The sequence below is a fragment of the Tatumella sp. JGM130 genome (genome assembly GCF_018257525.1).
Classification (GTDB): Bacteria; Pseudomonadota; Gammaproteobacteria; order Enterobacterales; family Enterobacteriaceae; genus Tatumella; species Tatumella punctata.
Window position 1 is genome coordinate 1 of sequence record NZ_JAERJS010000013.1, and the last position, 57,671, is coordinate 57,671.

At 51.6% G+C, this 57,671-nt stretch carries 51 protein-coding genes, 1 tRNA gene, 1 other RNA gene and 1 pseudogene (1 of these 54 running past the window's edge); 32 read left to right on the forward strand and 22 right to left on the reverse strand.

Annotated elements, in window-relative coordinates; all coding sequences use genetic code 11:
- From JK211_RS07990 to JK211_RS08005, 4 genes are all read left to right on the forward strand, one after another.
- A partial coding sequence (locus JK211_RS07990) for a BapA/Bap/LapF family large adhesin (protein WP_212708154.1) occupies window positions 1-3,075 on the forward strand: 3,075 nt, incomplete at its 5' end.
- 117 nt (window positions 3,076-3,192) lie between these two features.
- Complete coding sequence (locus tag JK211_RS07995; RefSeq protein ID WP_212708229.1) at window positions 3,193-4,629, forward strand: TolC family outer membrane protein; 1,437 nt, start codon at window positions 3,193-3,195, stop codon at window positions 4,627-4,629.
- Window positions 4,626-6,773, forward strand: a complete 2,148-nt coding sequence (locus JK211_RS08000) for a type I secretion system permease/ATPase (RefSeq protein WP_212708155.1) — start codon at window positions 4,626-4,628, stop codon at window positions 6,771-6,773. Before JK211_RS07995 ends, JK211_RS08000 begins: the two co-directional genes overlap by 4 nt.
- Window positions 6,774-6,867: 94 nt before the next feature.
- The gene (locus tag JK211_RS08005; RefSeq protein ID WP_371734596.1) at window positions 6,868-7,980 is read left to right on the forward strand and encodes an HlyD family type I secretion periplasmic adaptor subunit; all 1,113 of its coding nucleotides are present in this window, start codon (window positions 6,868-6,870) and stop codon (window positions 7,978-7,980) included.
- 48 nt (window positions 7,981-8,028) lie between these two features.
- Here the strand turns inward: JK211_RS08005 and JK211_RS17060 are convergent.
- From JK211_RS17060 to JK211_RS08020, 5 genes and pseudogenes are all read right to left on the reverse strand, one after another.
- Window positions 8,029-8,176, reverse strand: a pseudogene (locus JK211_RS17060) (IS1 family transposase).
- A 58-nt stretch (window positions 8,177-8,234) separates the two neighbouring features.
- Window positions 8,235-8,336 carry an IS1-like element transposase gene (locus tag JK211_RS17065; protein WP_371734594.1) on the reverse strand — a complete coding sequence of 34 codons (102 nt, stop codon included), beginning with the start codon at window positions 8,334-8,336 and terminating at the stop codon, window positions 8,235-8,237.
- A 12-nt stretch (window positions 8,337-8,348) separates the two neighbouring features.
- Window positions 8,349-8,510 carry an IS1 family transposase gene (locus JK211_RS17070; RefSeq protein WP_371734595.1) on the reverse strand — a complete coding sequence of 54 codons (162 nt, stop codon included), beginning with the start codon at window positions 8,508-8,510 and terminating at the stop codon, window positions 8,349-8,351.
- Between the two features lie 28 nt (window positions 8,511-8,538).
- Window positions 8,539-8,700 carry a hypothetical protein gene (locus JK211_RS08015; protein WP_212708157.1) on the reverse strand — a complete coding sequence of 54 codons (162 nt, stop codon included), beginning with the start codon at window positions 8,698-8,700 and terminating at the stop codon, window positions 8,539-8,541.
- Between the two features lie 532 nt (window positions 8,701-9,232).
- Window positions 9,233-10,135: a LysR family transcriptional regulator gene (locus JK211_RS08020; RefSeq protein ID WP_212708158.1), complete on the reverse strand. Its 903-nt coding sequence runs from the start codon at window positions 10,133-10,135 to the stop codon at window positions 9,233-9,235.
- 124 nt (window positions 10,136-10,259) lie between these two features.
- On the opposite strand from JK211_RS08020, the gene JK211_RS08025 reads away from it, so the two are divergent.
- The 4 genes from JK211_RS08025 (at window position 10,260) to JK211_RS08040 (ending at window position 14,048) form a co-directional block, all read left to right on the forward strand.
- On the forward strand, window positions 10,260-10,685 hold the full coding sequence (locus JK211_RS08025; RefSeq protein ID WP_212708159.1) for a VOC family protein: 426 nt from the start codon (window positions 10,260-10,262) through the stop codon (window positions 10,683-10,685).
- 60 nt (window positions 10,686-10,745) lie between these two features.
- The gene (gene pxpB / locus JK211_RS08030; RefSeq protein WP_212708160.1) at window positions 10,746-11,474 is read left to right on the forward strand and encodes a 5-oxoprolinase subunit PxpB; all 729 of its coding nucleotides are present in this window, start codon (window positions 10,746-10,748) and stop codon (window positions 11,472-11,474) included.
- The gene (locus JK211_RS08035) at window positions 11,464-12,399 is read left to right on the forward strand and encodes a biotin-dependent carboxyltransferase family protein (protein WP_212708161.1); all 936 of its coding nucleotides are present in this window, start codon (window positions 11,464-11,466) and stop codon (window positions 12,397-12,399) included. The genes pxpB and JK211_RS08035 overlap by 11 nt, the downstream gene beginning before the upstream one ends.
- A gap of 320 nt (window positions 12,400-12,719) precedes the next feature.
- A complete protein-coding gene (locus JK211_RS08040; protein ID WP_212708162.1) occupies window positions 12,720-14,048 on the forward strand; it encodes an MFS transporter in 1,329 nt (442 codons plus the stop codon).
- 164 nt (window positions 14,049-14,212) lie between these two features.
- On the opposite strand, the gene JK211_RS08045 is transcribed toward JK211_RS08040, so the two are convergent.
- Window positions 14,213-15,364, reverse strand: a complete 1,152-nt coding sequence (locus JK211_RS08045; protein WP_212708163.1) for an ABC transporter substrate-binding protein — start codon at window positions 15,362-15,364, stop codon at window positions 14,213-14,215.
- A 422-nt stretch (window positions 15,365-15,786) separates the two neighbouring features.
- On the opposite strand from JK211_RS08045, the gene JK211_RS08050 reads away from it, so the two are divergent.
- A complete protein-coding gene (locus JK211_RS08050) occupies window positions 15,787-16,857 on the forward strand; it encodes an iron ABC transporter permease (RefSeq protein WP_212708164.1) in 1,071 nt (356 codons plus the stop codon).
- Window positions 16,857-17,639 (forward strand): ABC transporter ATP-binding protein, encoded by a 783-nt coding sequence (locus JK211_RS08055; RefSeq protein WP_212708165.1) that lies wholly within the window; start codon window positions 16,857-16,859, stop codon window positions 17,637-17,639. Before JK211_RS08050 ends, JK211_RS08055 begins: the two co-directional genes overlap by 1 nt.
- A gap of 211 nt (window positions 17,640-17,850) precedes the next feature.
- Here JK211_RS08055 and mmuM read toward each other — a convergent pair whose 3' ends face one another.
- The 3 genes from mmuM to JK211_RS08070 all read right to left on the reverse strand — a co-directional run bounded on the left by mmuM (window position 17,851) and on the right by JK211_RS08070 (window position 21,217).
- The gene (gene mmuM / locus JK211_RS08060; protein WP_212708166.1) at window positions 17,851-18,795 is read right to left on the reverse strand and encodes a homocysteine S-methyltransferase; all 945 of its coding nucleotides are present in this window, start codon (window positions 18,793-18,795) and stop codon (window positions 17,851-17,853) included.
- Window positions 18,782-20,200, reverse strand: a complete 1,419-nt coding sequence (mmuP, locus tag JK211_RS08065) for an S-methylmethionine permease (RefSeq protein WP_212708230.1) — start codon at window positions 20,198-20,200, stop codon at window positions 18,782-18,784. Before mmuP ends, mmuM begins: the two co-directional genes overlap by 14 nt.
- Window positions 20,201-20,317: 117 nt before the next feature.
- Window positions 20,318-21,217 (reverse strand): LysR family transcriptional regulator, encoded by a 900-nt coding sequence (locus JK211_RS08070; protein WP_212708167.1) that lies wholly within the window; start codon window positions 21,215-21,217, stop codon window positions 20,318-20,320.
- 203 nt (window positions 21,218-21,420) lie between these two features.
- Between JK211_RS08070 and JK211_RS08075 the strand changes: the two genes are divergently transcribed.
- The 3 genes from JK211_RS08075 (at window position 21,421) to JK211_RS08085 (ending at window position 24,462) form a co-directional block, all read left to right on the forward strand.
- Entirely contained in the window at window positions 21,421-22,908 is a 1,488-nt protein-coding gene (locus JK211_RS08075) for a UbiD family decarboxylase (RefSeq protein WP_212708168.1), read from the forward strand.
- Between the two features lie 225 nt (window positions 22,909-23,133).
- Window positions 23,134-23,853, forward strand: a complete 720-nt coding sequence (locus JK211_RS08080; RefSeq protein WP_212708169.1) for a DUF554 domain-containing protein — start codon at window positions 23,134-23,136, stop codon at window positions 23,851-23,853.
- Between the two features lie 138 nt (window positions 23,854-23,991).
- Window positions 23,992-24,462 carry a DUF1456 family protein gene (locus JK211_RS08085; RefSeq protein WP_212708170.1) on the forward strand — a complete coding sequence of 157 codons (471 nt, stop codon included), beginning with the start codon at window positions 23,992-23,994 and terminating at the stop codon, window positions 24,460-24,462.
- Between the two features lie 58 nt (window positions 24,463-24,520).
- On the opposite strand, the gene JK211_RS08090 is transcribed toward JK211_RS08085, so the two are convergent.
- Window positions 24,521-25,774, reverse strand: coding sequence for an AGE family epimerase/isomerase (locus tag JK211_RS08090; RefSeq protein ID WP_212708171.1), 1,254 nt, complete (start codon window positions 25,772-25,774; stop codon window positions 24,521-24,523).
- Between the two features lie 105 nt (window positions 25,775-25,879).
- Window positions 25,880-26,755 (reverse strand): SDR family oxidoreductase, encoded by an 876-nt coding sequence (locus JK211_RS08095; protein WP_212708172.1) that lies wholly within the window; start codon window positions 26,753-26,755, stop codon window positions 25,880-25,882.
- A 351-nt stretch (window positions 26,756-27,106) separates the two neighbouring features.
- On the opposite strand from JK211_RS08095, the gene JK211_RS08100 reads away from it, so the two are divergent.
- The 4 genes from JK211_RS08100 to fdhD all read left to right on the forward strand — a co-directional run bounded on the left by JK211_RS08100 (window position 27,107) and on the right by fdhD (window position 31,516).
- Window positions 27,107-27,418 (forward strand): cupin, encoded by a 312-nt coding sequence (locus JK211_RS08100; RefSeq protein ID WP_212708231.1) that lies wholly within the window; start codon window positions 27,107-27,109, stop codon window positions 27,416-27,418.
- Window positions 27,419-27,520: 102 nt separating this feature from the next.
- The gene (gene glyQ, locus JK211_RS08105; RefSeq protein WP_212708173.1) at window positions 27,521-28,432 is read left to right on the forward strand and encodes a glycine--tRNA ligase subunit alpha; all 912 of its coding nucleotides are present in this window, start codon (window positions 27,521-27,523) and stop codon (window positions 28,430-28,432) included.
- Between the two features lie 9 nt (window positions 28,433-28,441).
- The gene (gene glyS / locus JK211_RS08110) at window positions 28,442-30,511 is read left to right on the forward strand and encodes a glycine--tRNA ligase subunit beta (protein ID WP_212708174.1); all 2,070 of its coding nucleotides are present in this window, start codon (window positions 28,442-28,444) and stop codon (window positions 30,509-30,511) included.
- A gap of 165 nt (window positions 30,512-30,676) precedes the next feature.
- Window positions 30,677-31,516, forward strand: a complete 840-nt coding sequence (gene fdhD, locus JK211_RS08115) for a formate dehydrogenase accessory sulfurtransferase FdhD (RefSeq protein WP_212708175.1) — start codon at window positions 30,677-30,679, stop codon at window positions 31,514-31,516.
- Here fdhD and JK211_RS08120 read toward each other — a convergent pair.
- Window positions 31,513-32,289: a DeoR/GlpR family DNA-binding transcription regulator gene (locus JK211_RS08120; protein ID WP_212708176.1), complete on the reverse strand. Its 777-nt coding sequence runs from the start codon at window positions 32,287-32,289 to the stop codon at window positions 31,513-31,515. The two genes, fdhD and JK211_RS08120, sit on opposite strands and share 4 nt — an antisense overlap.
- 188 nt (window positions 32,290-32,477) lie before the next feature.
- Between JK211_RS08120 and JK211_RS08125 the strand changes: the two genes are divergently transcribed.
- The 3 genes from JK211_RS08125 to JK211_RS08135 all read left to right on the forward strand — a co-directional run bounded on the left by JK211_RS08125 (window position 32,478) and on the right by JK211_RS08135 (window position 35,864).
- Window positions 32,478-33,818, forward strand: coding sequence for an aspartate aminotransferase family protein (locus tag JK211_RS08125; protein WP_212708177.1), 1,341 nt, complete (start codon window positions 32,478-32,480; stop codon window positions 33,816-33,818).
- 196 nt (window positions 33,819-34,014) lie between these two features.
- A complete protein-coding gene (gene sodA / locus JK211_RS08130; RefSeq protein ID WP_212708178.1) occupies window positions 34,015-34,632 on the forward strand; it encodes a superoxide dismutase [Mn] in 618 nt (205 codons plus the stop codon).
- A gap of 287 nt (window positions 34,633-34,919) precedes the next feature.
- Window positions 34,920-35,864 (forward strand): VirK/YbjX family protein, encoded by a 945-nt coding sequence (locus JK211_RS08135; RefSeq protein WP_249213305.1) that lies wholly within the window; start codon window positions 34,920-34,922, stop codon window positions 35,862-35,864.
- Window positions 35,865-35,884: 20 nt separating this feature from the next.
- Here the strand turns inward: JK211_RS08135 and JK211_RS08140 are convergent, their stop codons facing one another.
- The 4 genes from JK211_RS08140 to JK211_RS08155 form a co-directional block, all read right to left on the reverse strand.
- Window positions 35,885-36,247: a YibL family ribosome-associated protein gene (locus tag JK211_RS08140; RefSeq protein WP_212708179.1), complete on the reverse strand. Its 363-nt coding sequence runs from the start codon at window positions 36,245-36,247 to the stop codon at window positions 35,885-35,887.
- A gap of 156 nt (window positions 36,248-36,403) precedes the next feature.
- Window positions 36,404-37,675, reverse strand: a complete 1,272-nt coding sequence (locus JK211_RS08145; RefSeq protein WP_212708180.1) for an OprD family outer membrane porin — start codon at window positions 37,673-37,675, stop codon at window positions 36,404-36,406.
- Window positions 37,676-38,038: 363 nt separating this feature from the next.
- Window positions 38,039-38,752, reverse strand: coding sequence for a DUF3053 domain-containing protein (locus JK211_RS08150; protein ID WP_212708181.1), 714 nt, complete (start codon window positions 38,750-38,752; stop codon window positions 38,039-38,041).
- A gap of 102 nt (window positions 38,753-38,854) precedes the next feature.
- Complete coding sequence (locus JK211_RS08155; RefSeq protein ID WP_212708182.1) at window positions 38,855-39,451, reverse strand: HD domain-containing protein; 597 nt, start codon at window positions 39,449-39,451, stop codon at window positions 38,855-38,857.
- Between the two features lie 237 nt (window positions 39,452-39,688).
- Between JK211_RS08155 and eptB the strand changes: the two genes are divergently transcribed.
- From eptB to JK211_RS08170, 3 genes are all read left to right on the forward strand, one after another.
- Window positions 39,689-41,377, forward strand: a complete 1,689-nt coding sequence (gene eptB, locus JK211_RS08160) for a kdo(2)-lipid A phosphoethanolamine 7''-transferase (RefSeq protein WP_212708183.1) — start codon at window positions 39,689-39,691, stop codon at window positions 41,375-41,377.
- A gap of 123 nt (window positions 41,378-41,500) precedes the next feature.
- Window positions 41,501-41,577: transfer RNA gene (locus tag JK211_RS08165), tRNA-Pro, on the forward strand.
- A 32-nt stretch (window positions 41,578-41,609) separates the two neighbouring features.
- A non-coding RNA gene (locus tag JK211_RS08170) (RtT sRNA) lies at window positions 41,610-41,723 on the forward strand.
- Between the two features lie 1,169 nt (window positions 41,724-42,892).
- Here JK211_RS08170 and JK211_RS08175 read toward each other — a convergent pair.
- Window positions 42,893-43,444 carry an NADPH-dependent FMN reductase gene (locus tag JK211_RS08175; protein ID WP_249213175.1) on the reverse strand — a complete coding sequence of 184 codons (552 nt, stop codon included), beginning with the start codon at window positions 43,442-43,444 and terminating at the stop codon, window positions 42,893-42,895.
- Between the two features lie 301 nt (window positions 43,445-43,745).
- On the opposite strand from JK211_RS08175, the gene JK211_RS08180 reads away from it, so the two are divergent.
- Window positions 43,746-44,024, forward strand: a complete 279-nt coding sequence (locus JK211_RS08180; RefSeq protein ID WP_212708184.1) for a hypothetical protein — start codon at window positions 43,746-43,748, stop codon at window positions 44,022-44,024.
- Here JK211_RS08180 and hemY read toward each other — a convergent pair.
- From hemY to hemC, 4 genes are read right to left on the reverse strand one after another with little or no spacing between them, the layout of a single operon-like run.
- Window positions 44,002-45,198 carry a protoheme IX biogenesis protein HemY gene (gene hemY, locus JK211_RS08185; RefSeq protein WP_212708185.1) on the reverse strand — a complete coding sequence of 399 codons (1,197 nt, stop codon included), beginning with the start codon at window positions 45,196-45,198 and terminating at the stop codon, window positions 44,002-44,004. The genes JK211_RS08180 and hemY overlap by 23 nt on opposite strands.
- A gap of 1 nt (window position 45,199) precedes the next feature.
- A complete protein-coding gene (gene hemX / locus JK211_RS08190; protein WP_212708191.1) occupies window positions 45,200-46,330 on the reverse strand; it encodes a uroporphyrinogen-III C-methyltransferase in 1,131 nt (376 codons plus the stop codon).
- A gap of 25 nt (window positions 46,331-46,355) precedes the next feature.
- The gene (hemD, locus tag JK211_RS08195) at window positions 46,356-47,096 is read right to left on the reverse strand and encodes a uroporphyrinogen-III synthase (RefSeq protein WP_212708193.1); all 741 of its coding nucleotides are present in this window, start codon (window positions 47,094-47,096) and stop codon (window positions 46,356-46,358) included.
- A complete protein-coding gene (gene hemC, locus JK211_RS08200) occupies window positions 47,093-48,037 on the reverse strand; it encodes a hydroxymethylbilane synthase (RefSeq protein ID WP_212708194.1) in 945 nt (314 codons plus the stop codon). Before hemC ends, hemD begins: the two co-directional genes overlap by 4 nt.
- A 313-nt stretch (window positions 48,038-48,350) precedes the next feature.
- On the opposite strand from hemC, the gene JK211_RS08205 reads away from it, so the two are divergent.
- Window positions 48,351-50,909, forward strand: a complete 2,559-nt coding sequence (locus tag JK211_RS08205; RefSeq protein ID WP_212708195.1) for a class I adenylate cyclase — start codon at window positions 48,351-48,353, stop codon at window positions 50,907-50,909.
- A gap of 44 nt (window positions 50,910-50,953) precedes the next feature.
- Here JK211_RS08205 and cyaY read toward each other — a convergent pair whose 3' ends face one another.
- A complete protein-coding gene (gene cyaY, locus JK211_RS08210) occupies window positions 50,954-51,271 on the reverse strand; it encodes an iron donor protein CyaY (RefSeq protein ID WP_212708234.1) in 318 nt (105 codons plus the stop codon).
- Between the two features lie 164 nt (window positions 51,272-51,435).
- On the opposite strand from cyaY, the gene JK211_RS08215 reads away from it, so the two are divergent.
- From JK211_RS08215 to corA, 7 genes are all read left to right on the forward strand, one after another.
- Entirely contained in the window at window positions 51,436-51,633 is a 198-nt protein-coding gene (locus JK211_RS08215) for a lipoprotein (RefSeq protein ID WP_249213174.1), read from the forward strand.
- Window positions 51,634-51,659: 26 nt separating this feature from the next.
- Window positions 51,660-52,484, forward strand: a complete 825-nt coding sequence (gene dapF, locus JK211_RS08220; RefSeq protein WP_212708196.1) for a diaminopimelate epimerase — start codon at window positions 51,660-51,662, stop codon at window positions 52,482-52,484.
- Window positions 52,481-53,188 carry a DUF484 domain-containing protein gene (locus JK211_RS08225; protein WP_212708197.1) on the forward strand — a complete coding sequence of 236 codons (708 nt, stop codon included), beginning with the start codon at window positions 52,481-52,483 and terminating at the stop codon, window positions 53,186-53,188. The genes dapF and JK211_RS08225 overlap by 4 nt, the downstream gene beginning before the upstream one ends.
- Window positions 53,185-54,099: a tyrosine recombinase XerC gene (gene xerC / locus JK211_RS08230; RefSeq protein WP_212708198.1), complete on the forward strand. Its 915-nt coding sequence runs from the start codon at window positions 53,185-53,187 to the stop codon at window positions 54,097-54,099. The genes JK211_RS08225 and xerC overlap by 4 nt, the downstream gene beginning before the upstream one ends.
- Window positions 54,099-54,815: a 5-amino-6-(5-phospho-D-ribitylamino)uracil phosphatase YigB gene (gene yigB / locus JK211_RS08235; RefSeq protein WP_212708199.1), complete on the forward strand. Its 717-nt coding sequence runs from the start codon at window positions 54,099-54,101 to the stop codon at window positions 54,813-54,815. Before xerC ends, yigB begins: the two co-directional genes overlap by 1 nt.
- Before the next feature lie 45 nt (window positions 54,816-54,860).
- Window positions 54,861-57,023 (forward strand): DNA helicase II, encoded by a 2,163-nt coding sequence (gene uvrD / locus JK211_RS08240; protein WP_212708200.1) that lies wholly within the window; start codon window positions 54,861-54,863, stop codon window positions 57,021-57,023.
- 319 nt (window positions 57,024-57,342) lie between these two features.
- Window positions 57,343-57,671 carry the beginning of a magnesium/cobalt transporter CorA gene (gene corA / locus JK211_RS08245; RefSeq protein ID WP_212708236.1) on the forward strand. Its footprint extends 625 nt past the window's final position, so 329 of the gene's 954 nt are visible here — the first part of the coding sequence; the start codon lies at window positions 57,343-57,345; its stop codon lies beyond the right edge, outside the window.

Here is a 57,671-nt window from a genome sequence, read left to right on the forward strand (position 1 = left end):
ACAGGCGCAGCGTCGAGCCCGATCGCGGTGACGGTTGATACCGCGGCCCCGGCGGCGGCAGGCGATGTAGCGCTGGTCGATGCGAACGGTGACGATCTGAGCGGAAAAACCAGTAACGATGCCACGCCGATCCTGAAAGGGACCGCGGGAGCGGGCGACACCGTGTCTATCTTGGATAACGGTAAACAGATCGGTACGGCGACGGCGGATAGTAACGGTAACTGGAGCAGTAAGCTGCCAACGCTTGCCGACGGGACTCACAGTATCACGACCACCGTGACTGACGGTGTGGGCAATACCAGCAACCCATCGACGGCGGTGAGTACCACTATCGATACTGCCGCGGTACTGGCTGTTGATGACCATGCGGCTCTCGATTACACCACCTATATTGACGAAACTGATAAAGGTACCAGCTCTAAAACCGGGTTTTCACTCCTGGATCTCTCGTTAGGGAATGTTCTTGATGTTTCGCTGGTTAATCCAGCTAGTCAATTACAAATTGATGTAGCAGAAGGTACCACAGAAAACTTCGTGGTCCAGGGCGATGTCGGTGGCCTGGTGGCCTCCTCATTCGATTTATATATCTATAAATATGATGCAACCAGTGGTGAATACCTACAATACGAGAAAGTCAGTAACTGGATCGTTGGTTTACTGGCGGGCGTATCCAAAGATCTGTCACTTTCACTGAGTGAAGGTACCTATCTGTTTATGCTGAACTCCGGTGTGGGCCTCTCGGTTGCGACGGGTTACACCTTGAATATCAAGTCCGATATTCTGGAAACCTACGTATCAAACAGTTCAGAAACCAGTGGTAATCTGATCTCAGGCAGCAGTGACGGGAGTGGTGCCGACACTGCGCCGGCAGGCTCAGTGATCAGCAGCGTCAACGATACCAGTGTGGCAACGTCTGGTTATACCACCATTACAGGGACATACGGAACGCTAAGCATTGATGCTGCCGGTGACTATACCTATACGCTTAATTCTGGCGTTGATGTTGCCGATATTGGTAGCACGGAAACCTTCAGCTATACCCTGATGGGGCCAAATGGCACCACCAGCAGTGCCACACTGACGATTTCGCTGACCGATGCTGATACCGATACCGATACCGATACTGGCACCGTGACGCTACCTGATGTGACGACGGAACTTGATTACGCAACTACCTCAGAAGAGACGGATAAGGGGACCAGCTCCAAAATCAGTGTCGCTTTACTCGATCTCTCGCTGGGGAGTGTGTTGAATACCTCTCTGCTCAATTTGAATAATCAGCTACATCTAAATGTGGCAGATAACACGGTCGAAAATATCACCATTAAGGCAACAATGGCGGGGATTACCGCATCGACCTATGATCTGTACATCTATAAATATGATGATGAAACTGGCAAATATGCACAATATGAAAAGGTATCTGACTGGATCACTGCAGTATTAGGAGGGATATCCTCTCCGTTGTCGCTAGAACTTAGTCAGGGGTCTTACCTATTTATGTTGAATCAGGCAACTGGTATAACTGCGATTACTGGTTACACCCTCAGCATTACGTCTGATATCGTCAACAGTGTCACCTCGGTTGCCACCTCAACCACCGGCAACCTCCTCACTGAAACCAGTAGTAGTGAGGGGAGCGATACAGTGCCAAGTGGTACCTTGGTCACGAAAGTCGGTACTACCGATATCAGTGCCAGCGGCACCACCGAAATTACCGGTGAGTACGGTGTACTGACTATCGATCAACAGGGGGATTACACCTATACCCTGAATGCCGGTCAGACTCCGGACAGTATCGGCTCAGCGGAGACCTTTACCTATACGTTGACCGAGACAGATGGCACCGTGGTTACCAAAACACTGTCTATTAATCTCAACAATAACGCTCTGAAAGCGGTCGATGATCAGGTCAGTCTGGATGTGGCAGCCGCAAGTATCGAAACTGCGTATACCTCAGATACCGCGACCAATAGCTTCAAAGCCAGTACTTCGTCCTCGGTGACCTCGAAAACAGGTGCTGAGTTTACGGTGGATGACAATACAGTTTTAACCAATGCGCATCTGATTATCACACCAACTCAGATCGGTTTAATTACTTCCAGCCTATCACTGGCCTATACCCTGTACGAGGGCAGTGACAGTTCGGGGACGGCTATCACCTCTGGGACGGTGAGCGCAACCACCTCGGCCGTCGATATCGACCTGAGTCAGTATGATCTGGCCAGTGGTGATTATTATGTTCAGATCACAGCGACCTCGGCTGCTACAGGGGGCTTCTCTATCATCGCTCCAACGGTCAGCCTTAGCTATAAAGTTACCGGTACAGAAGTCTCTGTGGACGATATGCAAACGTCATCAGATTCTTCAGTCGTCAGCGGCAACCTGTTCGACGGCTCCGATTCGGACGGTGTGGCGGATGAGTTGCAAACGGTTTATACCAAGCTGACAGTGGCTAACGAGTCTGACAGCAGCGTGACACTGAATCAGTATGACACCGCATCACAAAGCCTGACAGGGCGATATGGCACCCTGACAATTCATGGCGATGGCAGCTACAGCTATACGCTTAATAGCAATATCGATGTCGCGGATATAACGCAGAAGGAGATATTCAGTTATACGCTGACTGCGGAGAATGGCAGTACTACCTCTACAGCCAATCTGACCATTGATTTGCATCCGACAATTTCCGGAACTACCCAAGCCGATACATCCGGAGGTACCGCTTACGACGATACGTTCCACCTAGAAGGCGACGACTCCTCTGTGGTGTATAACGTTTTAAGTAAAGATAATACCGGGGGTAACGGCAGCGACACTTGGGACGATTTCTCAGTAAGTAAGGGCGATCACGTTGATCTGGATGCTCTGCTAATCGGTTGGGATGGTAAAGAAAGCAGTCTGGGTAATTACGTGTCGGTTACCCATACCGACAGCGGTAATACCGTCGTGTCTATCGACCGTGATGGAAGTGGTACTAAGTACCAGTCTACGACATTGATCACGCTTGAAAATGTGAACGCCACGATGGATGAGATCCTTCATCATTCGTCGACTGAAAATCAATCATAACGCTAATAAGGCGGGCAGCCATGCCCGCCTTTTCTGTATTTATCGTAATTACGGAGGTGAGTGTGCTTTTTAGCCCCTCATTTTTTATTCATTCTGACGTACAGGTATTCAAGAGCAATGCTACTTCTTAATTCACCTATTGCACTGCGTATACTCCCGCTGGCTATACTGGCATCCGGCGTTGTGTTATCTGAGGCGGCTATCGCGGACAGCATAACAAGTGCAGGTGATATCAGTACTCAAAGCCTGAGTGATCAGCAATCCCTTCCGGACTTGAGTAACACAGTGACTCAGCTGATTACCCTTCCCCCCTCTGGCCTGACAGACATGAATTATGCTGTATTACAGGCTGAGCAATGGCATCCAGCGATAGGCCAGGCGGTGGGTAAACTGTTCCAGCAAGCGTCAAAAGTGGACGAGGCAAAGTCCAAGTATTATCCGCAGGTGAGTGCCGGAGTGAACAATGGCTATTCAAACAGCTATGTTAATGCCGGGTATTCACCCTCTTTAGACGTCTCGGTTTCTCAAATGTTGTATGACTTCGGTAAGGTATCCAGCTCTGTACGCTCAGCCAATGCGGGCTTGGCCCAGCAACAGGCAAACGTTATGGTCAGTATTGACCAAGTTGCTCACGATACAGCATCGGCGCTGGTCCAGGTTCAGGGTTACCAAAAACTGGTCGTCATTGCACAGCAACAGCTCGATGCACTGAATCACATTGGGTCTTTGATCCAGCAACGTAATACTGCGGGCGCCAGCTCTCTGTCTGACGTCGTTCAGACCAACACCCGTATAGAAGGGGCTAAAGCAACCCTGATGCAATATCAGTCAGCGCTTCAACGTTGGAAAGCCACATTAGCGACCGATATGGGAACCGGCCCCGTTGGACAAGTGGCAGATACCCTCCCACCGGCCCTAATGAATGCTTGTGCGGTTCAGCAAATTAACTATCGCGTGATCCCTTCAGTACTGGCGGCTTATGCACAAAAAAATCAGGCTCAAGCCGATCTGGATAATGCCAATGCACAGATGAGACCTACGCTCTCTCTTGAGCCACAGGTCACACATTATCTGAATAATAACTACTCAGATAGCCGTGAGCTGGATAAAACACAGTATTCCGCCTTTATTAAACTGCAAATGCCCCTTTATCAAGGAGGAGGGCTGACAGCCAGCCGCGATGCTGCAATACAAACCCTTGAGTCAGCTCGGGCGGCTATCCGTCTTGCCGAGCTTGAAGCCCGTCAAAAACTGACTGAGTCGCAGGAGCAAGCACAGAATCTTTATCAGACCTTAGATGTTCAGGCCCGGCAACAACGCCTCGGTGAAAAAACCCGTGACTTATATGAAGCACAATATCTGCAACTTGGTACGCGTCCTTTACTCGATCTATTGAACGTCGAACAAGAGATTTATCAGGCCAAATTTACCCAAGAACAAACACAAGCACAGTTACATTCACTTCAATTAGATTGCCTTTTTAGTACCGGACAAATACGAAATGCTTTTGCATTGAATAATAGAAAAATACAGGGAGTTGAAATAAGGCCATGAGTCATCAAATATTTATTGATAACGAAAGCAAAGTCCTGGCTTGGGTGGAGACACTGTCCCTGATCGCCAAACAATATCGTTTAAGTTTTTCTCATGGTGCTATGCAGTCCCAAGCAGCATGGCTGACGGGAAAATATCTTCCCGAAGTCCTCAGCCACCTTAGTCGGCAGGCGGGATTACATTACCGCATCTTAACTGATACCCCGGAAAGTCTCTCCTCGCGCCGACTTCCACTAGTTGTCGTCTTCAAACAAGGTGAAATCGGGATTATCGAAAGCTTTGACGGAGAAGAAAATGTTTCCCTGAGGTTGATTCAGGATAACGGTTTAAGCACCTCGGTTTCGTTGGCGGGATTACTCGATGAGGCGGAATGTCTAGTGGCTTTACGGCCGTCAGCCCCCGCTCGGGATATACGCACAGAGCGCTATCTGGCAAAGTTTCGTCCCGACTGGCTGCGTAAGATTGCCCTACAGGATCTCCGGCCCTATGGCTACGTCATGCTGGCATCGCTGGCAATCAATATCCTGTCATTGGCAGGGATCCTCTTCTCCATGCAGGTATATGATAGGGTCATCCCTGCTCAATCTTACCCGACCTTATATGTGTTGTTTGGCGGAGTACTGATTGCAGCCGTATTTGGCTTCCTACTGAAAATCGTTCGTAGTCATGTAATGGACATCTTAGGTAAGCGTGCCGATATGCGGGTTTCTGACCGAGTATTTGGCCATGCACTACGTTTACGCTATTCCGCTATTCCCCGTTCAACAGGCAGTTTTATTGCTCAAGTACGTGAGTTGGAGCAGCTGCGCGAAATGGTCACGTCGACTACCGTTTCCGCTATCGTCGACCTCCCCTTCTTTATTTTATTCTTTTTAGTGCTTACCGTTGTCTCCCCATATCTGTGTTGGATAGCGCCCGTCGCGGCGATATTAATGATAGTGCCTGGTTTATTCATGCAGAAAAAACTGGCCAAACAAGCACGCAAAAATGTTCATGAAGCCACTCTGCGAAATGCTATTTTGGTAGAAAGTCTGCAAGGGATACAGGACATCAAACTGATGCAGGCTGAGAGCCATTTTCTCCAACAATGGAACAGCTATATCCAAGTCACCGCAGAATCAGGCGCCCAAACCCGTCAGATCACTCATGGTCTGCTGAGCTGGGGAACAACCCTGCAAAATCTGGTTTACGCTTTAGTGGTGGTGATTGGCGCACCACTTGTTATCAGTGGCGACATTACGACCGGTGCCATGGTAGCGGCCTCCTTACTCTCTTCAAGAATGATTGCCCCGATGACTGCTCTGTGCGGAGTGCTGGCTCGCTGGCAACAGGTTAAAGCCGCCAAAGCTGGTCTAGATAACCTTATGCAACTGCCGGTAGAAAACAGTCGGGAAGAAACAAAGGTCCATACGCCGGTATTACATGGTGAATATTCCTTTACTCAAGCCACGTTCCGCTATGCAGAGCAGCAAGGTCCTGTACCGCTCACCATCAATAAACTCCACATTAATGCTGGCGAGAAGATCGCGCTGCTGGGTCGTAATGGTGCAGGGAAATCGACATTTTTGCAGACTTTAGTCGGCAATGTTGATCTCGTATCCGGTGAATTACGGGTCGATAGCCTCAGTTTGCCCCATATCGATATTGATGATATTCGCCGTAATACTGGCCTGCTGACTCAGGATGCCAGAATGTTCCACGGGACGCTCCGCGAAAACTTAGTTTTAGGTCGACCACAGGCTTCTGATAAAGATATTTTTGAGATCCTCGAAGTTTGTGCTGTCGCCGACTTTGTCAAAACACTTCCTCTGGGACTCGAACATCCGATTATGGAAGGGGGCAGTGGCCTATCAGGCGGCCAGCGCCAAGCCATATTATTGGCCAGAACCTTACTCAGGGATCCAAATATTGTTCTGCTTGATGAGCCCACTGCTTCACTGGATGAACATACTGAAAAAGAATTTATTGAACGTTTTTCCCGTTGGATCGGCAGCCGAACATTAATTATTGCAACACATCGCGCCGCGATCCTGTCCCTGGTAGACAGAGTTCTGGTACTGAAAGACGGGCAATTAACAATGGACACACCAAAGGCCAACCTTCTGAACAAAAATGCCAGGGAAAAGCAGAATGACACTCAATAATCAGAAATCGCCAACCGAACATGAGCATTTTGATCCGGCATGCCTGCTCGATGACTCGGGGGTAACCCATCATCACCTCAATGGCTCGACACGTATTATTATCGTGCTTTTTGCACTGCTTCTCGTGTTCATTATCTGGGCGTGTTTTGCCAAACTTGACGAAGTCTCTACCGGTACAGGAAAAGTGATACCCAGCCTTCATGAGCAAGTCCTACAGTCGCTGGATGGCGGCATTCTGGCCGAGCTTTATGTACGGGAAGGTATGCAAGTAAAGGCTAATCAGATCGTTGCACGGCTCGACCCAACAATCAGTGAATCCAATGTCGGCGAAAGCTCCGCTAAATATAGGGCTGCACTGGCAGAAAGCGCTCGATTACATGCAGAAGTAAACAACACGCCACTGGTATTTCCCTCGTCACTCTCTCAATGGCCGGATTTGATTAATGCGGAAACCTTGCTCTACCACAGTCGTAGAGATCAACTGAATGAGTCCGAGAAAGAGATGAACCAATCTATTGGTTTAGTCCAACGTGAACTCGGAATTACCGAAGGATTGGTAAAAAGTGGTGCAGCAAGTATTGTTGATGTCTTGCGTTTACAACGCCAGTTATCAGACCTAGCTCTGAAACTGACTGACCTAAAAACACAATATTATGTGGATGCCCGTCAGCAGATGGCTAAGGCAGATGCCGACGTACAGTCTCTTGCCGAAGTTATTAAAGGTCGGGCCGATACGCTTGATCGCTTAACCATTAAATCCCCTGTACGTGGAGTGGTAAAAAGTATCAAAGTCACTACCATCGGTGGCGTTATCCCTCCCAATGGTGAGTTGATGCAAATTGTACCTATGGATGACCGTTTATTAATTGAAGCCAGATTATCGCCCAGAGATATTGCCTTTATTCACCCCGGCCAATCTGCAATGGTAAAAATTACCGCCTATGACTACTCAATTTATGGTGGCCTACCTGGTAAAGTTGAAAGTATCTCACCGGATACCATACAGGACGAAGCTAAGCCTGAGATTTATTATTACCGTGTGTACATTCGGACTGAACATGACTTCCTGACAAATAAAGCAGGGCAACATTTTTCAATTGTACCTGGCATGATCTCAACCGTTGATATCAAAACAGGCCAGAAGACAGTCATGCAATATCTGATTAAGCCTTTCAATAAAATGAAAGAGGCTCTGAGAGAGCGTTAGTATCTATTCACAGACCATCCTGATAAGGATGGTCTGTGAATCAATTATTTATGTGTGACGCTTGCTGATAACGTGAAATTTCCCCTTCAGACGTGACTCATACAACGGCCAGCCAGCCGTCATCCAGACAACTACCTCAAAAGGCGAAAGTAGCGTCAGAAGCTGTTCCCAGGTTGCCAGCGTACGCATAAAACAACCAACGCTGGCGTGACTCAGAGCCGACGTAGACCCACTGTTCGGTTGTATCCGCGAGGTTACTGACTGTGGCCTGCGTTTTTTAAGTGCCGTAAAATCGTGTTGAGGCCAACGCCCATAATGCGCGCACTGGCCCGACGTACAACGCCATTCATGGCCATATCAATGATTCTTTAGTGTGAACCGGGCTGAGAGGCGGTATAAGTTAACTGGAGTTGCCATGTTTTACGACAGTGAGAGCAGATATAGCGCTGATGTCCGGCAGTGCTTTTACCGTTACGCACCACACCTTTAGTCGCTGAGCAGGCGGGACAACGCGCAGAAATGGAATCCACAGAAGTACCACTAAAATACCATCATACATTACATCAATAAGTTGGCAGCATTACCCCCTCTGACATTAAAAAACAGTCCGGAAAATACCAGTAATACAGCGGCCAGTGCGATCCATGCGCCGGGGGTTACCCGCAGGGCTGTGTCATCTTTATCCGGCTTTTGCCGGGGAGTAGTGTTGTGGTTCATCATTATTCTCTTTGTTATTTAATTAAGTAAATTCCCTGATGCCGGAAGCTAAATACTCTGTATTGCCTGTCCGCAATCCGGAGTATTAGCAGGTTTTATGCCAGCAATAAAATTACCGGTAACGCAGGGGCCGAAAAATATCCACAGAGGGTTATCTGCAGGGATATAACACTGCACCCGGAGCGGAGCTGATAATATTTTATTCTATATCCGGTAAATAACCGGCACTGTATTGGTGCGCTGGTGCTATTTTGGTGCAATAGATAAGATTATTTCGGATTAGTGATGCCGGTTATTTCATTAAATTACCGGAAAGGTTTATAAAAACAGAAACAGTATTTTATGAGTTATAGCATTACTTTTAGTCAGGCGTGACTGCCGGACCGTTGTTTTATGAAAAACCGATAAATTATTGAGATGGCACGGCGATTGGGGGGGAATCTGTCGTGCGGCCGGGATGAGCCGCGGGTCAGCAAATTCCGTATCATGGTATCTGAAGCGGCACCTACGCCGCTCACGGATAAAAGCCGTGCGGTCAGTCCGGTGACGGGGCCTGGTGGTCGGATTCCAGTGCCCGTGCACCCTCTGACAGACAGCGTGTCAGCATCATATGCAGTGAGGAACGCCGGTTAGCGTGTCGCATGACAATAATCAGTTCACGGTAAAAGGTGGCTGCCTGTAACGGGATCACCCGTACTTTTGCGTGTCGCTTCAGCCACTGGCCGGAAAGAGGCACCAGTGCAATCCCGAGCCGGTTTTCGACCATCCGGACAATGGCTTCTATTTCGTCAAGTTCGAGGATTTGCCGTGGTTCGATGCGCTGTTCGCGTAAAAACTGACTCACCAGCCGGCCACCGAATGAGGTCCGGTCGTAACGGACAAATGGCTGCTCACGCAGCAGGGCTCTGGCGTCATCGCCGGTGACATCTTGCGGGACGATTAACACATAAGGCTCACGTAACAGCGTCTCGCTCCATAATTCTTTGGCCAGACTGAAGGACGGTTTGATGGTAATCGCCAGGTCGACATCGCCGGTTTCGACCATTGATAACAGATTAAAAGAGACCCCGGGCACCAGCCGGGTTTCAAGGTGCGGGGCCAGTTGCTGAATACCGACCAGCACTTCGGGCAATAACCCGGACTGGATGGTCGAAATCGCCCCTATTTTCACCACTCCACGGTATTCACTGACGTTATTCGGCTGTGACATGCGGGCAAAAATACTGAGTATTTCTTCTGCCATTGGCAGTACACGGTTACCGGCGGCGCTCAGCATGACACTGCGCCCGGAGCGGTCAAATAAACGGATGCCGAGTGCATTTTCCAGGATACGCATCTGGGCGCTGACCGCGGATTGTGTCAGGCCGATACGCTGTCCTGCGGCGGCGAACGTTCCGTACTGAGTGACGGCAACAAAGGTTTTGAGTTCTCTTAACATCAGTGGTGCCACTCATTAAAATTATTGTTGATTGAAACGCATAATATTCGCTTTTCATCAAAAAATATATCAATAAGAATGCAATCTCACCCTCAGAAAAACAGAGCAGTCGGAGAGTATCGTTATGGTATTAAGTCCGTTTCACCTGGCAATTCCGGTTTATGATTTACCTGCCGCCCGTCGTTTTTATGGCGAGATTTTTGGTCTGGCTGAAGGCCGTTCCAGTGAGCAGTGGGTTGATTTCGATTTTTATGGTCATCAGCTGGTGATCCATGAACATCCGCGGACAGCGACACAGCAATCAGCCCATACCAATCCGGTCGATGGCCATGATGTCCCGGTACCACATTTCGGGATTGTCCTGAGCTGGGAGGAATGGGAAAGTCTGGCGGCACGGCTGCGTGATTTCAACACCCAATTTGTGATTGAACCTTATGTCCGTTTTAAAGGCCAGGTGGGTGAGCAGGCGACCATGTTCCTGCTGGATCCTTGTGGTAATGCCCTGGAATTCAAAGCATTTAAAGATATGTCCCGGCTGTTTGCCAAATAATAATCACCGGTCAGTGGGTGCCTGCCGGGGCGCGGTCCCCGGTATTTTTGTGGAGTTTATATGTCGTATTCTGCGCTGCGCTGGCGCTGTGACCCGTCAGGAGAAGACTGCCTGATCGTTACCCTGGATGTAGCGGACGCCCCCTGGCGGCTGACCAGCCAGCTGGCCGACTGGTTAACGTCTCAGTCACTGACCGGGGTCATTGATATTGTACCTGGGGTAACAACCCTCGGGATCTACTACCAGCCGGGGGTGTTATGGTCGCTGGATAGCCAGCTTTCTCCGTACAGCCAGATGTATAACCGGCTGGAAAACTTACTGAACAGCTGGCAGCCAGCCAGCCAGCATCATCCCCGTGAAGTCGTGATCCCTGTCTGTTATCACCCTGAGTTTGCACCTGATTTACAGGAGATCGCCGAACACTGCCGATTAACGCCTCAGCAGGTGATCGCGCGCCATCAGGCGGTTACTGTCGATGTGATGATGCTGGGATTCTTACCGGGCCATCCTTACCTGGGGCTCCTCGATCCCTGTTTTTCGATGCCGCGTAAGTCTGCTCCGCGCCTGAGTGTGCAGCAGGGGGCGATTGGCATCGCTAACCGGCAAAGTGTTATTTATCCGCAACAGAGTCCCGGCGGCTGGAATCTGATTGGCCGTACGCCCCTGTCCATGTTCAGCACCCATCGTCCGGAGCCCTGCCTGTTACAGGCGGGTGACAGAGTGCGTTTTTCTGCTATCAGCCGTCAACAGTTTACGAAACTGCAACAGGAGTCTCAGCGTGGCGATTGAAATTTTACACCCTGGCCTGGCGACGGCATTGCATGACAGTGGCCGGTATGGCTGGCAGCATTTCGGTGTACCGATCTCCGGAGCGATGGATCTTTTTTCTCACCAGCTGGCGAACCGGCTGGCGGGGAACAGTGATGATCCTGCGACTCTGGAAATGACGTTACAGGGTGCCAGACTGCATTTTTTACGTCGGGCGGTGATTGTCCTGACCGGCGCTGATCTGTCACCTATGCTGGACGGTGAACCGGTGGAAATGTTGCGCCCCTTAACGGTTCCTGCCGGTGCGGTACTGAGTTTTGGTGCCCGCCGGCGGGGTGCCCGTTGTTATCTGGCGATAAAAGGCGGCTTCGCCGCGCCGGAAATCATGGGCAGTCAGAGTACCTGTTCCGGTAGTGCCTTTGGTGGTTATGGCGGACGTTACCTGAAAAAAGGTGATCGGCTGGCGTTCCGCTGGCCGTTACATAATATCAGCCGGTCACTGGCCCCTTTTGGTCTGCCGGATATTTTTCCTCAGCCATTACAGGTCCTGCGCTTTATCCCGGGGAAACACTGGGATCGGTTAACCGGGGAAGCAAAACAGCGTTTCACCGATAGCGTATTTACGGTCAGCCCGTATTCTGACCGGATGGGCTATCGTTTACAGGGGGAAGCGCTGACCCTGAGCCAGCCGGCGGATATTTACTCCGAAGCCGTCAGCCGCGGTACGGTACAGTTACCTGCCGACGGGTTGCCGATTATTCTGCTGGCCGATAGTCAGACCACCGGCGGATATCCGAAGATTGCGCATATTGCGACGATGGATCTGCCTTACTTAGCACAGGCATTGCCCGGCGCCCAGTTTTGCTTCCGGCAGATTTCTCTGCATACGGCACAGCAACTGGCTTATCAGCGTCAGCAGTGGCTGGAAAAAATTCCCTGCGGCTGAAAATAACCATTGCACCAGCTGAGTGAGCCCGGATCATTTTGGTGAAAACATCCGGGCGATTAATTTCTCCCTGCGGTTTACTGCCGCGTCTTTTATTTTTACCCCGTCGCTGAATCACTCTTTTTCGCTCTGTCATTGAGAATAAATATTATTCACCGGTCTGACTCTGTATTTATTTTTATACGGGCGGATGACTGACGAATAATTTCTATCAATGGCAGAACTGGTCCCGGAGTTGCTTGTTACCTGCTCACTATAAAAAAGAATGCCGCTGTATTCGGCAGGCCTGTTAATACATTCACCTGTGAGGCAACACCACCATGTCCTATGAAACTGAACCGGAATTTACGCTGGCGTCAGTACGCCAGAATAATCAGGATCGTCATTTGTTAGCCCGGCGAGCCGCGGTGGCTGCAATGACCGGTACCGCGATTGAATATTACGAATTTGGTATTTATGGTTTTATGGCATCAGTAATCGGACCGTTATTTTTTCCGGGGGCCAGTCCTGCGGCTGCATTATTATCAGTACTGGCCGTTTTTGGCAGTGCTTTTCTTATCCGGCCACTGGGGGGGATTCTGCTTGGCCGGATAGGCGATAAACTGGGACGCAGGAAAATATTATTACTGACGGTTCTTGGCATGGGGGGATCGACCGCTGCCATCGGTTTGCTGCCGGATGCGGCCAGTGCCGGAATTCTGGCACCGGTGCTACTGGTTATATTACGCCTGGCCCAGGGCTTCTTCGCCGGGGCTGAGATTGTCGGTGCCGCAGCCTTTGTCGCTGAGTCAGCGCCCACCGGTAAACGCGGATTTTACGGTGCTTTTACCCCGGTCGGGGTGGCTCTCGGGGGCGCACTGGCAGCTTTTATCTGTGGTTGTATGCTGCAGTTTGTCGACGCCGGGCAGTTACATCGCTGGGGCTGGCGGATCCCTTTTCTGCTGACTATTCTGCTGGTGATCCTGTCGGCAGTGATGCGCCACCAGGTGGAAGAAACACCGGCATTTAAAGCGTTCAGTCGGGGTAAAAAGCCGATACCTGTCCCGTTTTTCACCATGCTCCGCGAACACCGTTCAGCATTGCTGCGGGTGATTGTGCTGACATTCGGTCAGAATGCCGGTTACTGGATAGGTGTTGTCTTTATGAATATTTATCTGACCACCTGGCTTGGCTATAACAAACAGCAGGTCTTCTGGATGATGGCCGTGATCAGCCTGGCAATGGCGGCGATGATGCCATTCTGGGGCGGGTTGTCGGACAAACTGGGGCGCAGCAAAGTGCTGAAAACCGGATTTATCGGCTATGTGGTGCTGGTGCTGCCGATGATGTCACTGATGGATCACCATAATTACTGGCTGGCCTGTGTGGCGATGTTTATCGCCAGCCTGCCGATGCCGATTGTGCAGTCGGTCGGGTATCCGACCTATGCTGAACAGTTCCCGACGGCGGTGCGCTACAGTGGTATGGCGCTGAGTATTAACCTGGGTGCCATTCTTGGCGGCGGTCTTACCCCTTATCTGGTGACTGCGTTAATCGAAAAAACCGGCTGGCTATATATGCCGGGGATTGTTATGGCCTGTGCGGCGTTACCCGGCCTGTGGGTGCTGTTACGGATGCGTGATACTCACCGGCAGGAACTGCCGAAATGATCCCCGCATCTGGCAATATCGCCGTAAACCAGCGGCGGCCGGTGACGGGTCACCGCCACGTTACACCTCCGGCCGTACTTATCCTGTAAAACGCCGTCTTTTGCAGTGTCCCTCAGGCCCGGCCAGAGTGTAGCAGGGAAGTCAGCAGACTTCCCTGTCACGGTTTATTTCTCCGGACGGTAGCTCAGATTCACCGGGTCATCGGGCAGTTTAGTAAAATGCGTCGCAATATAGTGATAATCTGCGGTCGGGTTCAGGCTGGCAAATTGCTGCGGATAGAACCAGTGGGCGAGGGTTTCGACACCGATAATATTCCACGGGTGATTATAAAAATGGTGATAAATACCGCCGACGTGGCCTTCGCTGACTGCCGGAATATTGGCGACGGCAGTACGATGCAACAGGGCATCAAAACTGGCTTGAATGGCCGGTACACTGGTGTTGTAGCCAAACGGCAATACCGGATTACCCGGTGCACCCCGCCTGGAACCGGTCATCAGATACCAGTCCGGGCGCATGGTGATAATCTGTTCCGGGTTGATAAATCCGGAAGCGCCGGTCAGTAATTCTGAACCGATATTAATTCCGCCGGCTGCAGCCACCAGCTCACCCCAGCCAGCCTTACCATGGGTAAAGCAGCAGTTATCAGAGTTACCGGCAATCGGCTCAATAAATACCGATGGCTTTTTCTGTTGTTTGCTGACGACCTGGTTAATCTGATCCAGCCGGCGGGTATAGAAGTCAGTGTATGCTTTAGCATTCTGCTCTTTGTTCAGTACTTTCCCCAGCAGTGTGATACTTGGCACCGTGTCCTGCATCGGGTGCAGTTCATAGTCGAGGAATATCACCGGAATATGTAATTCGCGGAAACGTTTCAGAACGCCGGTTTGCTCCAGCGCCGGTTTCGCCCGTAACTGAGCGACCAGCAGATCGGGGTGGGTGGAAAGGACAGTTTCCGGGTTCACATTCCCCTGATCTGATAATCCCATATCAGGAATTCTGGCAGCGTCCGGCCAGGTCTTACTCAGCACTGCCCATTCCTGACTGTCCTGCTTTTTGATCAGGTTGTTCCAGGTCACCACCCGGGCAAACGGATTATCGCGGTCCAGCAGTGCCAGCGCCATAATATCGCGGCCGTCCTGCAGAATAATGCGTTCGGGTTCATGGTTAATCACCACCGTCCGGTTATCCATATCTTTGACAGTCAGAGGATAATCCGTCGCCAGGGCTGCCAGCGGAGATAAGCATAAAGCGGCAGCCAGGCAATGACGTGCATAACGGGATAAACCCTGAAAACGTTGCTTCGCGTACTTCATCGGGGGATTCCTGAGTATTTTATGACCAATAACCGGTGGGTTGCGCGGGGCATCACTACCGGACCTGAATATGAATACGAATTGATATCATAATTACTATTAACCTTAAAGCGCAGCAGTTATAGAGTAAAACTGTTACCGGGCGTGACTGTGATGGTCAGAGCATCTGACAATCCGCGACAGAGAAGGGGGACGCGGCGGGCAGACTTATCTCATCAATGTTTACGTTGTGTAAATTGTTTAGCGTTGAATTCGCTTGTTTTCAGGGTATCATTCGGAATGATTATTATTATATTTTGTCACCGGGGAAGAATGGCTTACTGAAAGCCATTTTTATTATGTGCACTGCCGGGAAAGTTATCGTCCGGGGCCGGCGGCTGGCAAACACTGCAATCAGTTTTCAGAACGCGGAAGTATTATTTATGAGTACTGTAACAGAACCTGTGACCCGCCAGACCGGCGGTATCGGGGCAGAGTATCGAAAAATTATCCGTAAACGGGTGTTATTACTGCTGGTGTTGTTTATCGCTATCTGCGCGAGTGTCATTCTTGATTTTACTATCGGTCCTGCCCGTCTGGATCTCAGCACCTTACTGACAGCATTGATTGATCCCTCGTCGGTCGATGATGCTACCCGGGTGATTGTCTGGGACATCCGTTTACCTTTTACCCTGATGGCAGTTGTGGTCGGTTTTGCCCTCGGTATGGCCGGCAGCGAAATGCAGACTATCCTGAATAACCCGTTAGCCAGCCCGTTTACCTTAGGCGTGTCTTCGGCAGCCTCTTTCGGTGCGGCCCTGGCCCTGGTACTGGGGGTTGGTATCCCGTGGATCCCCGGCCAGTGGCTGGTGACGGGTAATGCCTTTATTTTTGCCATTCTTACCGCGTTTATCCTCAATCTGGTGAGTCGCCGCACGGTAAATACCCGCACCACGGTGGTGTTGTTCGGTATTGCACTGGTGTTTACCTTTAATGCGCTGGTCGCCATGATGCAGTTTATTGCCAGTGAAGATACCCTGCAGTCGCTGGTTTTCTGGACCATGGGCAGCCTGGGTCGTGCTTCATGGCCAAAACTGGGTATTCTGGCGGCCGCAATTGTGATTTTACTTCCCTGGGCCATGAGAAGTGCCTGGCAGCTGACGGCATTGCGGCTGGGTGAAGACCGGGCGGCAAGTTTCGGGATTGATGTGGCCCGGTTACGGATGACGTCGCTGCTGCGTATTAGTCTGGCATCTGCACTGGCGGTGGCGTTTGTCGGACCGATTGGTTTTATCGGTCTGGTGGCACCGCATATTGCACGGCAACTGGTCGGGGAAGATCACCGCTTCTATCTGCCCGCCAGCGGTCTGATTGGCGCGCTGGTATTATCGCTGGCCTCCGTGGTTTCAAAAAATATTGAACAGGGAGTCATAATCCCGATTGGTATTATTACTTCACTGGTCGGAGTTCCTTTCTTTATTGTGATCATTCTGCGTCACCGGGGGAATTTGTAATGGATTCCCTGAATATTAAACAGCTGACCACCGGTTATCGTCGTCATCCGGTGATTGAGCAAATGACCCTCGAACAGATTCCGCGCGGTAAAGTGACGGTGTTACTGGGGCCTAACGGTTGCGGCAAATCGACACTGTTGCGTGCGCTGGCCGGGCTGAACCGGGCACAGGGTGAAATCTGGCTGGATAATAAGAATCTTAACCAGATGTCACTGGCGGAAAGGGGGGATAAAGTGGTCTACCTGCCACAGAGTCTGCCTTCCGGGGTGCATTTGCAGGTGCTGGAATCGATACTGGTGGCCGCCAGGGCGACAGGTCAGCAGGGGGCTGATTTTACGCCCGAACGTATTATGCAACTGCTCGATGAAGTCGGGATCGGTGCTCTGGCTCTGCGGTTTATGGATGAGTTATCCGGCGGGCAGAAGCAGATGGTCGGGCTGGCCCAGTCGCTGGTACGTAATCCCTCGTTACTGTTACTTGATGAGCCACTCAGTGCGCTGGATCTGAACTATCAGTACCATGTGATGAGCCTGGTATCACGTGAAACCCGGTTACGGAATATGGTGACCGTGGTGGTGTTGCATGACATTAATATCGCATTACGTCACAGTGATCATGTTGTCATGATGAAAGAGGGACGGATTGTGGCAAGCGGTGCACCGTCAGAGGTTATTACCCCGCAAAGCCTGGCCGAAGTCTATGGTGTTCGTGGTCGTATCGAACTCTGTTCACAGGGTGTACCTCAGGTACATATCGATGGTCTGGTCAGCGGCGAACTCTGACCTGCCTGACAGCGGATAACCGCAGGTTATCCGCTGTATCTGTTCCGTGACGTTCTCCGCAATCCCGCTTTTGTATCACTCCACGCTGTTCTGGCATATAAGTTGCTTTCTGTTCCCGATAAAAATAATCGCGGAGACTGCTATAAGTGTATATACCCGCGGAATGACGGGCGTAGCGGACGGCCAGTGAAAAATGGAAACCGCCTGAGGCTTAGCGGTTGCCGGTCTGTAACTGGCGTAAGGCGGTAATATCTGCCGGGGTGGTGCGGCAGCAACCGCCGATCAGTTTTGCGCCTGCTTCCAGCCATGCCGGTAAATATTCAGCCAGAGTGGCGTCGCTTTCACCGTGGCCGTGCCAGCATTTACTGACAGCATCGTAATCCTCTCCGGAGTTGGGATAGACCACCAGCGGCAGAGGCGTCAGTGAATGTAAATAACGTAACGCATCAGTGGTCTGCGCCAGCGTAATACAGTTAATCCCTGTCGCGAAAATCTGCGGATAACACTCAATAAACGCGATCACTTCACTCAGAGGGGTACCATCGCTCAGATGCTGAGCATCGCGCAGGGTGAATGAAAACCAGGCTTTCGCCCGCGGGAATTCGGTTAACAGCTCTGCCAGAGCCCGAATCTCTTCAAAGGATGGCAGGGTTTCACAGGCCAGCAGATCGGCGCCGGCCTCGAGAAGGGCTGCCATACGCGGGCGGTGAAACGTCTGATATTGCTCAGGGGTCAGGTGGTAATCGCCACGGTATTCTGACCCGTCAGCCAGCCAGGCACCGTAAGGGCCGACAGATCCGGCAATCAGCAACGGACCAGTATCCGGATGTTGTGACAGGAAACGATGGCGGGCGTTGGCCGCCAGGGTAACACTCAGACGCATCAGAGCCTGTGCATCTGCGGCAGAAATTCCGCGTGCCGCAAAGCCGGGAAGGCTGGCCTGATAGCTGGCGGTAATCGCACACTGTGCTCCGGCCTGATAGTAATCGTAATGGACCTGTTCAATCAGCTGAGGGTTTTCGGTCAGTAACTTTGCTGACCACAGGCTGTCGGCCAGCTGGCAGCCCCGGTTTTCCAGTTCAGTTGCCATCGCCCCGTCAATCAGTAAAAAAGGCAGCCCGTTGCTGAGCAGTGATAGCGGATTATTTTGCGGCATAGTGCTTCTCCCCTGATGGCTGGATGGTGCGCATCTTCATTTTGCGGGTAATAAAATAGGCCAGGTAGCATAACGCGACAAACGGGATACCGCACCATAAGGCGATGCGCTGATCAGGGTCGAATGCCAGCCCGGCACAGGCCACCAGGCAGAGTACAAACCCCAGTACCGGCACCAGCGGGTAGCAGGGGGCCCGGTACAGCAGCTCTTCCGGGGATTTACCCTGCTGTAAATGGCGACGGCGGAACATGAAATGGGAGGCACAGATACTCAGCCACACCGCGACTACTGCAAAACCAGAGATTGCCGACAGAGCGACAAACACGGTGTCAGGCGCGATCACACTGGAGGCCAGCGCCAGTATTCCGCCCAGCATACTGACGGACAGGGCGGTCAGGGGGACGCCGCGTTTGGTCAGCCGGGTAAAACAGCGCGGCAGGGTATTCTGGTTCGCCAGTGACCACAGCATTCTGCCAGATGCATAAAGTCCTGAGTTTGCGGCAGACAGAATAGCCGTCAGGATCACCAGATTAAAGAAACCGGCGGCATAAGGGATACCGACTTTTTCAAACACCAGGACGAACGGGCTCTTCTCGACCCCGGCTTGTTGCATCGGGATTAACGCGGCCAGCACAAAGACGGTACCGACAAAGAAAATAATCAGTCGTGCGACTGTGGTACGAATAGCGATAGGGATCACTTTATGGGGATTTTCGGTTTCTCCGGCAGCAATGCCAATCAGCTCGGTACCGGAAAAGGCGAAGTTAACCGCGACCATCGTCATCAGAATCGGCACGCCGCCATGAGGGAACCAGCCCTGTGAAGTGATATTGTGCAGACCGGGAGCCGGAGTACCATCGTGCATTGGCAGCACCCCCGTCATGGCCGCAGCGCCAAGTATCAGGAACAGGATAATGGTAAACACTTTGATCAGTGAGAACCAGAATTCACCTTCGGCAAAAAAGCGGGTTGAAACAACGTTCAGCCCGAAGATAAGGACGCAGAAGATCAGACACCACAACCAGACCGGAGTTTGCGGAAACCAGAATTGCATACAGAATCCGGCCGCAGTAAAGCTGGAGCCGAGGGCCACCGTCCAGGTCAGCCAGTAAAGCCAGGCCACCGTATATCCGGTGGCGGGGCCGAGATAGCGGCTGGCATAGACATGGAATGCGCCGGTTTCCGGCATAGCCACGGATAATTCACCAAGACACTGCATTACCAGCCAGACAACCAGTGCGCCAATCAGATAGGCTAACAGGGTACCCGCGGCTCCGGTGGAAGCGATAATGTAACCGGTATTAAAGAATAACCCGGTACCGATAACCCCGCCCAGTGACAGCATCACCAGGTGACGGGACTTCATGGTGCGCTTCAGTGGCGCATTCTCAGAGTGATCCTGCATATAACCTTCTAAACGTATAGACATCCAAAAAAGCTGAGTCAGTGTTTATACCGGGAATAACCGGGAAATGCAAAAGTTGTGAGCCACTGAGCCTGGCTAATCTGTTTTTGTGGTCAGTCAGTACTGTTTTTTCCCGGTTACTTGTTTCATAAACAGGATGAAATTTTTTAAGGCGTGGTGATAGCGACGGCGTTGCCAGGCCAGTGTCAGGGTGGTAGTAGCTTGTTGATCTTTCAGCCGGCAGTAGCCGATGCCCGGGGTGAGTATCGATCGCTGGGTTTCCGGTACTACCGTAATCCCCATACCCATGGCAACCAGGCCACAGGCGACAGAGACGTCACGGGCAGGGATCACGGAATGCGGGGTAAATCCTGCCCGGCGGCAGGCTTCTATCACCGACCAGCCAAGGCCCACCCCCGGCGGGTCCTGTTGCAGCAGAAAGGTTTCATCGGCCAGGGATTCCAGCGACAAAGCGGGATGTTTTAACAGCCGGTGTCCGGCCGGCAGTACGGCAATCAGGGGCCGGGTGACGATATCCAGATAATTCAGCCCCGGAACCTGCGGGAAAGGAGAGCGGATAAAAGCGGCATCCAGCTGGTCATTCAGTAAGCGTACTATTTGCTGGTCGACACAATGTTCTTCAATGTGAATACCGATGGCTGGCTGCTGTTGCCGGTAATGATTAATCAGGGTGGATAACGCCGGGTCGAGAATCGAGCTGCCGACATAGCCGAGAGTTAACTGTCCCCGTACCCCCTGTTTCAGTACCCGTACAGTATCACGGAACCGGGCGAAATGGCTGAGGGCCAGCCGGGCCTGTGGCAGGAGTTGCCGGCCTTCAGGGGTCAGCGCGACGTGTCGCCGGTCACGTGTAAATAGCGCTAATCCGGTTTCCTGTTCGAGGGCCTTAATATGCTGGCTGAGAGCTGGCTGGGCGATATTAAGCCGGCTGGCAGCTTTAGCAAAATGCAGCTCTTCAGACAACAGCACAAAGGCGTGCAGATGGCGGTATTCCATAGGGCTCTCCGCGAAATCCTGATAACGATAGCTTATTAAACACAGGGTGATTGTGATTAGACAATAATCAGCAGAATTCAGACACTGGTCGGGTATAAAGTCGGCGCAGACCTGCTGGTAATGCACATGCCGGGTCACAGCAATAAAGACCTGAGACGTTTGCCGTCGATTTCCCCCGATGCCAACCGTCTGAGAGGCTTACCATGACAGATACCCCGAAAAAAGTAACGGATTTACGCAGTGCCATTGAATTGCTCAGCCGCTTTGATGATGAACTGATTTACACGGACGAACCGGTTGACCCGGTGGCTGAGCTATCCGGAGTGTACCGCTATGTTGGTGCTCACGGTACTGTACAACGGCCAACCCGCATTGGCCCCGCGATGATGTTCAATAAGGTTAAAGGTTATCAGGATATGCGGGTACTGATTGGCCTGCTGTCTTCACGCCAGCGGGTCGCACGGTTATTCGGAACTGTGCCGGAAAAACTGGCGTTTATGCTGAAAGATGCGGTGTCGACACCGATTCCGCCCAGAGTGATTGCCGGGCAGCCAGCGGAATGTCAGCAGGTCGTCCATCTGGCGACGGATCCCGGTTTTGATATCCTGAAGATTCTGCCGGCACCGACCAATACCCCGCAGGATGCCGGTCCGTATTTTACGCTGGGTATGTGTTATGCGGCTGATCCGGAAACGGGGGCCCATGATGTCACTATTCACCGTTTATGTGTGCAGAGCAAAGACGAAATTTCAATGTATTTTGTGCCGGGTCGCCATCTGGATGTCTTTCGCCAGAAAGCGGAAGCGGCGGGGAAACCGTTACCGATTTCCGTCAGCATCGGGGTCGACCCGGCCATTGAAATCGGCGCCTGTTTTGAACCGCCAGCCACCCCGCTGGGGTTTGATGAACTCTCGATTGCCGGCAGCCTGCGCCAACAACCTGTCGAACTGACGCGTTGTCTCTCGGTTGATGCCCTGGCCATCGCTAATGCCGAAGTGGTTATTGAAGGAGAGTTACTCCCCGGGGTCCGGGTGCAGGAAGATCAGAATACCCGCACAGGTAAAGCGATGCCGGAATTTCCGGGCTATACCGGTGCTGCTCAGACTGCGGTGCCGGTGATAAAAGTCAAAGCAATTACCCACCGAAAACATCCGATTCTGCAAACCTGTATTGGCCCGAGTGATGAACATACCAATATGGCGGGGATCCCCACCGAAGCCAGTATTTTACAGCTGGTGGAACGTGCTTTACCCGGTTTTGTGTTGAATGTGCACTGTCCGTCGCCGGGCACCGGTAAATACCTGGCGGTGTTGCAGGTAAAAAAACGGACATCAGCAGATGAAGGACGGCAGCGGCAGGCAGCTCTGCTGGCGTTTGCGGCCTTCTCAGAACTGAAACATGTCATGCTGGTGGATGAGGATGTCGATATTTTCGACCTGAGTGATGTGATGTGGGCAATGACCACCCGTTACCAGGGAGATATCAGTACGGTTTTTATCCCGGGTGTGCGTTGTCATCCGTTAGACCCTTCTTCTGATCCGGCATTCAGTCCGTCCATCCGTAGTCAGGGGATTGCCTGTAAAACGATTTTTGACTGTACGGTGCCTTACGATCTGAAAGCCGGTTTCCAGCGCAGTGTGTTTATGGAAGTGGATGTGAGTCGTTTTATCCCGGGGTTTACCCCGCAATAATCCGCCGGACAGAATGAAGGGCGGAATATTGGCGCTTACCGGCCCCGTGAACAGGTCTGCCGGTGACCGCCTGTTATGCTTTCCCTTACCGCGCCGCAGGCATGACCGCACAGCGGAATAACGTGTCGTTATCAGAGATGGTGGTTAATTATCATCAGTCCGGTCAGTGGAATGACCGCGCCGCACCCGGGAAAGTCTGTGGCAGTATCTGCAGGGAGTATAAAAATGATTATCGGACCCTATATCAATGGTTCGGCAGTACTGATTGGCGGTATTGCTGGGGCAATATTAAGCCATCGTTTGCCGGAGCGGGTACGCACCAGTATGCCCCTGATTTTCGGGGTGGCTTCCATGTGTATGGGAGTGGTGCTGGTGGTGAAGGTGGTGAATATGCCGGTGATGGTACTGTCGGTGGTCCTCGGTGCGTTACTCGGTGAACTGGTTTGTCTGGAACAGGGGATAGGTAAACTGGGGGCGCAGGCGAGGGGACTGACAGAGCGGCTGGTTCGGCCAAAAAATCATGATTTGCAATCTCAGGATGCCTTCCTGCAACGTTATGTTGCCATTATCGTTTTATTCTGTGCCAGTGGTACCGGCATTTTTGGTGCCATGCATGAGGGAATGACCGGCGATACCAGCATACTGATCGCGAAGTCGTTTCTCGATCTGTTTACTGCCGCGATTTTTGCAACCTCGCTGGGGGTTGCGGTGGCGATGGTGGCGATCCCCCAGCTGGCGATTCAGTTGCTGCTGGCTTACGGGGCAATTTATATTCTGCCGCTGACCACACCGGTAATGCAGGCCGATTTTTCGGCGGTGGGAGGCGTGCTAATGCTGGCGACCGGCTTCCGGATTTGTGGTATTAAGTCATTTCCGGTAGCCAATATGCTGCCGGCATTACTGCTGGCAATGCCGTTTTCATCGGTGTGGGTTGCGGTATTTTAGCCTGTCGGAACATTTTTATTTCGCTATTCTGTCAACTAACAGGCGATCCGGGCGAACAGGCTTGTATAATGCCCGGCTAAATGCACCTAAACAGCCCGCGACCCTAAGCCGGTCAGACAGTGGCAGGAAATAAATACCATGATGCACAATGATGTTTTGCGCAGTGTTCGCTATATGCTCGATCTGCGGGATGAAAAAATGCTGGAAATTCTGATCTCCGGCGGCGCAGAAGTCAGCCTGCAGGAGATGCACAGCTACCTGCAAAAAGAAGACGAACCCGGGTATAAAGCCTGCACCGATAAAATCATGGCCCACTTTCTGAATGGCCTGATCTTTTATCGCCGCGGGCGTGATCCGCGTTTCCCGGCACCGGAAGTAGAAAAACGGGTCACGAATAATGTGATGCTGAAAAAACTGCGGGTAGCTTTTGAACTGAAGACCGAAGACTTACAGCAAATTCTGAAATCCGTTGATTTTGCGATGTCAGAAAATGAGCTGAGTGCATTTTTCCGTAAAGAGGGCCATAAAAACTACCGTGAGTGTGGTGATCAGGTACTGCGTTATATCCTGAAAGGCCTGGCTGAGCGGGTGCGTAAGTCTAAAAAATAATGCGACTACATCCTCGCCTGCAGGACTGCCGGGCGAGGACTGACGTAGCAATCCCGGATTATGGCCGGTCTAAACCCGCTTTTACCGCAGTGCCGAGGGTCGGAGCCAGTGGCAGTCTGCTGTTAAGTGTCAGCTGCCAGGCGTGATATAAATCCGGTTTACCCGACCAGACCACCGACGATGGTTTATTGTCTGAATCCAGTTCGTGCCACCAGCTGCCATTCTGTGTATCAATCAGAAAGTTTGCGATGTAATCCCACAGGGTTCTGTACCAATGCTCATAGGTGGCATCGCCGGTACGTTTTAGCAGGCTGGCTGCGGTGGAACAACTTTCAGCCACCGTCCAGTGCAGCCGGTTAGCCGTGACCGGTTTTTTCTGCCAGTCATGGGTGTAAATGATGCCCGGCTCCCCGTCAGCACACCAGCCGTAGCGGATCCCTGCGTCAAACAGCCCTCTGGCATCGGTCAGCAGCCAGTCGGGGGTGGTTTCATGGTGGCGCAGTAGTGCCGCCTCAAGGTGCAGCAACAGGCGAGCCCATTCACAGGCATGGCCGGGAGTGACCCCGTAAGGGCGGAAATCGTCGGCAGGTTTATCCTGGTTGTAGTCATGCCACTCCTGCCATTGCGCGGTAAAATGTTCTGCCAGCAGATAATCATTGGACCGTGCATGCTGGTGGATAATTTTTGTGACAATCGACAGGGCCCGCTGACGCCATTTGCTGTCGCCGGTAACATCGGCCAGCTGCACAAACATCTCGGTAGCATGCATATTACTGTTACCGCCCCGGTAGGCTTCAGGATCCTGCCACTGCCGGTTAAAACTCTCTTTCAGGCAGCCTTCCTCATCAGACCAGAAACGGTTTTCTATAATATCCGTGGCTTCAGCCAGTAATTTATCGGCGCCTTCAATGTCAGCCAGCGTCGCGCTCAACGCGGCGAGAGTCACAAACACATGCAGATACGCCTGTTTGCGGCCATCGGGTGTCTGCTGCGGAATTCCTGCCAGCCAGCCACCGTATTCGGCATCGCGCAGTTTGCCGAGCAGTGCGCGGATACCCCAGCGGGCCAGTGCGCCTGCCCCGGGCTCCCCCTGTATGCTGGCAATGGCAAAGCAGTGGGTCATCCGTGCCGTCAGCATCGTGTCCGGCTGGCTGTCGTCAGCCAGCTTTCCCTGGTTATCCAGTGCGGCAAAACCGGCATCCGGATGGCGTGCCTGCCGGTAAAAAGACATTAAGCGGCGGCTTTCTTTTTCCAGCCAGTCATGGTGATAAGGTTTATTCAGCCAGCTGTCGGTCAGATGTTTAAATAACATGGTTTACTCCGTTATCAGGGCACCCTGCATCCGCAGGGTCTGCGGCCGCAAGTGATAAAAAGAATCAGGGGCTGCCGGACAGTGTCCGGCAGAAGAAGGCAGAGTTTAGCCGCCGACCATGGTGCCACCGTTAGGGTGCAGTACCTGGCCGCTGATAAATGAAGAGTCCTGGCTTGCCAGGAAGACGTAAACCGGCCCGAGTTCAGAAGGCTGACCGGCACGGCCCATTGGTGTTTCGTGGCCAAAATCTTCCAGCCACCGGGGATTGTAGTGGCCTAAAGTGGCAGGCTGAAGTGGTGTCCATACCGGACCGGGGGCCACGGCATTCACACGGATACCTTTGCTGACAATCTGGTTTGACAGCGCGCGGGTGAAACTGACGATTGCGCCCTTGGTGGCCGTATAATCCAGCAGAATTTCCGGGCCGATATAGGCATTCACCGAGGTGGTATTGATGATAGCGTCGTTTGCTTTCATATGAGGCAGTGCTGCTTTTGTCAGGAAGAATACAGAGTGAATATTCACATCGAAGGTATTCAGCCATTGTTCATCACTGAGCGTCGTCAGGTCTTCGTTCGGATACTGGGTGCCGGCATTATTGACCAGGATATTCAACTGACCAAACTCACTCACGACCCGGGAAATCAGCTGACGGCAATGATCGGCACTACGCAGATCGACCGGATAAATAACACATTTACGGCCTTCCTGCTCTGCCAGTTGCTGTGCCACTTTTGCATCCTGCGCTTCCTCTTCACTGTCGGGCAGATAAGTCAGGGCAATATCTGCGCCTTCACGGGCAAAATGCTGGACCACGGAGCGGCCGATTCCACTGTCACCTCCGGTAACCAGTGCAACTTTTCCTGCCAGTTTATGACTCCCCTGATAATCCTCACGGATAAATGTCGCCGCAGGTTTGAGTTTTTCATCGCTGCCGGGCAGGGTTTGTGACTGTGCATGAATTGTTGTTTTCTGAACCATATTTCCTCCGTTTGAGTTCATCAAACGGGTAAACAACACACTGACTTCGTCCACTCCAGCGAATTTGTTTACCCGTCGCAGGTAACTATCAGAATAATTTAAGTATAGAAATCGACAGCCGGTTGTCGAATCAGCGGCGGTAAGTTACCCGTTGTCTGATGCGGAATGGCTGAGCTGGCGGGTTGTTGGAGGGAGTTTGAAATTATGTTTCAGGATGTTAATTTCGGTGCTGTCCGGGCACAGCGTATGGTCAAACTAACCTGACATTAGCGGTCTGCTGTCGCGGAGACAGGGGAAGATTCTTCACCTGACGGACCTTCCGGATGATCATTTTCTTTCAGGGTAAACAGAATCAACGTTATTCGCAGCAAAGATTTTCACGGCAATAAGGCATGGGAGGCGTTACCGGTCACGATATTCGGGGAAACCGGCGTCAACCCCCACTCGACTGATGAAGCCTGTCAATGGCATATCAATGACGGACAGGAGGTGTTTGCGGTGATGGACGGTATCGTCGATATACACTACAAACGGGACAGACAAAAGAAGGTCATCACCCTGTATGCCGGAGATATCTTTTACGCCAGTGAAGGCACTGAACATGTCGCTTACCCGCAGGGGATAAGTCGTATCTTAGTGACTGAGAAACAGCACTCTATTTAACATAAGCCTTTCTTTGTGCGGATTTCCGGCTGCACATCTGCCGGTCAAAGGGTATACTACGACCCACTTTTTTTATCCGGCCAAATAGCGTGCGAACTCAACATGCAAAAGTTTGATACCAAGACCTTTCAGGGCCTGATCCTGACCTTGCAGGATTACTGGGCGCAACAGGGCTGTACGATTGTTCAGCCACTGGACATGGAAGTAGGTGCAGGCACCTCCCATCCGATGACCTGTCTGCGTGCGCTGGGGCCAGAGCCCGTAGCCAGCGCGTATGTGCAGCCTTCGCGCCGTCCTACCGATGGACGTTATGGCGAAAACCCTAACCGTTTGCAGCATTACTATCAGTTCCAGGTAATGATTAAACCATCGCCGGAGAATATGCAGGAACTGTATCTTGGCTCATTAGAAGCCTTAGGTATTGATCCGCACATCCACGATATCCGTTTTGTTGAAGATAACTGGGAAAACCCGACGCTGGGGGCCTGGGGTCTTGGCTGGGAAGTCTGGCTGAACGGAATGGAAGTCACACAGTTTACCTACTTCCAGCAGGTGGGCGGCATAGAATGTAAGCCAGTGACCGGTGAGATTACCTATGGCCTTGAGCGCCTGGCGATGTATATCCAGGGCGTCGACAGTATTTATGATCTGGTCTGGAGTGATGGCCAGTTCGGTACCACCACATATGGAGATGTGTTCCACCAGAACGAAGTGGAACAATCGACGTATAACTTCGAATACGCGGATGTGCCGTTTTTGTTCAGTTGTTTTGAACAGTACGAGAAAGAAGCGCAGACCTTGCTGGCACTGGAGAAACCACTGCCGCTGCCGGCCTACGAGCGTATTCTGAAAGCTGCTCACAGCTTTAACCTGCTGGATGCGCGTAAAGCTATCTCTGTCACCGAACGTCAGCGCTATATTCTGCGGATCCGTACCCTGACCAAAGCGGTGGCTGAAGCCTATTATGCTTCCCGTGAAGCCCTTGGCTTCCCGATGTGCAATAACAATAAGTAAGAGGCAGCGATGACAGAAAAAACCTTACTGGTGGAAATCGGCACCGAAGAGCTGCCACCGAAAGCATTACGTCAGCTGGCCGAATCTTTTGCCAGCCAGCTGACCAGTGAACTGGACAGCGCAGGGTTATCCCACGGCGCGGTAGAGTGGTTTGCGTCTCCCCGTCGTCTGGCAGTAAAAGTTGCCGCACTCAGTGCCGCCCAGGCCGATCGTGAAGTGGAGAAACGTGGCCCGGCGATCAGTGCGGCATTTGATGCGGAAGGCAAACCGACCAAAGCGGCTGAAGGCTGGGCGCGTGGTAATGGTATTACCGTCGATCAGGCCGGACGTCTGGCAACAGATAAAGGCGAATGGCTGGTTTACCGTGCTGCGGTGAAAGGCGAAACCGCCGCTGCCCTGTTACCGGGGATGGTGGCAGGGGTGCTGAGTAAGCTGCCGGTACCTAAACTGATGCGCTGGGCTGACAGTGATGTACAGTTTGTTCGTCCGGTACATACGGTTACCCTGTTACTGGGTGATGAAGTCATTCCGGCGACGATTCTCGGGATCAGCACTGATCGTATTATCCGTGGTCACCGCTTTATGGGTGAAGCTGAGTTCAGTATTGATCATGCGGATCAGTATCCGCAGATCCTGCTGGAACGGGGTAAAGTGATCGCCGACTATGATGCCCGTAAAGCCGCGATCAAAGCGGCCGCGGAAGCCGCAGCCGAAAAACTGGGCGGACAGGCTGACCTGAATGACAGCCTGCTGGAAGAGGTGACGTCTCTGGTGGAATGGCCAGTCGTGCTGACGGCGACCTTTGAAGAAAAATTCCTTGAAGTCCCGTCAGAAGCGCTGGTTTACACCATGAAAGGTGACCAGAAATATTTCCCGGTGTATAGCCCGCAGGGTAAATTACTGCCGAATTTTATTTTCGTGGCGAATATTGAGTCTGCTGATCCGCAGCAGATTATTTCCGGTAACGAAAAAGTGGTACGCCCGCGTCTGGCCGATGCAGAGTTTTTCTTTAACAGCGACCGTAAACAGCGGCTGGAAGATCAGCTGCCGCGTCTGGAGACGGTACTGTTCCAGAAGCAGCTTGGAACATTACGCGATAAGACCGATCGTATTCAGGTGCTGTCAGGCTGGATTGCCGAAAAAATGGGTGCCGATGTCAGCCATGCGACCCGCGCCGGACTGTTGTCAAAATGCGATTTGATGACCAACATGGTGTTTGAATTTACCGATACGCAGGGCGTGATGGGAATGCATTATGCCCGTCATGATGGCGAAGCCGAAGACGTTGCTGTGGCCCTGAATGAGCAGTATCAGCCACGTTTTTCCGGTGATCAGTTGCCGCAAAGTCCGGTGTCCTGTGCGCTGGCGATTGCAGATAAAATGGATACGCTGGCGGGTATTTTCGGTATCGGGCAGCATCCGAAAGGGGATAAAGACCCGTTTGCGCTGCGTCGTGCGGCACTGGGTGTACTGCGGATTATCGTCGGCAAAAACCTGCCACTGGATCTGCAAACCCTGACAGAAGAAGCGGTACGTCTGTACGGCGATAAACTGACAAATACCGCAGTGGTGGATGAGGTTATCGACTTTATGCTGGGTCGCTTCCGTAGCTGGTATCAGGAAGAAGGTCACAGTATTGATACTCTGCAGGCTGTACTGGCCCGTCGTCCGACGCGTCCCGCAGACTTCGATGCGCGCATGAAAGCAGTATCTCACTTCCGGACACTGGAGCAGTCGGCGGCACTGGCAGCGGCGAATAAACGTGTATCCAATATTCTGGCAAAATCGGATGTTCCGCTGAACGACAGTGTGCAGGCGTCGTTACTGAAAGAGAATGCTGAAATCACCCTCGCGACCTATGTCAGTGCGCTGAGCAGCAAACTGCAACCTTACTTCGCGGAAGGCCGTTATCAGGAAGCACTGATTGAACTGGCTGAACTGCGGGAAGCGGTTGATAATTTCTTCTCAGAAGTAATGGTGAATGCAGAAGAGACAGATATTCGAGTCAACCGTCTGACCTTGCTGGCGAAATTACGTGATCTGTTCCTGCAGGTTGCTGATATTTCTTTACTGCAATAACCGCGAAGATATGATCTGTTAAGCGAGCCAGTGGCTCGCTTTTTTGTTTTCAGGGCCCGGGTTTTCCCTGCCAGCTGCCGCAATGTGTTTAACACCGCTGTCTGTTTCTGTGCTAAAAACCATTAACAATATTTATATCATCAAAAAAATACACGGACCCGTGAGATGAAGACAGGCTCTGCAATTCCCGGCGAGGAGATGACGGTGGCTGCGGGGGTGACTTCCCGCCGCATCTGGACACGGCAGGCAGTACAGGCCGGTACAGTCACCGAAAGCAGCGAAGATTTTCTGGCCGAAGAAGTGCCGGTGGCGCTGGTGTATAACGGAATTTCTCATGTAGTGATGATGGCGACACCACAACATCTGGAAGCTTTTGCCCTGGGTTTCTCTTTGTCAGAAGGGATCATCAGCCAGGCTTCAGAAATCTATGGTATTGAAGTACAGCCTCTGTGTGCAGGTGTTGAGGTGCATATTGAACTTTCAGCGCGGCGTTTTATGGCCCTGAAGGCGCAACGCCGGGCAATGGCAGGCCGGACAGGGTGTGGTGTATGCGGAGTTGAGCAGTTACAGCAAATAGGCAAACCGGTCCCGCCACTGCCTTTTAGCTGGCGGTTTAATTTATCGGCGCTGGATAAAGGATTGTCACAGCTGGCAGATTTTCAGCCAGCTGGTCGTCAGACCGGTTGTACCCATGTGGCGGCCTGGATGGACGATACCGGCCAGCTGTTGCAGGGATATGAAGATGTCGGACGGCATGTGGCGCTGGATAAATTGCTGGGTGATCGTGCGCGTCAGCCCCGCCAGCAGGGCGCGGTAGTGGTTTCCAGCCGTGCCAGCTATGAAATGGTACAAAAAGCAGCGATCTGTGGTGTGGAAATTTTGTTTGCCGTATCGGCTGCGACGGCGCTGGCTGTCGATGTTGCAGAACGCTGTGGTATGACCCTGGCAGGCTTCAGTAAACCCGGTCGTACCATTGTTTACAGCCACCCCCGGCGTCTGTATTAAGCGCTCAGTACCCTGCTAAACGCCTGAGTTAATGCCGGCCATGAACGGTCACGGACGGCGGTACTGTCGGAAATCAGTAAACTGACGTCTGCCGGAAGTGCGTAGCAGTAGCGGCTGGTCAGCCCCAGTTTACTGTGGTCTGCCAGCAGAATAAGCTGTTTTGCCTGGCGTGCCATTGCTCCGGCAATGGCGGCTTCCGCCAGTGAAAAACTGCTGGCGCCGTTCACCGCATCCACACCGACCGGAGAAAGAAGGGCAACATCGGCCTGGTAGCGATGAATTTCACTGACGGTGGTACCACCGTGCGTTTGTTGTGTTCCTGCTGACATACTGCCACCCAGTAAAATCACTTCATGTTGCAGCTGACTGTCATTTTCGGTCGCAGTCAGTGCCAGTGCTGCCTGCAGGCTGTTAGTAATGATGGTAAGCCCTGACATCGTTCTCAGTTCCTGTGCCAGCAGCGTGGTGGTACTGCCGGAATCGAGAAACAGGGTTTGTCCGGCATTCAGCTGACTGACGGCACAACGCGCGATACTGCGTTTTTCTTTTTCCCGGGCAGCATAACGTACTGGCAACGGGGGTTCTGCCGGTGCATCAATAGCGACAATGCCGCCATGTACCCGCCGCGCAACGCCTTGTTCTTCCAGCGCAATAATATCCCGCCGTGCGGTTTCCCTGGAAACGCCGAGTTCATTAATAATGCGTTCAGTGCTGACCTGATGATGAGTACTGATTAATGAACGTATACGGTGTAATCGCGTTTCCTGCAGCATAGAGAAATCCTCAGTGAGATGTGCGGCGGATGATAACAGTTGTCTGAGTGTAGCGCAGCCGAGATACCCTGAATATGTATTTAGTTGCGTTTGTGTATTTTGTTGCATTTTTCTGAAAATAAGCGATGATGAAGTTACAGCGAATTTATTCACCGTCTTCCCCACTGATTATTGCGACAGGAGTAGTTATGGCCACGCGTTCTACCATCATGGATACCAACAGTTTTCGCGCAGAACATGCCGCAGAACTTGATGCAGATACCCGCACACTGACGGATAAACGCAGCAGAGTACTCGGAGATTCTTACCGTCTGTTTTATCGCAAGCCTGTGCATCTGGTGCGTGGTGAAGGCCAGTATCTGTGGGATGCGAACGGGGATAAATACCTGGATGTGTACAACAATGTGGCAAGTATTGGTCATTGCCACCCGGCAGTGATTGATGCGGTGACCCGGCAAATGAAACAGCTGAACACCCATACCCGCTATCTGCACGAAGGTATCCTGAATTACAGTGAGGCTTTGCTGGCGACGGCACCGGCAGAGATTAATAAGGCCATGTACATGTGTACCGGCTCGGAAGCCAATGATTTGGCGATCCGTGTTGCCCGCTCTTTTAGCGGCGGTACAGGGATTATCGTTACTAAAGAAGCCTATCACGGTACCAGTGAATTAACCTCCGGAGCATCGCCTGCGCTGGGCAGCGGTCAGCCGCTGGCAGCAACGACCCGACTGGTCTCACCGCCTGACGATTATCGGGTGAACGCTGCGGATTTAGGGGCATGGTTTGCGGCAGAAATTCAGGCGCAGATTGATGATATGGCAGCCCACGGCATTAAGTTTGCCGGCTTGCTGGCGGATTCAATTTTCTCTTCTGACGGTGTATTGCCTAATCCCCGTGGTTTTCTGCAACAGGCCGTCGATGTAGTTCATAAAAATGGCGGTATTTTTATTGCCGATGAAGTACAGCCGGGGTTTGCCCGTACCGGCGATGCGTTCTGGGGATTTGGCCGTCATGGTGTGGTACCGGATATCATTACCACCGGCAAACCGATGGGTAACGGCATCCCGGTGTCCGGACTGCTGGCAAAAAGTGATGTGCTGGCAGCCTTCAGTGATGAGATCCCTTATTTTAATACCTTCGGCGGTAACCCGGTGGCGATGGCGGCAGCGCAGGCAGTATTGCAGGTAATTGAGCAGGAAGGACTACAGGAACATAGCCGTATCGTCGGTGGCCAGCTGCTGGCTGAGTTGCGTAAACTGATGGATCGTCATGAATGTATCGGTGATGTACGCGGTGCCGGACTATTTATTGGTTTTGAACTGGTAGAAGACCGTCAGACGAAGACGCCGGATAAAACACTGGCGCTGAATCTTATCGAAAAATTACGTGAGAATCGTGTACTGACCTCGGTCGCCGGACCTTACGGTAATGTGCTGAAACTGCGCCCGCCACTGGCATTCCAGAGCGCTGATATTGACTGGCTGACAGGGGCCCTTGACCAGTCGCTGACTGAACTGGGGCGCTGACCAACGGGAGTGTTTTCTGAAACTGCTGAAATTGTGCTATTTCGGCAGTTTTTTTTTGTCTGAAAACAAATCGTTATCGCACACAATGTATTGATTCTCCTTTTCCCGATCAATTATTTAACTATAATGGAGATCAGTGCTTATGCAGTGCATCCCCCTGGTGCGCTGTCCTTACATTAGAATGGAGAGGTTGAACATGAGTTATTCACTGCCATCCCTGCCTTATGCTTATGATGCGCTTGAGCCGCACTTTGATAAGGAAACGATGGAAATCCATCACACTAAACATCACCAGGCTTATGTTAATAATGCCAACGCGGCGCTGGAAGGTACTGAGTTCGCTGCTCTGCCTGTTGAAGAACTGATCACCAAACTGGATCAGGTACCGGCTGAGAAAAAAACAGCTCTGCGTAACAATGCAGGTGGTCACGCCAACCACAGTCTGTTCTGGAAAGGCCTGAAAACCGGTACTACCCTGCAGGGCGATCTGAAAGCGGCTATCGAAAAAGATTTCGGCAGCGTTGAAAAATTCAAAGAAGAATTCGAAAAAGCGGCCGCGACCCGTTTCGGTTCCGGCTGGGCATGGCTGGTGAAAAAGGGCGATAAGCTGGCGGTAGTTTCTACGGCTAACCAGGACAGCCCACTGATGGGTGAAGCGATTTCAGGTGCTTCCGGTTTCCCGATCATTGGTCTGGATGTCTGGGAACATGCGTATTACCTGAAATTCCAGAACAAACGTCCGGACTATATCAAAGCATTCTGGAACGTCGTTAACTGGGATGAAGCTGCAGCGCGTTTTGCTTCTGCAAAATAATGCTGTACTGGCTGACAACGTATTGATCAGCTACTGATACCGGCGGCCCTGGCTGCCGGTATTTTTTTGTATGCTGTTGTTATTTCTCCCTTCTTCGTGTGCTGTGGTGCGGTACTCCTCCCGGAGACTGTTTTTCACCGTGCTGCTAGTGGTTACCGAAAGTAAATCAGTCATCAACAAATAACATATTTTTCAATAGCGGGAGGCAACCTGCAGCTGATTGCTCTGTTGTTGAAACATCAGGATCTATGCTTTGCCAGAGAGATGATGAAAAACCGGGCTTTGTTATGTCGACCCTTGTGACTGATTCACTGAGAAAATCCAACACTTCACTGCTCTGGTCAGTAATCAGCAGCAGATACCACCCGGACAGGGCATGGCGCAGCAGGCCTTTTTGCCTGAAATTTATCTTACGTTGCTGCTGCTATCCGCGGATCAGTTACCGTTACCTGCGGGCACTGACCGGTCTGGATATGTTCCCTGGATTACTGGCACGTCAGGGATTGCTGCCGGCGAAAATCCATCGCCCGTATCTGAGCGCCGGGCTGGGCGTTCAGCAGCGGGCAGAGGCAATTGTCAGCCATTATCAGTTGCTGGCCGGCCTTGTTAACCCGCAGTTACAACAGATCCTCGGGCAGCCGACGGGCAGACCGTTACTGCAGTGGCACAGTTCTGAGGGACAGGCATTCACACTGAGCTGTGGCCCGGCCAGATTTGATCGTGAAGGCGAGGTGATGTTATGCCTGTCTTATCAGCAGCAGGTAGTTGCTACCATCACTTTTGCGCTGATCCGCCAGGCAGAAAAATCAGTGCTATTTATCGGCGGGTTGCAGGGGCCCGGGCCGGAAGTCCCGGCAGAAATCATTCGTCAGGCAACCCGTGCGGCTTACGGTATTTTTCCGAAAAGACTGCTGATGGATGTTATTTTCTGGCTGGCTGCCGCCGGAAATATTGATGCGATTCAGGCGGTCAGTGAAAACAGTCATGTCTTCCGCAGTCTGCGTTACCGTTATAGTAAACAGGATAAATTTTTTGCCAGTTACAGTGAGTTCTGGGAAAGCCTGGGAGGCAGGCCAAATCTCCGGGGTAACTATGATTTACCCTTACAGGTGATACGTAAACCGCTGGAAGAGGTTGTCAGTAAAAAACGGGCAGAATACCGGCGTCGTTATCAGTTACTGGCGCAGCTACAGCAGCAGTTTAACGACGCGCTGGGGATCACCGGCAAATAGTATTGCCTTGCGGTGAGGGGTCAGAAGGCTTTTTTGGCAAATCCGGTCACTTCTTTGAGGCCCATTTCCCGACCGAGGGCAGTCATCGGGTGAACAATAACTACTCCGCGGGCTGCTTTTTTCAGAGCCCCCAGATTGGCCTGCTCTTTTTTCGTAATCGCACGGCTGAAAGACAGTTTCTGCAGCTTCTGTGCTTCCTGGCTGAGTTTTTGTTCTCGCACGTTACGCAGACGGGCGATTTCTTCTTCCAGAGTGTGCTTTTCTTTCTGGAGCTCACCCAGTTTTTCCATATCACCGGCTTCGAGCAGTGGCTGGGATTTATGATTGATGGCATCCAGCTGATCGCTCAGACGCTTGATCTCGGCTTTTTCTTGTTCTTTCATTGTTGACTCCTGTTAAACAGCGGCAAGGATACACCAAAATATCGGCGGACTTAACTCTGTCCGTCGTTTGCTGTGGATCCCGGCGATAGCTTACCATGGCAGACCGTCAGGAAACCCCCTTTATGTAATCGCCGGTCGGGGGGAAGCGGTTTAATCTCAGAAGAAACTGAAAGGATAGTCTGCAAAGAAGCGGATTTCACTGCCACCGCTGTTGTAATCTGCCGCATTTGCTGACACCCGCAGGATAGAGTAACGCAGGTCCAGTGTCAGATCTTTTGCCACACCACTCTGAACCTTGTACTGGATCTGGTTATACAGTTCATGCTCATGACCGTTGCTGGTCTGGCTGGTTTTAATATTGTCGCCGCGAACATAAGCGATGTTATAACTCAGGCCGGGGATCCCCAGCTCGGAAAAATCGATCCCATAGGCGGCCTGCCAGGAACGTTCACCTTTTGCATCAAAGTCTGACCAGTAGGAGTTATCCAGCCAGATACTGTTCCCGCCGTCACCGACGCCGCCCTGGTCACGGTAACCAGCGTACTGATAGCCGGTACTGCCATTACTCTGCTGATATGCCAGCTTAAAAGTATGTATCCACCAGCTATAGTTAGCAGCCATGCTCCAGATGGTATTACTGCGGCCGGTATCCAGCTGACTGGCATATTTTTTTGTCAGACGTGAGTTATAGCCATTAAAGTTTAGTGCCAGCGACTGTTCGGCCGCCAGTGGTTGCTGATAACTGAGTCCCAGATACTGTTTGTTCAGGGTTTTTTCGACATTTGATGCATAGAATGATCCGCTAAACCGATCATTAAACTGGTAACTGGCACCGCCAAATGACAGGCTTTTCAGGCCGCTATTATGGCGATCGTCACTTTTACGTTGTTCATCGGTCAGGTAACCGGCATTAATATCCAGCCCGTGTATTTCTTTAGACGTGACCACCACCCCGGTAAAGGTTTCGTCCAGTAACCGTGAGTTATCGGCCGAAACGACCGGTAACTGCGGACGCTGTGTACCGTAGCTGATCACCGTATCGGAAATACGCATTTTGGCAGTTGCACCGAATTTTGCCAGTTCTGACTTTGCTTTCCCGTTATGTGCCTGTTTAAAGAAATCTATTCCGCCGTCGCCGCTTTTGCCGCGCCCGCCGTCCAGGCGTACCGCATACTGACCCATAGCATCGAATCCGAATCCAATCAGCCCGCGGGTGTAGCCTGACTGCCAGTCAGCGATCAGCCCCTGGCCCCATTCTGCACGGTTCTGAATACCCGGTACTTTATAATCCCGCTTCATATATGCATTACGCAGCAGAAGATTGAAATGGCTGTCGGCAATAAAACCCTTACTCTGTGACTGTTCACTTGCCAATGCCGGGATAGCGCTTAATATTCCGCAAAGAATAATTGGTAATTCTTTTTTCACTTTTATTATACCTTTGTATTTTATATATCTGTTTTACGCCCGGAGCTGTTTTATTATTCCGATAAGAAGAATAATTATTAATAAAGGATGGTAAATACCGGAGGGGGATTCTATTACTCTTACAACGTAAATAATAGCCCTTTGTATACGGGGGAATAGAAATAACGGACAGTTTTAAATAAAATAAATCGCTTTTTCTGTTAAGTAAAAAATTAAATAAACAGTTAATGCTAATCTATGAATTATAAATAAAAATAATAAGTAATGAAAAACTTAATTATCTAGCCGGATCTGTATCCTTTTTCAGCGGCCGTTGAAAAATCCGCCCCGTAATGCGGTAAAAAATTACGGGGACGGAAAACATTACTGTACGTTGCTGATAGCAGCTTTCAGCTGGCCGAGCACCGGTGCTTCGCTGGCAATTTCACCGACCAGCGTATTGTACTGGTTTACCTGATCTTTGGATGCGAACTGGACATTATTATTGGCAAAGCTGACACTGTTGCTCTGGGCCTGCAGGAAATCACCGGTGGCAATAACAGAATGGCTCAGTGCCTGCAGTTGTGGCAGTAAAGGCAGTATGCTGTCTGCCGGCCGGGTCACCACTTTGCTATATGCCGCCTCATAAGTTTTTTGCAATTCTGGCGGTAATTTCAGCGAGGATTTACTGCTGTCGGCCAGATTACGGGCTGTCTGCACCTGTTGGGTGACAACATTAAGCGCACCTGCGGCCTGGCGCAGTGCATCCCGTTGTGACTGGTAATCGGCAGGAATTTTGATTGCTGACAATTCGTCGGTGACCGGACGGATACCGTCATTAACGACTTTATTCAGTTGTTGTGAGAAACCATACAGAATTGCATAGTCACCGGCAAAATTGCCGAAGTTTTTTTTCTGACTCTCGCTCAGGGTGGGTAACTGTGAACCGCTACGCATAACGGTATTCTGCAGGAAATCACTGAATGCCTGACTTTGCTCAGCTTGTTTATCACCACATCCTGTCAGCTGGGAAATCATAAGGAATGTTGCCAGCAGCAATCCAGACTGCTTTGTTAAACGGAAAATGCCTGATGCCATAAGGGGCTAGCTCCTGATATTTGACAACGTGTTTGACCACCAGAAAGATCACAGGATAGAGCAAAGCGGGGTTTCCGCCAATCATCTTTCTGCAGCCTGTGGTTATCCGGAAAAAGGGCGATATTTTTTTGCCTGCTGCCGAAACCAGCTGGCGGATATATTGTAAGGGTGTCTGGATAACCTATTGATATTAAACTTTATTTGCAACTCTGCTTGTGCGCGGAGTTGCGGGTTACCTTCACACAACAAACCGATTTGTATCTGTTTTTCGACCAGGTAGATGGCAGCAAAAACCGGATCGTTATCTACAATATCTTTTGTATTATCAATGATATCGGCAAGTTTAATGGTTTGTGCTTCTGCTGAGGCCCTGACAGTGTGTTGCAGACAACAGGTAATGCGTTGCTGACGGGTACCAGACTCAGCCATATCAGGATTAGTCAGCATATGCACTATGACTGCAATTCGGTGACCAAACAGGCGCTGTAATTGTGCAAAAGTGGCCGGGGTATCTTCTAAAGTATCATGCAGCCAGGCGGCGGCGAGCAGAGTTTCATCGGCGCCTGTTGTACGGACCAGCTCAGCTACTGCCTGAGGATGCACAATATAGGGAGCATTACTGTATTTACGCCGTTGTCCTGACTGATAATGCATATGCCGGGCAAAGCATTTTGCTTTTTCTTCCAGTGAATAATACATATGCCCTCCGTATGCAGGATATTTATTTTCTGATAATAGAATGCTGGCCTGGATACAGGCAAGGCAATATATTTTGTTTTTAAACAATAATTACTTTTTATAAATAATTCGGATTTTTAATTATTTTCCGGAAAATTCCGTATATTTCATTTTATTTTAAATTGTGTCGAACTTATAGAGTGGTTCAGACTCTGAGAATAGATAATCTTGTATCATCCGGAGTTCCAGGGTTTATTAATGAATAAAATCAAGCTGTTAACACAAAGTCAGTTATCATGGATTCTGGCCTTGTATATTGGTGTTTTTTTAAACTGGTCTGTGTTTGAACGCAGATTTCAGGGATTGTGGGCAGGCGGAGATGTACTGAAGTGGTCATCGGCGGTGGCTGAAGTTGTGGCAGCTATACTGGCCTGTTTTATCGTATTTCGTTTTGTTTCGCTGGGCGGGAAAATATTTTTCCGGCTGATGGCATCAGTGATAGTCGTGATTTCTGTTTCGGCCGGCTACTACATGGTGGTTTTTAATGTTGTTATTGGTTACGGGATTGTAGCCTCAGTACTGACGACGGATACCGATCTCTCTAAAGAAGTGGTCGGTCATTATTTTTATCTGTGGATGGTGCTGGTCAGTGTGTTACCCCTGTTCCTGATTTGGCGCAGCCAGCTGACGGAGTCGCTGTTATCACAACTGACGACCCGCGGACAGCGTGTAAGGGCACTGACCGGTTTAGTGGTATGTATTGCTCTGGTCTGGTTGCCCCTGCGTGTTCTGGATAAACAGTATAAACACCGTGAGCTGGAAACGAATATTGATTTACCCAGTTATGGCGGCATGGTGGCGCACTCTTATCTGCCGGTCAACTGGCTCACGGCAACAGGGTTATTTGGCTGGGCACAGCTGGATACAAAGCTGACAGGGGATAAATTATTCTCTCCGGCCAGCCATTTTACCTATGTTGCACCACAAGGTATTGATGATACTTATGTGGTGTTTGTGATTGGTGAAACGACCCGCTGGGATCATATGGGGATTCTGGGATATCCGCGGGACACAACACCGTTACTGGCAAAAGAAAAAAATCTGGTGGCTTTTAAAGGGCATTCCTGTGATACGGCAACTAAGCTTTCTTTGCGCTGTATGTTTGTCCGCGAGGGGGGAGCCGGTGAGGATCCGGGACGGACATTAAAAGAGCAAAACGTATTTGCAGTACTGAAAGCGCTGGGATTCAGTTCCGGACTGTATGCAATGCAGAGTGAAATCTGGTTTTATCGTCTGACTGATGTCAGCAATATGGCATTTCGTGAACAGATTGGTTCAGAGCCGCAGAATAATGGTAAACCGGTCGATGATTCACTGTTGATTCCGAAACTACAGCAATCTTTGCAGCGGCATCCGCAGGGTAAGCATTTAGTGATATTGCATACTAAAGGTTCCCATTATTTATATTCCCAGCGTTATCCGCGCAGCTTCGCATTTTTTACCCCGGAATGTATTGGTGTGGATGATTTTTGTTCGAAAGACCAGCTGATTAATTCATTTGATAATTCAGTCCGTTATGTCGACTATATGCTGGATACTGTCTTTGACCAGTTGAGAGATAAAAAAGCGATTGTGTTTTATGTCGCGGATCATGGTGAATCGATCAGCAGTAACACCCATTTTCACGGTACGCCGCGAGAGATGGCACCGGCGGAACAATTCCGCGTCCCGATGCTGGTGTGGGCTTCAGATAAATACCTGGCAGATGATGCTAACCGGCAGCGTTTCAGTATTCTGCAACAGCAGGCTAAAGCCGGTGTGACCCATTATCATCGTGAGCTGTATGATTCACTATTAGGCTGCCTGGGATATACTTCGCCGGATGGTGGTATCAGGCCTGAAAATAACTGGTGTCAGAATCCTGTTGATGAAAAAGCAGTCAGGTAATGCGGCCCCGAAGCGAAAAATAATCTGTCGCTGGCTGCTCCGGATGCTTTTTGGTCAGTCAGCGGCTGATTTTCGAAAAAGCGGTTGACGCCTTCGGGGGGGCGCAGTAATATTCGCCCCCATCGGCGAGTAGCGCAGCTTGGTAGCGCAACTGGTTTGGGACCAGTGGGTCGGAGGTTCGAATCCTCTCTCGCCGACCATTTTCAAAGAAACCCGCTTTTAGCGGGTTTTTTTACGTCTGCAGTAAAAGAGGATGGGAACCTTCGAAGGAGGTTTGCGCCGAGCGCAGCGAGACAACGTTGCGTAAGCAACGGCCCGCAGGGGAATAATCCTCTCTCGCCGACCATTTTCAAAGAAACCCGCTTTTAGCGGGTTTTTTTACGTCTGTAGTAAAAGAGGATGAGAACCTCCGGGTGAGGAAAGACCAGAGGGCGCTGGTCTTTGGATCTGCGCCTGGTGCGTAGCCTTTTACCTCCGGATTACGGTTCCCGGCATAAACGTCCGGCTCTGTGCATCTTCCTTCCGCCATCAGTGGCGGAGTTTCAGCAGCCGCACTGCGGCGGACGGGTTAAGGCCCGGGGGCGCGGGCCTTAACAATCCACGCCTTCGCGCAGTCCTCGCTGTTCCTTCGCTTATCGCTCCGTCTTTCCGGACCGCACGGATTCGCCGTCCATGGCTCAGCCGTGCTATCGCCGGCGTCCTGCCGGCTCCTCCGGGCCGTCACTCTGCGCTCAGCGCTGCGGATAGCGCGTGGTCACACCGCCGCGTTAATCACTCATTATTCATCAGATACTTTCATTGCTGAAAATTATCCATAGCTATAGCCAATGCAGGTTACCGGAGGCGGCATCCGGGCCGCTGAGTGAATGAGTGTGACCAGGGCGAGCCGCAGGGAAGCGGCGAGAGGCCGTGTTGAGCAGGAGCGAATCGCGGCCGGTCCGTCAAGGTCACGGGAATGAACGAGGGTACCGCGCAGCGGCGGAACGATCTGCCGCACAGGCCCGGAGTGCAGAGGGCGCGGCCATTGCGCCCTTTGCCTGGTCGCCCGCAGCGGGGCAGCAAAAAATGACGTTACGTAATGGCGAACAGAACCCTGGCGGGTTTACATATTGCATATCAGCGCAAGCGTTACACCACAGCCCCGGCCGGGAATGAACGAGGGTACCGCGTAGCGGCGGAACGGTCTGCCGCACAGGCCCGGAGTGCAGAGGGCCCTTGCGCCCTTTGCCTGGTCGCGCGCAGCGGGGCAGCAAAAAATGACTTTACGTAATGGCGAACGGAACCCCGCCGGGTTTACATATTGCATATCAGCGCAAGCGTTACACCACAGCCCCGGCCGGGAATAACCGAAGGTACCGCGCAGCGGCGGAACGATCTGCCGCACAGGCCCGGAGTGCAGAGGGCGCGGCCGTTGCGCCCTTTGCCTGGTCGCCCGCAGCGGGGCAGCAAAAAATGACGTTACGTAATGGCGAACAGAACCCCGCCGGATTGACATATTGCATATCAGCACAAGCATTACGCCAATGATAACGACTGTTGCACAGCCCGGATTATCTCCAGCCATAACTTTTGCAGACGCGGGCCCGTCAGAGGGCTGCTGGCCAGCTCCTCCGCCGTGACACCCGGTAATACATAGCGGGTTGCCAGCGTTGCTGTCGGGCTGCAGGCCTCAGATAATATTCCCCCCATGACGGTGACAGTCTCCCTGAGTTGCCCCCATGCAAGATCAGTTACGGGTGACAGGTTCGGCAGAGCGACAGGTTTATCCAGCAATTCACCACTACTGACCAGCCAGTCGAGAGCATTTTTGATTACACCCGAAACACCGTGTGCATATTCCGGACTAACAATCAGAATTAAATCAGCGTTGTGTAATTCCTGTCTCCAGAGCCTGACTTTGGCAGGGGGCTGATATTCCAGGTCAGGGTTGAACAGAGGGAGACTGCCGGGAGTCGTGCTGATTTCAAAGCGAACCTCCTGCGGGCTAATCAGTGCCATCGCCCGAAGAAACAGACTGTTAAGAGAGTGACTGCGTAAACTGCCCGAAATACCAATCACTTTGTACATGGTTGTTATCCTTTTGAAATATGACCAGCCGGTAAACCCGGTGACTATGTCTGCTGAGTATCCTTTGCTGGCGGATAACAACAGTATTTATCAGTGACTGTCGCCAGAAGAAGACACTTATCATTATGTTATTCTATGAGATATTTATAAAAAGGATTTTTTGTCGTTGTACGACGATGCCTGCAGCTCTCCGGACTGCTGATAAAGAATCTTCGTTATCAAAAAATTATTTTTTATTTATTTAAAATCAAAGTGTTATTTTTTTGCAGCCTTTATTTATTCTGCTGGCATAGTTTCTGCAATGACTGCAGCGCAGATGCTCATTCTGCTTTTTATGTCTGCCGCCCGGCAACATAATCCCTGGAATGATGCAGAGCCCTTTACCGATACCTGTTATCTGCCTTCTCACAATTTATTGATGAGAGTTTCAGATATTACGTTGAGTCTGGTATCAGCTGTTGTCTATCGACCTGATTTTACACCTGCCCTGTTGCAGGTGTTTTTTTTGACTGCAATAAAAAAGCGCCCTGAGCGGCGCTTTTTAGGGATGACATTGATTACTGGTCCGGATTCTGCCTGAGAGTCAGTAACAGACCTTCACGGCGCATTTTTGCGGCTTGTTCGGGGCGGCCTGTCTTGTCATAACAGTCAGCCAGCCAGGCGTAATCGAAGGTATCAGGACGCTGTTCCAGAGCCTTCAGGAAAACATCTGCCGCCTGCTGCCACTCAGCCTGGCACATCAGCATCTGCCCCAGAGTACTGTTCAGCAAGGGGGTAGCACCATGCTGTCTGATCTGCTGCCGCAATACTTTTTCCAGCTGTTCCGGTGCCGGACTATTGATTCGTGGTAACAGCAGAATCAGACGTTCATCATACTGTTGTTTCAGCCCGGCCAGCACAATTTCCTGTGCCATCTGCGGGTCGTTGCATTCGATCAGATGATTAACCATTGCCACCTGCAGGGCAGTATCCTGGCGGGTTTTACGGCTCTGATTTTTCCACCATTGCTTCAGACCTTCGCTACCCTGTTCTGCCATCGCCTGGTTCATCATGCCGAGCCAGGCCCGTTGCCGGAGATCCTGCAGGTGCTGCTCAGTCGTAACCTGTGACTTCTCCATTGACGGCAGAATATCCAGTAATGCGCGCCATGCCCCGGTATTCAGATAAGCCTGCTCTGCCAGCCGTAATACTTCAGGATGGCGCGGTGCAACTTCCAGTAAACGGTCAAGACAGTGACGGGCAGCATGATCTTCATGACGGGCCAGCAAAATACGGGCGCGGGTAATTTCTACCGGGATCTGGTTATCAGCACAGACCTCAGCAGCGCGTTCCAGGTGTTGATTCGCCCTGATTTCGTCTCCGCGTTGCTGGGCCGCTTCCGCCGCCAGCAGATAGTTTGCCAGAGGGTCGGCAGCATGATCCGCATCGCGTGACAGTAATTTCTCTACCTGCCGGTGATCACCTTCTGCCAGTTTAATCAATGCATCACGGGTATGGCGTTGCGCCCGGCGACGTTTACGGCCACTGAACCAGCCACGGGTACGTACTCCGGTACGCAGTATCCGCCGCAGCAGCCATTCGACAGCCAGGATAACCACTAATGCAAGGATCAGGATAATAGCCAGCCCGGTAACACTGGTTTCAATATTCCAGTTGTCCGTTTGTATCAGCACGTATCCCTGGTGTCCGGCCAGCAGGGGGCCGAGAATCACTCCTGCCAGCAGCAGCAGAAACAATATCAGTACTTTTAACATATCAGCCTCCCTGCTGGCTGGCTGCCGCAGCAGGCTGGTTCAGCAGTCCGCGGACACGGGTTTGTACTAATTTATCCAGCAGAGGCTGGCTGGAGAGGGTATCCGGGATATCCATAGCAATCGTCTGCTGCTCCAGAGCATCAAGCTGCGCTAAAAATGCTTTCGTCGCCGGGTCGTTGACGTCGTACCAGGCACGTACCCATGTCGATACGCTTTCCAGGGATTGTTTATAGATTTCTTCCTGATGGCGGGGCACTGCCTGGGCCGCGATCAGTAGTCCGGAACGAATATTTTCCCGCAGATAAATATCCTGATTAGGGGCCAGTAACGGCTGAGCAGTATTGTCGCGGCGGCGGATAGTAATAAAATTATCCATAAAATCGTGCCAGCTTTTGGCCAGATTTTCGCGCCAGTGGGCTAAGGATCCTGAGAGTTCGTGACTGTCCTGATCCATCGGATTACTGTTGTCTTCGTTATCCGCCAGACGCAGATTATCGACACCATTTGCCAGCTGGTTAAGCTGCAGAATGATACCGTCATAATCAACCTGATTGATGGCCGACAACGCACTGATATCCTGCATCAGGGCACGACGTATATTCAGAACGCTCGGGTCATTCATTTCAGCCAGACTGCTGTCGGCACTTTTTAACAGTGCAGCGGCGGTTGTGGCATCCTGGTCACTCCACAGTTTGCGTCCTGCAAGTTTCACCAGATAATCAGCCTGGGCTATCAGCCAGTTGTTACTGTCATTTCCGGTCAGTGATGTGACTTTTTCACGTAACGTGTTCAGTTCTTTGTCAGTCGTGTCCTGGCGCAGACGGGCGTCCTGCAGAGCCTGTGTGGCGGTGGTCAGCTGTGCCGAAAGCTGTTGCTGTCCGGATGTGGTCTGCTGCTGTAACAGAGTGAGTTTATCACTCAGTCCGGCTTCTGATTCAGCGTTCAGGCTCTGCTGCTGTTTAATATACCAGTAGCTTCCGGCACCTGTTGCCAGGGCAATGATAATGGCCACAATGGCTAAAGTGGTTCCGCTATTCCTTGCTACTGAAGTTGTTTGTTCCTCTGCCGGGGATTGCTGTGCTTCCGGAGGGGTCACTTCAGGTATGGCGGAGGGGTCTTTGTGTTCCGTCATTTTGGCTCATCCCATTATATTAATTTCAGTGTAACGCGCGTAACAACGCATCGTTATCCGCACCATCAGCTACCGTCACTGAATGCCAGCCTAATTCACTGGCGAGGGTAGCTAAACGTTCACTGACGACAACCAGCCGGCAGTGTAATAGCCATTCGCGGCGGTCAATTGCCGGGAACAACGAATATAAGAGTTGCAACATTTCACCGCTGGTCACTACCAGCGTGGTAATTCCTTGTCTGCGCCAGCGGACGGCTTCTTCCGCGCCCCGATATTGGCAAGCTATCCGTTGATAACATTCACACAGCTCTACCTGCGCACCGCGTTGTTGTAATGTGTCTGCCAGTAAATCACGTCCGCCATTACCGCGTAATATCAGAGCACGTCTGCCGGAGAGTTCTCTGAGTGAAGGCAGATTAAGCAGTGTTTCACTGGTGGCCCTGCCTTCAGGATAGTTCACTCTCTGCAGACTGGCCTGGTGTAAGTCCAGTGCAGTCCGCCGCCCTATAGCATAATAGTCGAGCCCGGCCGGCCATGCAGTATTACTTTGTACTATTGCCGGCGCGGCAAACCTGATTGCCTGGTGTGATACAGCAAACAGCAGATCACCGTTATGCAAACTGAGCAACTGCTGTGCCAGTGACCCCAGGCCGCGGCCGGGGGTATAGTCAATCAGCGGAAGGCTCCATGCGTGCTTGCCGGTCTGACGCAATCTGGCAACCAGCGCCGATGCCGAAGGCTCAGGGCGGGTAACCAGAATTGTCATACGGGAGGCTGGCCCTGATAAACTTCGCGTAATATCTCTCCGGCACCACGTTCCAGCAGTTCGTCCGCCAGGGCAATGCCCAGCTGTTCAGCCTGATCGCGATGGCCACGGCGTTCGGCACTGATCATTTTCGATCCATCCGGCGTCCCGACCAGTCCGCGTAACCATAACTGGTCGCCGGGCTGTAACAGGGCGAAACTGCCAATAGGTACCTGACAGCCGCCTTCCAGCCGGGTGTTCATTGCCCGCTCAGCACGGACACAAGTTTCTGTATCCCGGTGATTCAGCGCCTGTAACAGGGCGATCAGCGGGGCGTCATCCAGCCGGCACTCAATACCGACCGCTCCCTGGCCCACAGCCGGCAGTGAAACTTCGGCCGGCAGTGTACTGCGGATACGGGATTCTAATCCCAGGCGTTTCAGGCCTGCAGCCGCCAGAATAATTGCATCGTATTCTCCGGCATCCAGTTTTGACAACCGGGTACCGACATTACCCCGCAGGGAACGGATTGTCAGGTCGGGACGCAGTGCACTCAACTGACACTGGCGACGCAAACTGGAAGTACCGACCACTGCCCCCTGAGGCAGGTCATCAAGGGTGGCATATTTTTCAGAAACGAAGGCATCAAGGGGAGTTTCACGCTGACAGATGGTGACCAGCCCCAGCCCCTCAGGGAAAGCAACCGGTACGTCTTTCATCGAATGGACAGCCAAATCTGCCCGGTTCTCCAGCATCGCCAGTTCCAGCTCTTTGACAAATAATCCTTTGCCACCGACTTTGGATAACGGGGTATCCAGCAGAACATCACCTTTGGTGACCATAGGTACCAGCTCAACCTGTAAACCGGGATGGGCTGCGACTAACTGTTGCTGAACATAGTGCGCCTGCCAGAGCGCAAGCGGACTTTGCCTTGTGGCGATCCGAATAATTTTATCAGACATGTCATTAACCGTTTTTATCGTTTGTTAATCATCCTATCATTTAAACGACAAATGTGGCAGGCTTCGGCGATGAAATCCGTACGGGGACTCTGGCGCTGACCAGGGGGCGCGGGTCAGGGCTGTCCGCATCTAATAGTAAGATTTCAGCATGAAAGGTGATAAAGTAGGCGACGCAGTTGTTGCGTTTAGTCAGCAAAGGATGAAAGGCTAATCATCTCTATTGTCCGCAGCCGGTATCTGCCCGGCTGGTGAGAATACAGGTGTGCCCTGGGAACAACAGTGCTTAATTACCGGAAGAAGCAGGCGAAACCTCTTGTACCTTTATATTGAGACTCTGAAACAGAGGCTGGATGCCATTAATCAACTGCGTGTTGATCGGGCAAAAGCGGCTATGGGACCTGCATTCAGACAGGTGTATAGTTTGCTGCCGGCATTATTGCAGTATCATCATCCTATGCTGCCAGGCTACCTTGAGGGTCATGTACCACAGGGTATCAGTTTTTTTACGCCTGAAGATAATCAGCAGACCTTACTGAACCAGCTTGCCGGAAGACCCCTTCATCTGCCTGATATTTCCAGTGGTGAGGCACCTATCACCGGTGTTTACTCGATGGGCAGTACCTCATCGGTCGGGCAGAATGGCTTGTCCGACCTGGATATCTGGGTATGTCACCAGTCATGGCTGGATAGCGACGAAAGACAAAAGTTACAGCAAAAATGTCATCTTCTTGGCCAGTGGTGCATCTCTCTGGGAATTGAAGTCACTTTTTTTCTGATTGATGAGAACCGTTTCCGTCATAACGAAAGTGGTAACCTCGGGGCTGAAGATTGCGGCAGCACCCAGCATATTTTATTACTTGATGAATTCTACCGTTCTGCTGTGAGACTGGCGGGCAAGCGTATTCTGTGGAATATGGTGCCGGGTGAAGAAGAAGCTAATTACGACGATTATGTGATGTCGTTGTACGCTGGCGGGGTACTGACCCCTAATGAATGGCTGGATTTAGGTGGATTAGGCACGCTGTCGGCCGAAGAATATTTCGGTGCCAGTCTGTGGCAGCTGTATAAAAGTATCGACTCTCCCTATAAAGCGGTTCTGAAAACACTGCTGCTCGAATCCTATACCCGTGAATATCCCGACACCCGTCTGCTGGCGATGGACATTAAACAGCGGCTGCATGATGGTGAGATTGTCAGCTTCGGGCTCGACCCTTATTGCATGATGCTGGAAAAAGTGACTCGCTATTTACAGGACATTGATGATCCTGCGCGACTGGATCTGGTTCGCCGCTGCTTCTATCTGAAGGCCTGTGAAAAACTCAGTGTGGAACGGCCCGGGGGCCGTTCTCTGTGGCGGCGTGAAATACTTAGCCAGATGGTCAGAGAGTGGGGCTGGGATAGTCAGCGTCTGCAGATGCTCGACAGCCGTGCCAGCTGGAAAATTGACCAGGTGCGTGAAGCCCATAACGAATTACTGGATGCGATGATGCAGAGTTATCGTAACCTTATCCGTTTTGCGCGGCGCAATAATCTGAGTGTCAGTGCCAGTCCTCAGGATATCGGGGTACTGACCCGTAAGCTGTATGCGGCTTTTGAGGCCCTGCCAGGTAAAGTGATCCTGGTGAACCCGCAGATCTCACCGGATCTGTCGGAAGAAAACCTGACGTTTATTCATGTGCCTGAAGGGCGGGCTAACCGTCCTGGCTGGTACTTATATAATCAGTCGCCGGATATGGACTCCATTATCAGTCACCAGCCACTGGAATACAGCCGTTACCTGATAAAACTGGTGGCATGGGCATGGTTTAATGGTCTGCAGACCCGTAAGACACGACTGCATATTAAAGGGAATGGCGGTTGTGATGCCGGACGTTTACAGGAAGTGGTTAACGATATATCACAACAGTTTCCGTTACGGGTTCCGGCACCGACGCCGAAAGCATTGTACAGCCCGTGCGAGATCCGACACCTGGCGATTCTGGTGAATCTGGAATATGACCCGACAGCGGAATTTCGTAATCAGGTGGTACATTTTGATTTCCGTAAACTGGATGTTTTCAGTTTCGGCCAGCAGCAACGTTGTCTGATCGGCAGTATTGATCTGTTGTATCGAAATTCGTGGAACGAGGTTCGCACACTGCATTTCAGTGGTGAGCAGGCGATGATCGAAGCACTGAAAACCATTCTGGGAAAAATGCATCAGGATGCATTACCACCGGATGCGGTCGACGTCTTTTGTTATAGCCAGCATTTGCGGGGATTGATCCGTACCCGTGTGCAGCAGCTGGTCTCTGAATGTATTGATATCCGTCTGTCCAGTACCCGCCAGGAACCGGGCCGCTTTAAAGCCCTGCGGCTGGCTGGTGATACCTGGGGAGTCTTTTTCGAGCGGATGAGTGTGTCGGTACAGAAACTGGAGAATGCTGTGGAGTTTTACGGGGCCATTTCTAATAACAAACTGCATGGCCTGTCGATCAAGGTGGATTCACTGCAGGCCGATGTTCCGGCAGTGGTTAATGGCTATGCCAGTGAAGGAATTATTCAGTTTTTTTTCGAAAATAACCCGCAGTCGGATGACTTCAGTATTTATATCCTGGATGAAAGTAACCGGGTGGAGGTCTATCGTCACTGTGAAGGAAGTCGTGAAGAGCTGGTGCGTGATGTCAGTCGTTTTTACTCTTCCTCTCACGATCGTTTTACCTATGGATCCAGCTTCGTGAATTTCAATCTGCCCCAGTTTTATCAGCTGGTCACGGATGAAGGTAAAAGCCGGGTGCTGCCGTTTCGTTCTGTCTCTCATGATGAAGTGGCAGAAGATGTTTCGCCGCAATTCAGTCGTGACGTGCTGCCGCGTTCCCGAAACCTGTTTTAAAGCATAACGGCCCGCGGTCTGTCGCCGGGACCGTCACTGGCCGGTCAGAAGCTGAATTTTTCACCGGACTGCAGGCTGCAGGCTTCAGCCAGCAGGTGCCAGAAGTCACTGCCGGTGCGGTCACATACCCAGATCGGTGACTGATAGCTGAAGTGGTATCCACCGGTTTTGGTCGCCAGCCAGACCTGGTGCAATGGCTCCTGACGGTTAATGACAATTTTAGTGCCATTGTCGAAACTCAGGGTCATTACGCTGCCATGGGTTTCATAATCAATATCAGCATCGCCCTCATGCGCATCCAGACGTTCTTCGACGGCCAGTAGCAATTGGTCTGCCAGTTGGTGAAATTCACTGTCGTTCATCATAGCTCCCGTGTTTTTGGCAAAGTATAGCGCGCTGATATTGTTTGCCAATCATTGTCTGGCGCGGCAGGGATCAGATATTAAGCAGCTTATGCGAATTCAGGGATTTTCTGTTGCTTTTCCTTGTTCAACTGCGATGATAAGTGAACAGGAAAAAGCACAGAATGAGTGTAATCAAGATGAAGAAAATGTTCGGCTGGCTGGCGTTAATCGTGATCCCTGCGGTACTGACGGGATGCGGTCTGAAAGGCCCCCTTTACTTTCCTAAAACCGAAACCACACAGCAGGAACAGCAGCAAACAGCCCCGGTAAACACCTCGGAAACTGATGCGGCAGCGCCAGCGGGCACAGTGGCACCGTAACTAACCGATCACCGGCGGAGCAAAACATGCAGTTTTCTAAAATGCACGGCCTCGGCAATGATTTTATGGTCGTTGACGCAGTGACTCAGAATGTATTCTTTTCGCCGGAACTCATTCGCCGGCTGGCAGATCGCCATCTCGGGGTCGGGTTTGATCAGTTACTTATTGTCGAACCTCCTTATGATCCCGAGCTGGATTTTCATTATCGTATTTTTAATGCCGATGGCAGTGAAGTCGCCCAGTGCGGTAATGGCGCTCGTTGTTTTGCCCGGTTTGTCCGCCTTAAAGGCCTGACTAACAAAAGCGATATTCGTGTCAGTACCCAGACCGGAAGAATGACGCTCAGTGTGACCAGTGATGAGCTGGTAAGGGTCAATATGGGCGAGCCGGATTTCGAGCCCGGTAATGTCCCTTTTCGCGCCAATAAAGCAGAAAATCTCTATTTAATGCGGTTGCAGGAGCAAACCATCATGTTTGGCGTCGTATCGATGGGCAACCCGCATTGTGTTATTCAGGTCGACAATATTACAACCGCGGCGGTTGAACTTATCGGCCCGCAAATGGAAAGCCATGAGCGTTTTCCGGAACGGGTAAATGTCGGGTTTATGGAAGTGGTCTCTGAGGCGCATATCCGGTTACGTGTTTTTGAACGCGGGGCAGGAGAAACCCGGGCCTGCGGCAGCGGTGCCTGTGCAGCAGTCGCCAGCGGAATTCAGCAAGGCCTGCTGGCAGATAAAGTCCGGGTCGATCTGCCGGGTGGCAGCCTGCATATTACGTGGGGAGGACCGGGCACGCCGTTATATATGACGGGGCCTGCAACACATGTCTATGACGGATTTATTCATTTATGAAATCAGATGAAGACCAGGAGTTACTGAATTCTGTGATGACTGACGATCAGTCGGTCAGTGATTATCTGCGCCTGAACCCCGATTTCTTTATCCGTAATGCGCGGCAGGTGGAACAGATGCAGGTACCGCATCCGGTGCGCGGCAGTACCTCGCTGGTGGAATGGCATATGGCTCGTCAGCGTAACCATATCCGGCTTCTTGAAGAAGAAATCACCCTGCTGATGGAGCAGGCCACGGCGAATCAGCAACTCTTCGGACAACTGCTGTCATTGCAGTCTCATCTGGCCAGTGCCGGTAGTTTAACGGAGATGCTGAGCCGGTTACATCGCTGGGCCAGGAATCTGGGGCTGGCCGGGGCCAGTGTGCGGTTATTCACGGAACACTGGCAAACGGGAGCGCCTTCAGAATTTACCCATCTCGGGTTATCCCGCCAGTCCTTTGATTCACTGCGTATTCAGCGGCTGGGACGCAGACAGCATTATCTGGGCCCGCTGAATGGCCCAGAGCTGTTACTGTTGCTGCCGGAAGCGAAAGCGATTGGTTCAGTTGCCATGTCGCTGATGGGCGAAAATGAAGATGTCGGGGTACTGATTTTCAGTAGTCGTGATAAACAGCATTACCACCCCGGTATGGGCACCGAATTACTGGAGTATCTGGCAGGTATGCTGCCTGCGTTACTGACACGCTGGATCAGCCGGCGATGAATACCCCGATCCCCGTAACGCTACAGAGTCCGGTTGACCAGTTTCTGCGCTATCTGAAAGTGGAACGACAACTTAGTCCGCTGACACAGACCAGTTATCAGCGCCAACTGGCAGCGCTGACAGAAATGATCAATGAGATGGGCCTTCAGCAGTGGTCGCTGCTTGAGCCAGCTCATGTGCGCGCACTCGCAGCCAGAAGCCGGCGAAACGGGTTACAGGCGACCAGCCTGGCCCTGCGTTTGTCGGCTTTGCGTAGCTTTCTCGACTGGCAGGTCGGGCAAGGGTTGTTGCCGGCGAATCCGGCCAAAGGTATTGCCACACCAAAAACGTCACGCCATTTACCGAAAAATATTGATGTTGATGAGATGGGGCAACTGCTGGACATTGATCTCAATGATCCCCTGTCGGTTCGTGACCGGACCATGCTGGAGGTGATGTACGGTGCAGGGTTGCGTTTATCTGAGTTAGTCAGTCTTGATTGTCGCGATTTCGATGCGGAGCAGGGCGAAGTCTGGGTAACAGGCAAAGGCAGCAAAGAACGTCGTTTACCGGTGGGACGTACTGCCTGTGAATGGCTGCAGCGCTGGCTGGAGATGCGCGATTTATTCGGGCCGCAGGACGATGCGGTTTTTCTCTCGATGCAGGGGAAACGTATTTCGGCCCGAAATGTACAAAAACGCTTTGCCGGCTGGGGCATCCGCCAGGGACTGAACAGTCATATTCATCCGCATAAATTACGCCATTCCTTTGCGACTCATATGCTTGAATCGAGTGGCGATTTACGTGCGGTGCAGGAACTGCTGGGCCATGCCAGCCTGTCCACTACCCAGATCTATACGCACCTGGATTTTCAGCATCTGGCATCTGTGTATGATGCTGCACATCCCCGAGCGAAACGAGGAAAAAAATAATGCGTTTTTACCGGCCAGCCGGCACTGTCAGTGCCATGACCTTTGACCTGGATGATACGCTGTATGAAAACAGCGATGTTATCCTGACTACGGTCGAGAAGACTCATCAGGCATTACAGGATTTTCATCCGGTATTGCAAAACGTGACGCTGTCAGACTATGAGCTGGCACGTGAAGAGATTAAATATCATCAGCCAGACAGCGTACATGATGTGACCCTGTGGCGGGAAAAATCTGTATACCTGCTGATGCAAAAGCACGGATTATCTGAACAGCTGTGTCAGCAAGGGGCATCTCATGTGATGTCGGTATTTGCCGCCTGGCGCAGTCAGGTCCATATGCCGCAGAGTACCCATGACGCGCTGCAATACCTGGCTGAGCGTGTTCCGCTGGCCGCGATCACTAACGGTAATGCCGACCCGCAACTGATGGGCATTGCCGGCTACTTTCGTTTTATACTGCGGGCCGGCCCTGACGGGCGGGCGAAACCAGCGCAGGATATGTACCGGCTGGCGGCCAGTCATCTGGGGTTACCGGCCGGTGAAATTCTGCATGTCGGCGATGATTTAACTACGGATGTGGCCGGATCGCTGCTCAGCGGGTTTCAGTCCTGCTGGATTAACCCGTTCCGGCGTAACCTGATGACAGCCTGTGATGCACGCCTGTTACCACACATGGAAATTTCACGGTTGGATTCCCTGACTACACTGGTATAATGGCTGTAAAAATATACAGTTAAATTCTCCTGATTCGCGGTGCCTATGGACGTTTCTGATCTGCTCAACAGTTTAAATGATAACCAGCGTGAAGCCGTTGCGGCACCGCGCAGTAATTTGCTGGTACTGGCCGGGGCGGGCAGTGGTAAAACCAGGGTGCTGGTTCATCGTATTGCCTGGTTACTGACCGTCGAAAACTGTTCCCCGTATTCGATTATGGCGGTGACCTTTACCAATAAAGCCGCTGCAGAAATGCGTCACCGAATTGAGCAGGTGCCTGGCACCAGCCAGGGGGGGATGTGGATTGGTACTTTCCATGGACTGGCTCACCGCTTATTACGCGCACATCCGCTGGATGCCGGATTACCTCAGGATTTCCAGATCCTCGACAGTGAAGACCAGCTACGGTTATTGAAACGCTTAATTAAGGCCATGAACCTTGATGACAAACAGTGGCCGGCACGTCAGGCGATGTGGTACATCAACGGTAAAAAAGACGAAGGATTGCGGCCTAAGCATATCGACAGCTACGGTAACCCGGTAGAGCAAACCTGGCTGAAAGTGTACCAGGCCTATCAGGAAGCCTGTGACCGTGCCGGGCTGGTGGATTTTGCCGAACTATTATTACGCGCTCACGAATTATGGCTGAATAAACCGCATATTCTTAACCATTATCGTGAACGTTTTACTAACCTGCTGGTGGACGAATTCCAGGATACTAACAACATCCAGTATGCCTGGATCCGTATGCTGGCGGGGGACAGTGGCAAAGTAATGATCGTCGGCGATGATGACCAGTCTATCTATGGCTGGCGTGGTGCTCAGGTCGAAAATATTCAGCGCTTTCTCACGGATTTTAACGGTGCCAGAACAATCCGGCTGGAACAAAACTATCGCTCTACCAGTAATATCCTGAAAGCTGCCAATACCCTGATTGCCAATAATCAGGGGCGGTTAGGGAAACAGCTGTGGACTGAAGACGGTGAAGGCGAACCCATCTCGTTATATTGTGCATTTAATGAACTCGACGAGGCACGGTTTGTTGTCGGGCGGATTAAACACTGGCATGAACAGGGTGGGGCGCTGGCAGACTGTGCCATCCTGTACCGCAGTAATGCCCAGTCGCGGGTACTGGAAGAGGCGTTACTGCAAAGCAGCCTGCCGTACCGGATTTATGGCGGGATGCGCTTTTTCGAACGTCAGGAAATTAAAGATGCCCTCGCCTACTTACGCCTGATATCGAACCGTAATGATGATGCCGCTTTCGAACGTGTGGTCAATACACCAACCCGGGGAATCGGCGACCGGACTCTGGAAGTCGTGCGTCAGGCAGCCCGAGACAGACAACTGACCCTCTGGCAATCTGCGCGGGAACTGTTGTCTGAAAAGGCGCTGGCGGGCAGAGCTGCATCTGCATTATTGCGCTTTATTGAACTGGTTGACTCACTGTCACGGGAAACCAGTGAACTGTCGCTGCATGTGCAAACTGACCGGGTAGTAAAAGATTCCGGGCTGTGGATGATGTATGAACAGGAAAAAGGTGAAAAAGGCCAGACGCGTATCGAAAACCTTGAGGAACTTGTGACGGCAACCCGTCAGTTTAGTTATCAGGATGAAGATCAGGATTTGATGCCATTACAGGCATTTTTGTCACACGCAGCGCTGGAAGCCGGTGAAGGGCAGGCGGATAAATGGCAGGATGCGGTACAGCTGATGACCATGCATGCTGCGAAAGGGCTGGAATTTAGTCAGGTATTTATTGTCGGCATGGAAGAGGGGATGTTCCCGAGTCAGATGTCACTGGAAGAAGGCGGACGTCTGGAAGAAGAACGCCGTCTGGCCTATGTCGGCGTGACCCGTGCTATGCAGAAACTGACGCTGACCTATGCCGAGAGTCGCCGGTTATACGGTAAAGAGGTATATCACCGCCCGTCACGGTTTATTGGTGAGATCCCTGAGGACTGTGTGGAGGAGGTCAGATTACGGGCCAGTGTCAGCCGGCCGGTCAGCCACCAGCGAATGGGGGCACCGGTGACGGCCAATGACAGCGGTTATTCTCTGGGACAGCGGGTCCGGCATGCGAAGTTTGGTGAAGGCACTATTGTTAACCTGGAAGGCAGTGGTGAGCATTGTCGCCTGCAGGTCGCATTTCAGGGCCAGGGGATAAAGTGGCTGGTTGCCGCCTATGCAAGGCTGGAAAACGTCTGAGGACGGGTAGTTTCCTTGACGATTTTTTCGTCCCATCGTAACATGCGCGCACTATTATTATCAGAGGACAACGCCTTGGACACGCCCAGTCGCTGCTGGCACACAGACCTGAACAACAGGCGAAACTGTTAAGGCAACCTCTTTTACCGGTAGCCCTGACGGTTATCGGTAACTCTCTGTAAATCATCGTCATCTGAGCCAGCACTGATTTACCATTCCTGTGGTTTATCGTGTTCAGGCGCCTGCTGTGCCAATCATCGGTTTTCCTGCGGTGTACAGCCTTGTCCCGTCATATAAGATATGGGGAGTACGTACTGCTATGCTGAGTGCATTTAAACTGGAAGACAATCGGTTAACCCGTCTGGAAATGGAAAGTGACGATAGTCAGCTTACGTCCTCAGTCTGGATTGATTTGATTGAACCTGAAGAACAGGAACGTGACTATATTCAGGAACAGCTGGGACAGAGCCTGGCAACACGTCCTGAACTGGAGGATATCGAAGCATCGGCACGTTTCTTCGAAGATGAAGACGGCCTGCATATCCACTCATTCTTCTTTTTTGAAGATGCAGATGATCATGCGGGTAATGCGACCGTCGCTTTTACTATCCGTGACGGTCGTTTGTTTACGTTGCGTGAACGTGAGTT

Excerpts from the sequence above, each read along its gene's own strand:
- JK211_RS07995 (WP_212708229.1), top strand. The coding sequence starts at position 3,193 with ATGCTACTTCTTAATTCACCTATTGCACTGCGTATACTCCCGCTGGCT.
- JK211_RS08000 (WP_212708155.1), top strand. The coding sequence starts at position 4,626 with ATGAGTCATCAAATATTTATTGATAACGAAAGCAAAGTCCTGGCTTGG.
- JK211_RS17065 (WP_371734594.1), bottom strand. The coding sequence starts at position 8,336 with ATGGCCATGAATGGCGTTGTACGTCGGGCCAGTGCGCGCATTATGGGC.
- JK211_RS08015 (WP_212708157.1), bottom strand. The coding sequence starts at position 8,700 with ATGATGAACCACAACACTACTCCCCGGCAAAAGCCGGATAAAGATGAC.
- JK211_RS08020 (WP_212708158.1), bottom strand. The coding sequence starts at position 10,135 with ATGTTAAGAGAACTCAAAACCTTTGTTGCCGTCACTCAGTACGGAACG.
- JK211_RS08025 (WP_212708159.1), top strand. The coding sequence starts at position 10,260 with ATGGTATTAAGTCCGTTTCACCTGGCAATTCCGGTTTATGATTTACCT.
- pxpB (WP_212708160.1), top strand. The coding sequence starts at position 10,746 with ATGTCGTATTCTGCGCTGCGCTGGCGCTGTGACCCGTCAGGAGAAGAC.
- JK211_RS08040 (WP_212708162.1), top strand. The coding sequence starts at position 12,720 with ATGTCCTATGAAACTGAACCGGAATTTACGCTGGCGTCAGTACGCCAG.
- JK211_RS08045 (WP_212708163.1), bottom strand. The coding sequence starts at position 15,364 with ATGAAGTACGCGAAGCAACGTTTTCAGGGTTTATCCCGTTATGCACGT.
- JK211_RS08050 (WP_212708164.1), top strand. The coding sequence starts at position 15,787 with ATGAGTACTGTAACAGAACCTGTGACCCGCCAGACCGGCGGTATCGGG.
- JK211_RS08055 (WP_212708165.1), top strand. The coding sequence starts at position 16,857 with ATGGATTCCCTGAATATTAAACAGCTGACCACCGGTTATCGTCGTCAT.
- mmuM (WP_212708166.1), bottom strand. The coding sequence starts at position 18,795 with ATGCCGCAAAATAATCCGCTATCACTGCTCAGCAACGGGCTGCCTTTT.
- mmuP (WP_212708230.1), bottom strand. The coding sequence starts at position 20,200 with ATGCAGGATCACTCTGAGAATGCGCCACTGAAGCGCACCATGAAGTCC.
- JK211_RS08070 (WP_212708167.1), bottom strand. The coding sequence starts at position 21,217 with ATGGAATACCGCCATCTGCACGCCTTTGTGCTGTTGTCTGAAGAGCTG.
- JK211_RS08075 (WP_212708168.1), top strand. The coding sequence starts at position 21,421 with ATGACAGATACCCCGAAAAAAGTAACGGATTTACGCAGTGCCATTGAA.
- JK211_RS08080 (WP_212708169.1), top strand. The coding sequence starts at position 23,134 with ATGATTATCGGACCCTATATCAATGGTTCGGCAGTACTGATTGGCGGT.
- JK211_RS08085 (WP_212708170.1), top strand. The coding sequence starts at position 23,992 with ATGATGCACAATGATGTTTTGCGCAGTGTTCGCTATATGCTCGATCTG.
- JK211_RS08090 (WP_212708171.1), bottom strand. The coding sequence starts at position 25,774 with ATGTTATTTAAACATCTGACCGACAGCTGGCTGAATAAACCTTATCAC.
- JK211_RS08095 (WP_212708172.1), bottom strand. The coding sequence starts at position 26,755 with ATGGTTCAGAAAACAACAATTCATGCACAGTCACAAACCCTGCCCGGC.
- glyQ (WP_212708173.1), top strand. The coding sequence starts at position 27,521 with ATGCAAAAGTTTGATACCAAGACCTTTCAGGGCCTGATCCTGACCTTG.
- glyS (WP_212708174.1), top strand. The coding sequence starts at position 28,442 with ATGACAGAAAAAACCTTACTGGTGGAAATCGGCACCGAAGAGCTGCCA.
- fdhD (WP_212708175.1), top strand. The coding sequence starts at position 30,677 with ATGAAGACAGGCTCTGCAATTCCCGGCGAGGAGATGACGGTGGCTGCG.
- JK211_RS08120 (WP_212708176.1), bottom strand. The coding sequence starts at position 32,289 with ATGCTGCAGGAAACGCGATTACACCGTATACGTTCATTAATCAGTACT.
- JK211_RS08125 (WP_212708177.1), top strand. The coding sequence starts at position 32,478 with ATGGCCACGCGTTCTACCATCATGGATACCAACAGTTTTCGCGCAGAA.
- sodA (WP_212708178.1), top strand. The coding sequence starts at position 34,015 with ATGAGTTATTCACTGCCATCCCTGCCTTATGCTTATGATGCGCTTGAG.
- JK211_RS08135 (WP_249213305.1), top strand. The coding sequence starts at position 34,920 with ATGTCGACCCTTGTGACTGATTCACTGAGAAAATCCAACACTTCACTG.
- JK211_RS08140 (WP_212708179.1), bottom strand. The coding sequence starts at position 36,247 with ATGAAAGAACAAGAAAAAGCCGAGATCAAGCGTCTGAGCGATCAGCTG.
- JK211_RS08150 (WP_212708181.1), bottom strand. The coding sequence starts at position 38,752 with ATGGCATCAGGCATTTTCCGTTTAACAAAGCAGTCTGGATTGCTGCTG.
- JK211_RS08155 (WP_212708182.1), bottom strand. The coding sequence starts at position 39,451 with ATGTATTATTCACTGGAAGAAAAAGCAAAATGCTTTGCCCGGCATATG.
- eptB (WP_212708183.1), top strand. The coding sequence starts at position 39,689 with ATGAATAAAATCAAGCTGTTAACACAAAGTCAGTTATCATGGATTCTG.
- JK211_RS08175 (WP_249213175.1), bottom strand. The coding sequence starts at position 43,444 with ATGTACAAAGTGATTGGTATTTCGGGCAGTTTACGCAGTCACTCTCTT.
- JK211_RS08180 (WP_212708184.1), top strand. The coding sequence starts at position 43,746 with ATGACTGCAGCGCAGATGCTCATTCTGCTTTTTATGTCTGCCGCCCGG.
- hemY (WP_212708185.1), bottom strand. The coding sequence starts at position 45,198 with ATGTTAAAAGTACTGATATTGTTTCTGCTGCTGCTGGCAGGAGTGATT.
- hemX (WP_212708191.1), bottom strand. The coding sequence starts at position 46,330 with ATGACGGAACACAAAGACCCCTCCGCCATACCTGAAGTGACCCCTCCG.
- hemD (WP_212708193.1), bottom strand. The coding sequence starts at position 47,096 with ATGACAATTCTGGTTACCCGCCCTGAGCCTTCGGCATCGGCGCTGGTT.
- hemC (WP_212708194.1), bottom strand. The coding sequence starts at position 48,037 with ATGTCTGATAAAATTATTCGGATCGCCACAAGGCAAAGTCCGCTTGCG.
- cyaY (WP_212708234.1), bottom strand. The coding sequence starts at position 51,271 with ATGAACGACAGTGAATTTCACCAACTGGCAGACCAATTGCTACTGGCC.
- JK211_RS08215 (WP_249213174.1), top strand. The coding sequence starts at position 51,436 with ATGAGTGTAATCAAGATGAAGAAAATGTTCGGCTGGCTGGCGTTAATC.
- dapF (WP_212708196.1), top strand. The coding sequence starts at position 51,660 with ATGCAGTTTTCTAAAATGCACGGCCTCGGCAATGATTTTATGGTCGTT.
- JK211_RS08225 (WP_212708197.1), top strand. The coding sequence starts at position 52,481 with ATGAAATCAGATGAAGACCAGGAGTTACTGAATTCTGTGATGACTGAC.
- xerC (WP_212708198.1), top strand. The coding sequence starts at position 53,185 with ATGAATACCCCGATCCCCGTAACGCTACAGAGTCCGGTTGACCAGTTT.
- yigB (WP_212708199.1), top strand. The coding sequence starts at position 54,099 with ATGCGTTTTTACCGGCCAGCCGGCACTGTCAGTGCCATGACCTTTGAC.
- uvrD (WP_212708200.1), top strand. The coding sequence starts at position 54,861 with ATGGACGTTTCTGATCTGCTCAACAGTTTAAATGATAACCAGCGTGAA.